The sequence below is a fragment of the Bradyrhizobium sp. 2TAF36 genome (assembly GCF_052114925.1).
GTDB classification, from domain to species: Bacteria; Pseudomonadota; Alphaproteobacteria; order Rhizobiales; family Xanthobacteraceae; genus Bradyrhizobium; species Bradyrhizobium barranii.
In genome coordinates, this window is the sequence record NZ_JBFRFR010000002.1 from 57,672 (window position 1) to 115,342 (window position 57,671).

The 57,671-nt window shown below is 65.0% G+C and carries 50 protein-coding genes and 1 pseudogene (2 of these 51 cut by a window edge); 26 read left to right on the forward strand and 25 right to left on the reverse strand.

What is annotated here, in order from left to right:
* The 9 genes from AB4Z51_RS01425 to AB4Z51_RS01465 all read left to right on the forward strand — a co-directional run.
* Positions 1-520, forward strand: partial view of a PdxA family dehydrogenase gene (locus AB4Z51_RS01425; RefSeq protein WP_085405260.1) — the 3' portion only. The gene continues 515 nt to the left of window position 1, outside the view; only the last 520 of its 1,035 coding nucleotides appear in the window; the start codon falls outside the window, past its left edge; the stop codon is at positions 518-520.
* The gene (locus tag AB4Z51_RS01430) at positions 510-1,964 is read left to right on the forward strand and encodes an MmgE/PrpD family protein (protein ID WP_441496894.1); all 1,455 of its coding nucleotides are present in this window, start codon (positions 510-512) and stop codon (positions 1,962-1,964) included. The genes AB4Z51_RS01425 and AB4Z51_RS01430 overlap by 11 nt, the downstream gene beginning before the upstream one ends.
* 17 nt (positions 1,965-1,981) lie before the next feature.
* On the forward strand, positions 1,982-3,418 hold the full coding sequence (locus AB4Z51_RS01435; protein WP_085405258.1) for an MmgE/PrpD family protein: 1,437 nt from the start codon (positions 1,982-1,984) through the stop codon (positions 3,416-3,418).
* Positions 3,419-3,458: 40 nt separating this feature from the next.
* Positions 3,459-4,430, forward strand: coding sequence for a Bug family tripartite tricarboxylate transporter substrate binding protein (locus tag AB4Z51_RS01440; RefSeq protein ID WP_441496895.1), 972 nt, complete (start codon positions 3,459-3,461; stop codon positions 4,428-4,430).
* Between the two features lie 9 nt (positions 4,431-4,439).
* Entirely contained in the window at positions 4,440-5,228 is a 789-nt protein-coding gene (locus AB4Z51_RS01445; RefSeq protein ID WP_441496896.1) for an SDR family oxidoreductase, read from the forward strand.
* Positions 5,228-6,046: an alpha/beta fold hydrolase gene (locus tag AB4Z51_RS01450; protein WP_441496897.1), complete on the forward strand. Its 819-nt coding sequence runs from the start codon at positions 5,228-5,230 to the stop codon at positions 6,044-6,046. The genes AB4Z51_RS01445 and AB4Z51_RS01450 overlap by 1 nt, the downstream gene beginning before the upstream one ends.
* A gap of 88 nt (positions 6,047-6,134) precedes the next feature.
* Positions 6,135-6,926, forward strand: coding sequence for a fumarylacetoacetate hydrolase family protein (locus AB4Z51_RS01455; RefSeq protein ID WP_085405254.1), 792 nt, complete (start codon positions 6,135-6,137; stop codon positions 6,924-6,926).
* A gap of 83 nt (positions 6,927-7,009) precedes the next feature.
* Complete coding sequence (locus tag AB4Z51_RS01460) at positions 7,010-7,801, forward strand: transporter substrate-binding domain-containing protein (RefSeq protein WP_441496898.1); 792 nt, start codon at positions 7,010-7,012, stop codon at positions 7,799-7,801.
* Between the two features lie 144 nt (positions 7,802-7,945).
* The gene (locus AB4Z51_RS01465) at positions 7,946-8,368 is read left to right on the forward strand and encodes a hypothetical protein (RefSeq protein WP_135214837.1); all 423 of its coding nucleotides are present in this window, start codon (positions 7,946-7,948) and stop codon (positions 8,366-8,368) included.
* Between the two features lie 10 nt (positions 8,369-8,378).
* Here the strand turns inward: AB4Z51_RS01465 and AB4Z51_RS01470 are convergent, their stop codons facing one another.
* From AB4Z51_RS01470 to AB4Z51_RS01485, 4 genes and pseudogenes are all read right to left on the reverse strand, one after another.
* Positions 8,379-9,122 (reverse strand): IclR family transcriptional regulator, encoded by a 744-nt coding sequence (locus tag AB4Z51_RS01470; RefSeq protein ID WP_063981375.1) that lies wholly within the window; start codon positions 9,120-9,122, stop codon positions 8,379-8,381.
* 17 nt (positions 9,123-9,139) lie between these two features.
* Positions 9,140-9,991 (reverse strand): HpcH/HpaI aldolase/citrate lyase family protein, encoded by an 852-nt coding sequence (locus AB4Z51_RS01475; RefSeq protein WP_085405322.1) that lies wholly within the window; start codon positions 9,989-9,991, stop codon positions 9,140-9,142.
* Positions 9,991-10,458 (reverse strand): annotated as a pseudogene (locus tag AB4Z51_RS01480) (MaoC family dehydratase); the annotation flags it as partial. The gene AB4Z51_RS01475 and the pseudogene AB4Z51_RS01480, both read right to left, overlap by 1 nt.
* 30 nt (positions 10,459-10,488) lie before the next feature.
* Positions 10,489-11,691: a CaiB/BaiF CoA transferase family protein gene (locus AB4Z51_RS01485; protein ID WP_085405251.1), complete on the reverse strand. Its 1,203-nt coding sequence runs from the start codon at positions 11,689-11,691 to the stop codon at positions 10,489-10,491.
* A 225-nt stretch (positions 11,692-11,916) separates the two neighbouring features.
* Here AB4Z51_RS01485 and AB4Z51_RS01490 point away from each other — a divergent pair, with 225 nt between their 5' ends.
* Genes AB4Z51_RS01490 through AB4Z51_RS01510 form a run of 5 tightly spaced genes read left to right on the forward strand, consistent with a single transcriptional unit; the run spans position 11,917 to position 17,304 of the window.
* A complete protein-coding gene (locus AB4Z51_RS01490; protein WP_085405250.1) occupies positions 11,917-12,945 on the forward strand; it encodes a TRAP transporter substrate-binding protein in 1,029 nt (342 codons plus the stop codon).
* 40 nt (positions 12,946-12,985) lie between these two features.
* Positions 12,986-13,540, forward strand: coding sequence for a TRAP transporter small permease (locus AB4Z51_RS01495; RefSeq protein WP_028147088.1), 555 nt, complete (start codon positions 12,986-12,988; stop codon positions 13,538-13,540).
* Positions 13,541-13,554: 14 nt separating this feature from the next.
* Entirely contained in the window at positions 13,555-14,844 is a 1,290-nt protein-coding gene (locus tag AB4Z51_RS01500) for a TRAP transporter large permease (protein WP_071910094.1), read from the forward strand.
* A 29-nt stretch (positions 14,845-14,873) separates the two neighbouring features.
* The gene (locus tag AB4Z51_RS01505; RefSeq protein ID WP_071910096.1) at positions 14,874-16,040 is read left to right on the forward strand and encodes an acyl-CoA dehydrogenase family protein; all 1,167 of its coding nucleotides are present in this window, start codon (positions 14,874-14,876) and stop codon (positions 16,038-16,040) included.
* A 31-nt stretch (positions 16,041-16,071) separates the two neighbouring features.
* Entirely contained in the window at positions 16,072-17,304 is a 1,233-nt protein-coding gene (locus tag AB4Z51_RS01510) for an acetyl-CoA hydrolase/transferase family protein (protein ID WP_085405249.1), read from the forward strand.
* Between the two features lie 30 nt (positions 17,305-17,334).
* On the opposite strand, the gene AB4Z51_RS01515 is transcribed toward AB4Z51_RS01510, so the two are convergent.
* From AB4Z51_RS01515 to AB4Z51_RS01535, 5 genes are all read right to left on the reverse strand, one after another.
* On the reverse strand, positions 17,335-18,906 hold the full coding sequence (locus AB4Z51_RS01515; RefSeq protein ID WP_085405248.1) for an AMP-binding protein: 1,572 nt from the start codon (positions 18,904-18,906) through the stop codon (positions 17,335-17,337).
* 33 nt (positions 18,907-18,939) lie between these two features.
* Positions 18,940-19,575, reverse strand: a complete 636-nt coding sequence (gene upp / locus AB4Z51_RS01520) for a uracil phosphoribosyltransferase (protein WP_085405247.1) — start codon at positions 19,573-19,575, stop codon at positions 18,940-18,942.
* Positions 19,576-19,733: 158 nt separating this feature from the next.
* Complete coding sequence (locus AB4Z51_RS01525) at positions 19,734-19,862, reverse strand: hypothetical protein (protein WP_256478590.1); 129 nt, start codon at positions 19,860-19,862, stop codon at positions 19,734-19,736.
* Between the two features lies 1 nt (position 19,863).
* Entirely contained in the window at positions 19,864-20,349 is a 486-nt protein-coding gene (locus AB4Z51_RS01530; RefSeq protein ID WP_441496899.1) for a hypothetical protein, read from the reverse strand.
* A 17-nt stretch (positions 20,350-20,366) separates the two neighbouring features.
* Positions 20,367-20,558 carry a hypothetical protein gene (locus AB4Z51_RS01535; RefSeq protein WP_085405245.1) on the reverse strand — a complete coding sequence of 64 codons (192 nt, stop codon included), beginning with the start codon at positions 20,556-20,558 and terminating at the stop codon, positions 20,367-20,369.
* Positions 20,559-20,759: 201 nt separating this feature from the next.
* Here AB4Z51_RS01535 and AB4Z51_RS01540 point away from each other — a divergent pair, with 201 nt between their 5' ends.
* On the forward strand, positions 20,760-21,053 hold the full coding sequence (locus AB4Z51_RS01540; protein ID WP_161495938.1) for a hypothetical protein: 294 nt from the start codon (positions 20,760-20,762) through the stop codon (positions 21,051-21,053).
* A gap of 36 nt (positions 21,054-21,089) precedes the next feature.
* On the opposite strand, the gene dapA is transcribed toward AB4Z51_RS01540, so the two are convergent.
* From dapA to AB4Z51_RS01560, 4 genes are all read right to left on the reverse strand, one after another.
* Positions 21,090-22,007, reverse strand: coding sequence for a 4-hydroxy-tetrahydrodipicolinate synthase (dapA, locus tag AB4Z51_RS01545; protein ID WP_135214836.1), 918 nt, complete (start codon positions 22,005-22,007; stop codon positions 21,090-21,092).
* A gap of 17 nt (positions 22,008-22,024) precedes the next feature.
* Entirely contained in the window at positions 22,025-22,279 is a 255-nt protein-coding gene (locus AB4Z51_RS01550) for a hypothetical protein (protein ID WP_063981387.1), read from the reverse strand.
* 133 nt (positions 22,280-22,412) lie between these two features.
* The gene (locus AB4Z51_RS01555) at positions 22,413-22,691 is read right to left on the reverse strand and encodes a hypothetical protein (protein ID WP_081369150.1); all 279 of its coding nucleotides are present in this window, start codon (positions 22,689-22,691) and stop codon (positions 22,413-22,415) included.
* A 20-nt stretch (positions 22,692-22,711) separates the two neighbouring features.
* Positions 22,712-23,179 (reverse strand): hypothetical protein, encoded by a 468-nt coding sequence (locus tag AB4Z51_RS01560; protein WP_085405242.1) that lies wholly within the window; start codon positions 23,177-23,179, stop codon positions 22,712-22,714.
* A 380-nt stretch (positions 23,180-23,559) separates the two neighbouring features.
* Here AB4Z51_RS01560 and AB4Z51_RS01565 point away from each other — a divergent pair, with 380 nt between their 5' ends.
* The 7 genes from AB4Z51_RS01565 to AB4Z51_RS01595 all read left to right on the forward strand — a co-directional run bounded on the left by AB4Z51_RS01565 (position 23,560) and on the right by AB4Z51_RS01595 (position 31,947).
* On the forward strand, positions 23,560-23,784 hold the full coding sequence (locus tag AB4Z51_RS01565) for a hypothetical protein (protein WP_085965673.1): 225 nt from the start codon (positions 23,560-23,562) through the stop codon (positions 23,782-23,784).
* Positions 23,785-23,795: 11 nt separating this feature from the next.
* On the forward strand, positions 23,796-23,885 hold the full coding sequence (locus tag AB4Z51_RS01570) for a K(+)-transporting ATPase subunit F (RefSeq protein ID WP_041953522.1): 90 nt from the start codon (positions 23,796-23,798) through the stop codon (positions 23,883-23,885).
* Between the two features lie 112 nt (positions 23,886-23,997).
* A complete protein-coding gene (kdpA, locus tag AB4Z51_RS01575) occupies positions 23,998-25,701 on the forward strand; it encodes a potassium-transporting ATPase subunit KdpA (protein WP_208088430.1) in 1,704 nt (567 codons plus the stop codon).
* Positions 25,702-25,719: 18 nt separating this feature from the next.
* A complete protein-coding gene (gene kdpB / locus AB4Z51_RS01580; RefSeq protein WP_441496900.1) occupies positions 25,720-27,834 on the forward strand; it encodes a potassium-transporting ATPase subunit KdpB in 2,115 nt (704 codons plus the stop codon).
* A 57-nt stretch (positions 27,835-27,891) separates the two neighbouring features.
* Positions 27,892-28,497: a K(+)-transporting ATPase subunit C gene (locus tag AB4Z51_RS01585; RefSeq protein WP_085405239.1), complete on the forward strand. Its 606-nt coding sequence runs from the start codon at positions 27,892-27,894 to the stop codon at positions 28,495-28,497.
* Between the two features lie 40 nt (positions 28,498-28,537).
* Positions 28,538-31,261, forward strand: a complete 2,724-nt coding sequence (locus AB4Z51_RS01590; protein ID WP_085405238.1) for a sensor histidine kinase — start codon at positions 28,538-28,540, stop codon at positions 31,259-31,261.
* Positions 31,258-31,947, forward strand: coding sequence for a response regulator (locus AB4Z51_RS01595; RefSeq protein ID WP_028147071.1), 690 nt, complete (start codon positions 31,258-31,260; stop codon positions 31,945-31,947). Before AB4Z51_RS01590 ends, AB4Z51_RS01595 begins: the two co-directional genes overlap by 4 nt.
* 140 nt (positions 31,948-32,087) lie before the next feature.
* Here the strand turns inward: AB4Z51_RS01595 and ku are convergent, their stop codons facing one another.
* A complete protein-coding gene (gene ku / locus AB4Z51_RS01600; RefSeq protein WP_085405237.1) occupies positions 32,088-32,972 on the reverse strand; it encodes a non-homologous end joining protein Ku in 885 nt (294 codons plus the stop codon).
* A 117-nt stretch (positions 32,973-33,089) separates the two neighbouring features.
* Here ku and ligD point away from each other — a divergent pair, with 117 nt between their 5' ends.
* Positions 33,090-35,756 carry a DNA ligase D gene (ligD, locus tag AB4Z51_RS01605; RefSeq protein ID WP_354078001.1) on the forward strand — a complete coding sequence of 889 codons (2,667 nt, stop codon included), beginning with the start codon at positions 33,090-33,092 and terminating at the stop codon, positions 35,754-35,756.
* Between the two features lie 106 nt (positions 35,757-35,862).
* On the opposite strand, the gene AB4Z51_RS01610 is transcribed toward ligD, so the two are convergent.
* Positions 35,863-36,027, reverse strand: a complete 165-nt coding sequence (locus AB4Z51_RS01610; protein WP_007595743.1) for a DUF3309 family protein — start codon at positions 36,025-36,027, stop codon at positions 35,863-35,865.
* A 182-nt stretch (positions 36,028-36,209) separates the two neighbouring features.
* Between AB4Z51_RS01610 and AB4Z51_RS01615 the strand changes: the two genes are divergently transcribed.
* Entirely contained in the window at positions 36,210-36,527 is a 318-nt protein-coding gene (locus tag AB4Z51_RS01615) for a polyhydroxyalkanoic acid system family protein (protein WP_085405235.1), read from the forward strand.
* Between the two features lie 3 nt (positions 36,528-36,530).
* Here AB4Z51_RS01615 and treY read toward each other — a convergent pair whose 3' ends face one another.
* The 6 genes from treY to AB4Z51_RS01645 are packed head-to-tail and all read right to left on the reverse strand — an operon-like array spanning position 36,531 to position 50,539.
* Positions 36,531-39,317 (reverse strand): malto-oligosyltrehalose synthase, encoded by a 2,787-nt coding sequence (treY, locus tag AB4Z51_RS01620; RefSeq protein WP_085405234.1) that lies wholly within the window; start codon positions 39,315-39,317, stop codon positions 36,531-36,533.
* A 1-nt stretch (position 39,318) separates the two neighbouring features.
* Positions 39,319-41,073 (reverse strand): malto-oligosyltrehalose trehalohydrolase, encoded by a 1,755-nt coding sequence (gene treZ / locus AB4Z51_RS01625; RefSeq protein WP_085405233.1) that lies wholly within the window; start codon positions 41,071-41,073, stop codon positions 39,319-39,321.
* Positions 41,070-43,148, reverse strand: a complete 2,079-nt coding sequence (gene glgX, locus AB4Z51_RS01630) for a glycogen debranching protein GlgX (RefSeq protein ID WP_441496901.1) — start codon at positions 43,146-43,148, stop codon at positions 41,070-41,072. The genes treZ and glgX overlap by 4 nt, the downstream gene beginning before the upstream one ends.
* Before the next feature lie 3 nt (positions 43,149-43,151).
* A complete protein-coding gene (glgB, locus tag AB4Z51_RS01635) occupies positions 43,152-45,299 on the reverse strand; it encodes a 1,4-alpha-glucan branching protein GlgB (RefSeq protein WP_085405231.1) in 2,148 nt (715 codons plus the stop codon).
* Positions 45,292-48,582 (reverse strand): maltose alpha-D-glucosyltransferase, encoded by a 3,291-nt coding sequence (treS, locus tag AB4Z51_RS01640; protein ID WP_441496902.1) that lies wholly within the window; start codon positions 48,580-48,582, stop codon positions 45,292-45,294. Before treS ends, glgB begins: the two co-directional genes overlap by 8 nt.
* Before the next feature lie 10 nt (positions 48,583-48,592).
* Complete coding sequence (locus AB4Z51_RS01645; RefSeq protein WP_441496903.1) at positions 48,593-50,539, reverse strand: maltotransferase domain-containing protein; 1,947 nt, start codon at positions 50,537-50,539, stop codon at positions 48,593-48,595.
* Between the two features lie 204 nt (positions 50,540-50,743).
* Between AB4Z51_RS01645 and malQ the strand changes: the two genes are divergently transcribed.
* Entirely contained in the window at positions 50,744-52,705 is a 1,962-nt protein-coding gene (gene malQ, locus AB4Z51_RS01650; protein WP_135214832.1) for a 4-alpha-glucanotransferase, read from the forward strand.
* Positions 52,706-52,735: 30 nt separating this feature from the next.
* A complete protein-coding gene (locus AB4Z51_RS01655) occupies positions 52,736-54,538 on the forward strand; it encodes a glycoside hydrolase family 15 protein (RefSeq protein ID WP_135214831.1) in 1,803 nt (600 codons plus the stop codon).
* 56 nt (positions 54,539-54,594) lie between these two features.
* On the opposite strand, the gene AB4Z51_RS01660 is transcribed toward AB4Z51_RS01655, so the two are convergent.
* The 4 genes in view from AB4Z51_RS01660 to zwf are tightly spaced (at most 25 nt apart) and all read right to left on the reverse strand, a layout consistent with a single transcriptional unit that may run on beyond the window.
* A complete protein-coding gene (locus AB4Z51_RS01660; protein WP_085405226.1) occupies positions 54,595-55,407 on the reverse strand; it encodes a Cof-type HAD-IIB family hydrolase in 813 nt (270 codons plus the stop codon).
* 25 nt (positions 55,408-55,432) lie between these two features.
* The gene (locus tag AB4Z51_RS01665) at positions 55,433-55,963 is read right to left on the reverse strand and encodes a gluconokinase (RefSeq protein WP_014492792.1); all 531 of its coding nucleotides are present in this window, start codon (positions 55,961-55,963) and stop codon (positions 55,433-55,435) included.
* Positions 55,950-56,699 carry a 6-phosphogluconolactonase gene (gene pgl, locus AB4Z51_RS01670; protein WP_441496904.1) on the reverse strand — a complete coding sequence of 250 codons (750 nt, stop codon included), beginning with the start codon at positions 56,697-56,699 and terminating at the stop codon, positions 55,950-55,952. The genes AB4Z51_RS01665 and pgl overlap by 14 nt, the downstream gene beginning before the upstream one ends.
* Positions 56,699-57,671, reverse strand: partial view of a glucose-6-phosphate dehydrogenase gene (gene zwf, locus AB4Z51_RS01675; RefSeq protein ID WP_441496905.1) — the 3' portion only. 539 nt of this gene lie beyond the right edge of the window; the window shows 973 of its 1,512 coding nt (coding positions 540-1,512); its start codon lies beyond the right edge, outside the window; the stop codon is at positions 56,699-56,701. The genes pgl and zwf overlap by 1 nt, the downstream gene beginning before the upstream one ends.

The following is a 57,671-nucleotide window of genomic DNA, read 5'->3' on the forward strand; positions in this document are numbered from 1 at the left end:
CACCGGGCATCAATCGCTGCGCGAGGCGCTCGACGGCATCAATCCGGAGAGCATCACGGACTCGATCGAGCTGGTCGACCGCATGATGCGGAGGGCTGGCGTCGCCAGGCCGCGCATCGCGGTCGCCGCGCTCAATCCGCATGCCGGCGAGAACGGCCTGTTCGGCCGCGACGAGATCGAGATGATCCGACCGACCGTCGAAGCCGCTGCGAAGCGCGGCATTGCGTGCACCGGGCCATATCCCGCTGACACCGTCTATATCCGCGCCTTCGCGGGCGAGTTCGACAGCGTGGTCGCGATGTATCACGACCAGGGCCAGATCGCGACCAAGCTGCGCGGCTTCAACCGCGGTGTCACCGTCACGGCGGGCCTTGAGACCGTCTTCACTACGCCGTCGCATGGCACCGCGTTCGACATCGTCGGCACGGGCGTCGCCAAGACCGGCGCGCTCGAAAGCGCGGTCCGCCTTGCAGCGCAACTGGTATCGATCAAGGTCAAGGAGGCTGCCCATGCAAACTGATCGCAGGACCCTGCTCCAGGCGGCGGCCGCGCTGCCGCTCGCAACCGTCGGCGCCAACGCCGCCTTCGCGCAGACGCCGGCCGCAACGCCCGCAGCAGCGCCACCCAAGGAGGTGACGCGTGCGCTGGCGCATTATCTCGTGACCGCGAGTTATGACGACCTGCCGGCCAATGTGCGCAAGGAAGGCGTGCGCACGCTGCTGAACTGGGTCGGCGTCGCCATCGGCGGATCGCATCACGAGACGGTCGATATCGCGGTCTCGGCGCTCGGTCCGTTCTCCGGGCCGCAGCAGGCCTCGCTGTTCGGGCGGCGCGAGCGGTTCGACATCATGAACGCGGCCTTCATCAACGGTGTGTCGAGCCATATCTTCGACTATGACGACACCCACCTGAAGACGATCATCCATCCTGCCGGTCCCGTGGCGTCGGCCATTCTCGCGCTGTCGGAGATGCAGCCGGTATCGGGCAAGGATTTCCTGAACGCGCTGGTGCTCGGCGTCGAGACCGAGTGCCGGATCGGCAACTCGGTCTATCCGAACCATTACGATGTCGGCTGGCACATCACCGGCACCGCCGGTGTGTTCGGCTCGGCCGCGGCCGTCSGCAAGCTGTTGAAGCTGAACGAGCAGCAGATGACATGGGCGCTCGGACTGGCCGCATCCCAGCCGGTCGGCCTGCGGGAATCCTTCGGCTCGATGAACAAGAGCTTCAATCCAGGCCGTGCCGCATCAAGCGGCATTTTCGCGGCGATCCTGGCCTCGAAGAATTTCACCTCGTCCGACGCCATGATCGAGGCCAAGCGCGGCTGGGCCAACACGATCAGCACCAAGCAGGACTACAACGAGATCCTCGGCGACCTCGGCAAACGCTATGAGGCCGCGCTCAATACCTACAAGCCATTCGCCTGCGGCATCGTCATGCACCCGGCGATCGACGCCGCGATCCAGCTCCGCAACGAGAGCAAGGTGACTGCGGACCAGATCGAGCGCGTCGACCTCAAGGTCCATCCCCTGGTGCTGGAACTCACCGGCAAGAAGACGCCGAAGGCGGGCCTCGAAGGCAAGTTCAGCATCTATCACGCGGTCGCGGTCGCCATCGTCGAGGGCGCCGGCGGCGAGAAGCAGTTCAGCGACCGGGCCGTGACCGATCCGACCGTCGTCGCGCTGCGCGGCAAGGTGAATCCGGTGATCACACCCGGCATCAAGCCGGAGCAGGTCGATCTCACCATCGTGCTCAAGGACGGCCGCAAGCTCAACCGCTACATCGAGCATGCGATCGGCAGCGTCGAGGTGCCGATGACGGACAAGCAGCTCGAAACCAAATTCTCGGACCTTGCAGAGGGTATCATCCCTGCTGCGACGATCCGGCGCGTGATGGACGCCTGCTGGAATGTCGAGAACCTGCCGAACGCGGCGGAGATCGCAAGGATGTCGGTCGCAACCTGACCGCGGAGGAGAACAGCATGCCGTCACGCCGCCGTTTCCTGCAGTCCGCCGGTTCGGTTGCCGCCTTGGTCGCCACCGGCGGCCGTGCGGCTCTCGCGGCGAGCCCAGGTGTCACCGAGCGTCTCGCCCGCTACATGGTCGTCGCGCGCGACCAGGAGCTGCCGGAGCAGGTGCTGCGTGAATGCAAGCACCGCATTCTCGATACGCTCGGCGCGATGGTTTCGGGCTCGCGCATGCGGCCGGGCGAAATGGCGCTGAAATATGTGCGCACCCTCGGCGGCGATGCACAGGCGTCCGTCGTCGGCTCCGATTTCCGGACCACGGCTGTCAACGCGGCGTTGGCGAACGCGATGTGTGCGCATGCCGAYGAGACCGACGATTTCGAGCCCGTCACCAAGGCGCATCCTGGGTGTTCGGTCGTGCCGGCTGCACTCGCGATTGGCGAGCGCGAGCATCGCAGCGGACAGGACGTCATTCGCGCCGTCGCGCTCGGCTACGACCTGACCTGCCGGCTGCTGTTCGCTCTGGGTCCCGACCTCGTCCGCGGTTCGCATCGGAGTGCCGAAGGGACGTCCTCGACGTTTGGCGCGCTCGGGGCCGCCGCATCGCTGGCGCGGCTCGATGAAAAGGGAATGCGCTACGCGATCTCCTATTCGTCGCAGCAGGTGTCCGGCCTGTGGAGCTGGGTGAAGGATCACGATCACATCGAGAAGGCGTTCGACTTTGCCGGCATGGGGGCCCGCAACGGCGTCATGGCGGTCGACATGGTGAAAGCGGGCCTCACCGGCGTCGACGACGTGCTCGATGGCACCCACAATCTCTTCATCGCGCTGTCGACCGATCCGAAGCCGGAAGAGATGGTGAAGGATCTCGGCAAGCGCTTCTATGTCACGGAGACGGCGATCAAGACATTTTCGGTCGGCTATCCCATCCAGTCGCCCCTGGATGCAATGCTGACGTTGCGCAAGCAGCACAGCCTCACGCCAGATAATGTGCGTAATATTCTAGTCAAGCTGCCGACCGATGCGATGGGAATTGTGGGCGAGAGCGCGATGCCAGACGTCAACTGCCAGCATCTCGCGGCTGTCGCGCTGGTCAAGGGCGCCGTGTCGTTCAATGACAGTCACGACGTCGCGTTGATGCATGATCCAAAGATCCTGGAGCAGCGCGCCAAGGTGACGCTGGCCGGCGACAAGGCGCTGATGGACCCGGCGGCGCCGCGCGGTGCTGTCGTCGAGGTGACATTGACCGATGGCAGGAAGGTCGAGCACTTCACGAAGTATCCGCCGGGCACCAAGGAGAATCCGCTGAGCACGGAAGCAGTGGCGGCCAAGACGCGGGATCTGATTGCACCGGTATTGGGCAGTGACAGGGCCGAGAGGCTGATCGACCAGATCGGCAATCTCGAACGGCTTGACGACGTCGGCAAGTTGAGGCCATTGCTGACGGCGTGATGAATCAATCAACAACAAGACAAACATCAAGGAAGTGCCCATGCGCGGGGTTATGCGACGCACCTTTGTGGCCGCCTGTGCGGCCGTTCTGTTCTCCGGCTTCGCGGTAGCGCAGGATTATCCCTCCCGACCCGTCAAGATCATCGTGCCGTTCCCGGCCGGTGGGTCCAACGACATCATCGCCCGCATCGTCGCGCAGAAGCTGACCGAGCGGAACGGCCAGACCTTCCTCGTTGAGAACCGCGGCGGCGCCGGTGGCAATATCGGCGCCGAGACGGTCGCGAGCGCAGAGCCCGATGGCTACACCCTGCTGCTGACCGCGCCGCCTCCACTGACGATCAACGGCTCCCTCTACAAAAAGCTACCGTTCGATCCGGCCAAGGCCTTTGCGCCGGTGGCGCTGATCGCCTCGGTGCCGATTGTGCTGGTCGTCAATCCGTCGGTGCAGGCGAAGAACGTGGGTGAGCTGATCGCGCTGGCCAAGGCGAAGCCCGGCTCGCTCAATTTCGGCTCGTCCGGCATCGGCTCGACGAATCATCTGGCGGGCGAATTGCTCAAGAGCATGGCCGGCGTGGACATCGTCCACGTGCCCTATCGCGGCGCCGCGCCAGCGATGAACGATCTGCTCGCGGGCCAGATCCCCTTCATGTTCGACAACATGCCGGCGGTGCTGCCGCAGGTGCAGGGCAGGGCCATCAATGCGATCGCGGTTGCTGGTACCAAGCGTGCGGAAGCACTGCCCGACGTGCCGACCGTGGCCGACACCATTCCCGGCTTCGAGGCTTCGTCCTGGTTTGGGCTGGTGGCGCCGGCCAAGACGCCAGCACCCGCGCTCGCCAAGCTGAGCGGCGAGCTCGAGACCATTCTGAAGATGCCCGACGTCAAGAAGCGGCTTGCCGAGCTTGGCGCCGAGCCCGGCGCGGTGTTTGGGCCGGCGTTCGGGCAGTTCATGGCGGACGAAACCACGAAGTGGGGCAAGCTCGTCAAGGCGTCCGGCGCCACAGTGGATTAGGGTAGCGTCATGGATCTCAATCTGGGCGGCAAGGTTGCCGTCGTTACCGGCGGCAGCATCGGTATCGGCCGCGCGATCGCCGCCGAACTCGCGCGCGAGCAGGCGCATGTCGTCATCGTCGCCCGCGATGCCGAGCGGCTTTCGGCGTCAGCACAGGAAATGTCGCGGGACACCGGCCGGCGTGTGATCGCCTGTGCCGGCGACATGACCAAGCCCGACGACATCGCGCGAGCGATGACCACCGCGCGCGAGGCCTTCGGCCGCATCGATATCCTCGTCAACAACGCCGGCGCCTCTCCGATGGGCCGGATCGCGGAGACGCCGGATGCGACCTGGGCCAAATCGATCGAGCTGAAGCTGCTCGGCTACATGCGCTGTGCGCGCAATGTCCTGCCGGAAATGCGCGACCGCCGCTGGGGCCGCGTCATCAACATCATCGGCCGCAGCGGCCACCAGCCGCGCGCGGCCTATATGGCGGGCGGCGYGGTCAACGCGGCGCTGCTGAACTTCACGCTGGCGCTCGCCGAGGAATGCGCGCCCGACAATGTGCTGGTCACCGGCGTCAATCCCGGACCGGTGCAGACCGACCGCTGGGACAGCCTCATCTCTCAAGGTGCGGCGATCGCCGGGCAAGATCAGGGCGCGACCAATGCTGCGGCGATCGCCTCGGTTCCGCTCGGCCGCGTCGGGCAGCCGCACGAGGTGTCCGGCATCGTCGCGTTCCTCTGTTCAGACCGCGCGTCCTTCATTACTGGTACCTGCATCAATGTCGATGGCGGCGGAACGAGGTGTATCTGATGGGTAGCGAACTGCGGAAGATCGGTGTCARCGAGGATTGCGAGCTTGCGGTTCGCATCGATGATTATCTGCTGCCATGGGACGTCAAACCGCCGGTCGTGATGCTGCACGGGCTCGCCGAGAGCGGCGAGGCGTTCCGGCGCTGGGTGCCCTATTTCGCCACGCATCACCTCGTGGTGCGCCCGGATCTGCGCGGCTACGGCGATTCGACGCCGATGCAGGGCGATTATGTCTATCGCTTCGCAGGCCTTGGCGACGACATCATCCGGATGCTGGACGTGCTGAAGCTCGATCGCGTTTTCCTGGTTGGCGGCAAGATCGGCGGCACCCTGGCGATGCACCTGACCGCAAAACACCCGGATCGCGTGATCGCAGTCGCCGCGGTCGGTGCGCCGGCCTCGCTCACCTCGTTCAACGAGCGGGCGCCGACCTGGCGCAAGCAGATCCGCGAGCAGGGCGTCGAGCCCTGGGTGCGCGAGACCACGGCCGGCCGGCTCGGCTCGTCGCTGCCGCCGGCGGCGCTGGACTGGTGGATCAAGCTGATGTCGAAGACCAAGGCTTCGACGCTGGAGGCGTTTTTGCAGATGGTGCCGACGGTCGATGTCACCGGCGAGCTTCCGTCCATCAAGCGCCCGGCGCTGGTGATCACCACGACCGGCTCCGGTCTCGGCGACGTCGCCTCCGTGAAGGCATGGCAGGAAACGATTCCAGGCTCGAAGCTGGAAGTGCTACCGGGCGATTCCTATCACGTCGCCGCGACTGACCCGGACGCGTGCGCGCAAAAAGTTCGCGCGTTCTTCGATCGCGTCGCGACTTAAGACGTACAGGGCGGGCCATTGGCCCGCCCCGCATTTGGCTCTAAGACTACCGTTCGACAAGAAACGGCAAATATCAGGGAGTGAAGCCATGACAAAAACCACGCGACGCAGCGTGCTCACGGCCGCAGCCGCGATGACAGCGGCAGGCCTTACTGAGGCGGCGCCGGCCGCCGCGCAGGCCGGACCGAAGCCGATCTTCCCGGTGCCGATGGTCACGATTCCGATCGTCGGCGAGACCCAGGTGTTCCAGGTCCGCCGCATCTACTGCATCGGCCGCAACTATGCCGCGCACGCGATCGAGCGCGGGTCGGATCCGAACCGCGAGCCACCCTTCTTCTTCCAGAAGCCGACGGACGCGATCCAGAACGTCGCGATCGGCGAGGTTGCCGACCACCCCTATCCGTCGCTGACCAAGAACTATCATCACGAGGTCGAGCTGGTCGCCGCGCTGAAATCGGGAGGCATCAGCATCCCGGCCGACAAGGCGCTCGATCACGTCTATGGCTACGCGCTCGGCCTCGACATGACCCGGCGCGATCTCCAGAACGGCATGGCCGCGGAGAAGAAGCCCTGGGAGATCGGCAAGAGCTTTGACCACGCCGCGGTGATCGGCCCTATCCACCCCGTGAGCAAAACCGGCCACTTCGAGAAGGGCGCCATTTCGCTCGCGATCAACGGCACGGTGAAACAGAACTCGGATCTCAGCAAGATGATCTGGAGCGTTGCCGAGCAGATCGCAAAGCTCTCCGAAGCGTTCGAGCTGAAGGCCGGCGACGTCATCTATTCCGGCACGCCGGAGAATGTCGGCCCGGTGGTGAAGGGCGACGTTCTGCTGTGCAAGCTCGAGGGCCTGCCGGATATGTCGATCAAGATCGTGTAGTTCTTTACCTCTCCCCGTAAGAACGGGGGCGAGGGAGCGCGCCGTCAGCTTGTCGACGGATTGTCCAATCTTGGAGGCGCTAAATGTTGCGGCGTGGTCTGATTGCTGCGTTGGGCTTGGTCTTCATCATGACCTCCATTCCCAGCTCGAAAGCCGAAGGCCCCGTCGACATCGCGCCGACGGGAGCGCTCCGCGTGGCGGTGGCCGTCGGCCCGGCCGCGTCGGCGTTCTGGACGACGCRCGATCCATCGACCGGAAAACCGCGCGGCGTTACGGTCGAACTCGCCAAGGCTGCCGCTGACAAGCTGCACGTTCCGCTTCAGCTCGTCGAATACCCGAGCTCCGACGAGATCGCCGCCGCCGGCAGCAAGGACGTCTGGGATCTCTCTTTCATGCCGGCGGACGTCAAGCGCGAGCAGTTCGTGGACCAAGGGCCCGCTTACGTCGCCTATATGAGCGGCTATCTCACCCGCGCCGGATCGGACATCCGGATCGTTGCGGATGTCGATCGCGCCGGCATGCGGGTCGGCTGTATCGAAGGGACATCGACGTCACGCACGGTCGAAAAATCCTTGAAGCAGGCGAAGCTGACAAAGTTCGTGAAGCCGGAAGAGGCGGCCGAATTGATCGGCAAGGGGCAGCTCGATGCTCTCGCCATGGGAATGGGAGCCTTGGAAGACCTTTCGCGAAAGCTGCCCGGAACCAAGGTGCTGGATGAGGTGATCCAGTCGACCGGCGTGGTCGTGGTCGTTCCCAAGGGCAAGGCCGTGGCGAAGACCTGGGCGGCGCGCTTCCTGGATGAAGCCAAGATAGACGGCACCGTGCGTCGTGCGCTCGATGGTAATGGATTTACCAGCGACAAGATCGCGCCGTGATCTGGCCCCGCTGGAACCGCGAGTGGCGGCGGAGGTCTTTGAATTGCCGGAGTTCCATCGGCCATTGCCCCGTGTTGGGCAACGAACAAACCTCGTGCGGCCATATTTGAGTAAGAGTGATCTCCCGAGAGGGAGGCGCTTGCGATGAAGAAAGTTCTGATCACTGCGGTCGTGCTGCTGGCTGGCGTGCCTGCGAGCGCCGTTGCGCAGGAGCGCGCTGGTGCTGCGGCGATAGGCGCCGTGTCCGGGGCCGTCGTGCTCGGTCCGGTCGGTGCGGTCGCGGGTGCAGTGATTGGCTATACCGCCGGTCCTTCAATCGCGAGGTCATGGGGCGTGAGAGGTTCGCGGTCGGCAAGACACCAGCAGCCGCCACGCCGCGAGGCGTACCGCGCAGCCGCAACCGGCGCTCCGCCGAGCGCACGTGAGGCGATGAATGCCAACGGCCAGATCAGAGCCGCCAGCAATCCGAATCCGCCGGCTCAAGCCGCGCCTCCGGTGCAGCCAGTTCAAGCTGCCCCGGCTCCGCCGGCGGAGACTTCGACCCCGCCCGTTCAGGGACTCGAATGAGGCTCCGGCTTTAGGCCGCGGTCGTCTTCGGCCGCAGCCGGTCGACGGTCCGTGCGATCAGCGCGGCCACCTCCGGCACTTTTGGACCAATGCGAAATTCCGGCCCTGCGACGACGACCGAGAGCCGGCGATCACCGATCGGCAGCGGGATCGCCGCGCCGGCGAGATCGCGGCTGTAATCGGCAAAGCTCTGGCAATAGCCGCGCGCGATCGAATTGCGCAGCTCGATCTCGACGGCCTCGATGCTGATCGGCGTCGACGGGCCGTATTGCTTGAACTCGATCTTACGATAGACGGAGTCGCGCTCTTCCTGTGAATATTGCAGCAGCAGCGCGCGGCCGCTGGCGGTGGCGTGGATCGGAACGCGGTGCCCGATGGTCGCGAAATAGCGGATCGCGGCCTGGGATTCGACGACGTCGATGAACACCGCCATGACGCCCGCCGGCGCCACAATCGATGCGGTCTCGCCGGTCTCCGCCGAGAGATCTGCGATCAGCTGATGCGTCCACGGCGGCAGCGGCTCGACCTCGGAGATCATCCGCGCCATCGCCAGCCAGCGCGGCGTCGGATAGAAACCGGCGCGCGGCCGCGGCTCATAGAGGTACCCCTTCTCCGACAGCGTCGCGAGCAGGTTGAAGGTCGACGAGCGCGGCCAGCCGAAATGATCGGCGATCTCAGCAAGCGTCGCCGGCTTCCTCGTTTGCGCGAAGAATTCCATGATCTCCAGGACGTTTGCGGCTTGGCGAACGATCATGGTGGCGGCGTTCCGATCTAGGTCTGGCCGAGGATCTTCTTCGCGGCGCGAAGATGCGGCTTGTCGATCATCTGGCCGTCGAGCCGCAGCGTGCCGGAGTTCGGATTGCTCGCGAATGCGGCGATCACTTTTTCCGCCCAGGTGCGCTCAGCCTCGGTCGGCTCGAACGCCGCGTTGACGACGTCGACATGTTTCGGGTGGATCAGCGCCTTCGCCGAAAACCCGTCGCGCCGCGCGGCGCGCGTTTCCTGCTCGAGGCCGGCGAGATTGTCGATGTCAGTATAGACGGTGTCGATCGGCGCGACCTCGGCCGCGGCCGCGGCCATCAGGCAAAGATCGCGCGCGAGGCGGTAGGGGCTGTGGAACACGCCGCCTGCGGCCTTTTCCGTGGCGCCGAGCGAAGCCGAGAGATCCTCCGCACCCCACATCAATCCGGCGAGGCGGGGGGAGCAGCCCTTGTAGCTGCCGAGGCCGAAGATCGAGCTGGCTGTCTCCGTCGCGACGCAGACGATGCGCGTCGCGCCGACGGTGATGCCGGCCGCGGCTTCCAAGGCTTCGAGCCAGGTTGCAACCTGGCGCACGTCATCGCCGCCTTGCGATTTCGGCAGAACGATGCCGTCGGGCTTGCCGGGCATCACCGCGGCGAGATCGGTGAGCGTCAGGCCGGTGTCGAGCGCGTTGACGCGGACATAGAGCTGATGCGGGCCGGGGCGGCCCTTCAGCATCGCAAGCGTCAGGGTGCGCGCCTCCGGCTTCTTGTCGGTGACGACGGAATCCTCGAGATCGATGATCAGCGCGTCGGCCTTGCCTTCGCTCGCCTTCTCGAATTTGCGCGGGGAATCCCCCGGCACGAACAGCATCGAACGCATCAGACCGGCCTCTTGTGCATCATCGCCATGCGGCGGCATTTGCCGACGATCTCGTCGTTCTGGTTCAAGGCGTGGTGCTCGAACTCGACGATACCCGCTCTCGGGCGCGATTTGGATTCCCTCAACGAAAGCACCTTCGTCGTCGCCCGCAAGGTGTCGCCATGGAAGACCGGTTTTGGAAACGTGACGTCGGTCATGCCGAGATTGGCAACAGTGGTCCCCATGGTCGTATCATAGACCGTCATGCCGATCATGATGCCGAGGGTGTAAAGGCTGTTGAAAATGCGCTGGCCGAACTCGGTCTTTTCAGCGAAATGCGCGTCGATATGCAGCGGCTGCGGGTTGAGCGTCAGCAGGCTGAACATGGTGTTGTCCATCTCCGTGACGGTCCGGGTCAGCGGATGCCTGAACTCCTGGCCCACAGAAAAGTCCTCGAAATAAAGCCCGGCCATCGCGGTTTCCTCCCTGTATAGCTGCGATTCTGGCCAGCGCTGCCGTTAGGGCGGCGCGGCCAGGTGAACTGCTTTTTGCTCTGCGAGCTGCTCGATCTCGTCGGTCGAGAAGCCGGCCTCGCGCAAAATGTCGCGGCCATGCTGGCCGAGCGTCGGTGCGGGGCCGGCGGCTTCCGGCTGGGTTACGCTCCAGGTGGAGGGCACGCGCATCTGGCGGATCCGGCCTTCCACGGGATGATCCACCGTCCTGAAGAAGTCGATCGCATTGAGATGCGGATCGTCGAGGATCGTCTCCAGCGTGTGCATCGGCATCACCGGAATGTCGGCGCGCTCGAGCAGATCGCGCCATTCTGCGGTGGTGCGTGTGAGGAAGATGTGGCCGATCTCCTCGTAGATCTCGTCGATGTGCTTCGTCCGCGCGGCGTGGTTGGCGAAGCGCGGCTGATCGAGGAAATGCGGCTGTCCGATCGCCTCGAAGAAGCTGCGCCAGTGCTTGTCGTTGTAGATGAGGACGCAGAGATAGCCGTCACTGGTCTTGTAGGGGCGGCGATAGCGCGACAGCAGGCGGGCATAGCCGCCATGGTCGAGCGGCGGATCGTAGGTGAGGCCGCCCAGATGATCGACCAGCACGAACTCCGTCATCGATTCGAACATCGGCACGTCGATGCGTTGGCCAACGCCGGTGCGGCTCTGATGCATCAGCCCGCCCATGATCGCATTGACCAACATCAGGCCGACGATGCGGTCGGCGATGGTGACGGGGACGTAGCGCGGCGTGCCGTCGCCGGCCGCCGCAAGCAGCGTCGGAATCGTGGCGGCGCCCTGGATGAGATCGTCATAGGCGGGCTTTGCGGCATAGGGCCCGGACTGGCCGTAGCCGAACGCGCCGACATAGATGAGCGCGGGGTTGATCTCGCGAAGTGTCTCGTAGTCGAGGCCGAGCCGCGCCATTGCCTGTGGGCGCACGTTGTAGACGAGCGCGTTGGCGTGCTTCGCCAGCCGCAGCAAGGTGTCGCGGCCTTCCGTCTTCTTCAGGTCGAGCACGATGCTGCGCTTGCCGCGATTGGCATTGAGGAACATCCCGCCCATGCCGGGCGTGCGGCCGGGACCGATCTGGCGAACGATGTCGCCCTCAGGGCTTTCGACCTTGATCACGTCGGCGCCCATGTCCGCCAGCACCTGGGTGCCGTAGGGGCCCATCAGCACCGAGGTCAGGTCGAGAATGGTGAAGCCGGCGAGCGGTCCCATGAGGCCTCGTTGGATAAATTCATATACGTGAAGTTAGAGTTCATAAAATAGCGGTGTCAATTCGGCGACTCCAGTTTACGGCGCATGGCTCCATGAATAATTCATATACTTGACAGATAAATTCACCTATATGTACATTTTCAAGCAAGAAATAGAGCGAGGGCCGGACGGCGCCGCAGCAATTCGCTGCCGCGTTCGGCGTGGGGACGCGTCAAGGAGAACGACATGAAGAAGAATCTGGTCCGGGCTGCAGCAGTGCTCGCTCTCTCGCTGCCGGTCTCGACGCTGCAGGCGCAGGCCCTGGAGCTGAAGGTCGCCGATAGCTTCCCCGCCGGTCACTATCTCGTCCGCCTGATGCTGAAGCCCTGGATGGACGACGTCACAAGGCGCACCAACGGTGCGGTGACCTTCACCTATTATCCGAACCAGCAGATCGGCAAGGCGGCGGACATGCTGCGGCTCACCCAGTCCGGCGTGGTCGATATCGGCTACATCGGACCGTCCTACGTCTCCGACAAGATGCCGCTGTCGGAGGTCGCGCAATTGCCGGGTGCGTTCGAGACTGCGTGCCAGGGCACGATGGCTTATTGGAAGGCTGCGCGCGAAGGCATTCTGGCCAAGCAGGAATACGCGCCGAACAAGATCAAGCTGCTGCTCGCCGTAGTGCTGCCGCCCTACCAGGTGTGGACCGTCAAGTCGAAGGTGGAAACCACCAAGGACATGCAGGGCCTGAAGCTGCGCACCACCGGCGGCGCGCAGGACCTGACGCTGCGTGCGCTCAACGCCGTGCCGGTGCGCATGGCTGCGCCCGATGCCTATGAGTCGCTGTCGCGCGGCACCATGGACGGCCTGCTGTTCCCGCTCGACAGCGTCGTCTCATACGGCCTCGACAAGCTGGTCAAGCACGCCACCGAAGGCGTCAGCTTCGGCAGCTTCATCGTTGCCTACTCCATCAACCAGTCGGTCTGGGACAAGCTACCCGACGACGTGAAGAAGGCGATGAACGAGGCTTCGGAGGCGATTACGCCGCAAGCCTGCGCCGGCGTCGAAAAGGAAGGCGAAGTCACCAGGAAGCAAATGCAGGACGAAGGCATCAGCTTCGATCCGCTGCCGGAGGCGACGCGCACCGAGATCAAGGACAAGCTCAAGGGCGTCGGCAAGGAGTGGGCGAGCGGGCTCGACAGCCGCGGCAAGCAGGCGTCTGCCGCGCTGAAGGAGTTCGACGATCTGCTCGCCGCGGGCGGCGCCAAGTAGAGCGCCAGGTAGTCCGACATCCAACAGGGAGGCGCTAGAGGTGATCAAACGGGCAGGAGATGTGCTCGGCGCGCTGGAGCGCGCGCTGACGGTGATCGCGGTGGTGTTCATGTTCGTGATCATGCTGCTGGTGGTGACCGACGTGTTCATGCGTTACGCGCTGAACAGCCCTTTCTCCTTCACCTATGATCTGATCGGGCTCTATCTCCTCGCTGGCGTGTTCTTCTTCACGCTGTCGGACGCGCTGCGTGAGCATGTCCATGTCGGCGTGGACATCCTCTTGTCGCGCTTCTCGCTGACGGGGCGACGGTTGTCCGAGATCGTCACGGCGCTCGCCGGCCTGTTCGTATTCATCCTGATCTGCAAGGTCGGGTTCGAGCGCGCGCTGGAGAATTACGAGCAGCACGACGTGCTCTCCGGCGCGATCCCCTGGCCGACCTGGATTTCGGCGGCGCTGGTGCCGTTCGGCTGCGGCGTGCTGGTGCTGCGGCTGGCGCTGCAGCTCGTCGGCAATGTGCTGAGCCTCGTCAGCGGCCGCGACCTCTATCCGCTGCCGCCGGTGACCGGCGTCGGCGAAGCACGCGGCTTCGAGTAACGGGCGATATCCCCATGACACCTTTCATCGTTCTCGCCCTGCTGTTCGGCCTGCTTGCCCTCGGCACGCCCGTCGGCTTTGCCATGGCTTTCTCCGGCTCGGTCGGCCTCGTCATGGTTGGCGGATGGCCCACGCTGTTCGGCATCCTGCAGACAGCGCCGCTCTCGACCGTCTCGGCCTACGAGCTGATCACCATTCCGATGTTTCTCTTGATGGCAGACCTCGTGCTGCTGTCGGGTGTCGCGGACGATCTGTTCAAGACCGCTTCGGCCTGGGTCGGCCGCATTCCCGGCGGCCTCGGCATGGCAACCGCGCTCGCCGGCGCCGGTTTTGGCGCGATCTGCGGCACCTCGACCGCTTCCGCCGCGACGCTGTCCTCGACCAGCCTGCCGGCGATGATCCGCCAGGGCTACGAGCCGAAGATGGCGGCTGGCGTCGTTGCGATCTCGGGCACGTTGTCGATGCTGCTGCCGACCAGCGTTGCGCTCGTCATCTTCGGCCTGCTGGCGGAGGTAAACATCGGCAAGCTGCTGATCAGCGGCATCATCCCGGCGATCCTGGTCACGTTCACCATCATGGCCACGATCTACTTCCTGGTCTGGCAGGATCCTTCGCGCGCACCGGCCGCGAAGTCTGTACCGTGGCGCGAGAAGTTTGCGCTGCTGTGGCAGGTCTCGCCGATGGTGGTGCTGTTCTCGATCGTGACAGGCACGATCTATCTCGGCGTCGCAACGCCGACGGAAGCCTCCGCCTTCGGCGCGTTCGGCGCCTTCCTGCTCGCCATCGTCAAGGGCAAGATCACGCCGTCCTCGCTCTATGCGACGCTGCTGCGCGCCTGCCACGGCACCTGCATGATCATCATGATCCTGGTCGGTGCCTCGATCTTCGGCTATTTCTTCACGCTGACCCATGTCACGCAGGACCTCGTCGCCTGGATCGGCAGCCTTCCGGCCTCGCGCTGGGTGATCATTACATTGATCCTGTGCGGCTACATCGTGCTCGGCTCGTTCATGGACCAGATCGCGATCCTGGTGCTGACCGTGCCGATCGTGCTGCCGCTGATCAAGACGCTGGGCTTTGATCCGATCTGGTTCGGCGTCATCAAAATCGTCACCGCAGAAGTCGGCATGATCACGCCGCCGGTCGGGCTCAACTGCTTCATCGTTGCTCGCTATGCCAAGCGGCCGGTGGCGGAAGTGTTCCACGGCACCTTCCCGCACTTCATCGCGCACCTGATCGCAATCGCGATCCTGGTGGCGTTTCCCTCGATCATTCTCTGGCTGCCCTCGCAGATGGGGCGCTAGGCCCAACGAGCCTCCATAAGGAGACCATCATGGATTTCGCGCTCACCGATCAGCAGGAAGCCATTCGTGCCGCCGTCGCAAAAGTTTGCGAGGACTTTCCCGACGCCTATTGGCTGAAGAAGGACCACGACGGCGGCTTCCCGCACGACTTCCACAAGGCGATGGCCGATGCCGGCTGGCTCGGCATCTGCGTGCCGGAGGAATATGGCGGCTCCGGGCTCGGCATCACCGAGGCCGCGATCATGATGCGCGCCATCGCGGAATCCGGCGCCGGCATGTCCGGCGCCTCCGCGGTGCACATCAACGTCTTCGGGCTCAACCCCGTCGTGGTGTTCGGCACCGAGGAGCAGCGCAAGCGCATGCTGCCGCCGATGGTCGAGGGCCGCGAGAAGGCGTGCTTCGCCGTCACCGAGCCCAACACCGGCCTCAACACCACGCAACTCAAGACCCGTGCCGTCGCCAAGAACGACCGCTACATCGTCAACGGCCAGAAGGTGTGGATCTCCACCGCGCAGGTCGCGCACAAGATCCTGCTGCTGGCGCGCACCACGCCGCTGGAGGACGTGCGGTCGCCGACCCATGGCCTCAGCCTCTTCTACACGGATTTCGACCGCAAGAAGATCAAGGTCCACGAGATCGAGAAGATGGGCCGCAAGATCGTCGATTCCAACGAGCTGTTCTTCGAGGATTTCGAGATCCCGATGGAGGACCGCATCGGCGAAGAGGGCAAGGGTTTTCAGTACATCCTCGAAGGCATGAACCCCGAGCGTATCCTGATCGCGGCGGAAGCGGTCGGCCTCGGCAAGCTCGCGCTGTCGCGCGCGACCGAATACGCCAAGACGCGCGTGGTGTTCAACCGTCCGATCGGCAAGAACCAGGGCATCCAGCATCCGCTCGCGGTGAACTGGGTCGAGCTCGAGGCGGCCTGGCTGATGGTGATGCAGGCAGCCTGGCAATACGACAAGGGCTTGCCTTGCGGCGCTGGCGCGAACGCCGCGAAATATTTCGCAGGCGAAGCCGGCTACCATGCCTGCGAGCAGGCAGTGATGACCCATGGCGGCTTCGGCTATGCCAAGGAATTCCACGTCGAGCGTTATCTGCGCGAGGTCCTGATCCCGCGCATCGCGCCGGTCAGCCCGCAGCTCGCGCTCAGCTTCATCGCGGAAAAGGTGCTCGGGCTGGCGAAGTCTTACTAGTCTTCGCGCGGATCGCTTAGCGGGGACGCCAATGAACCTCGACTTCTCCGGCCTGATCCGGGAGGGCGACCGTGTCGTGTGCGGGCAGGCAACGGCTGAGCCGGTCACCCTGACCGAAGCGCTGGTCGCGCAAGCCGGGCATCTGCCGGCGTTCCGCATGATGGTCGGTCCAATATTCTCCGACACGTTTTCCGCCGCGTGCGCGCCCAACATCTCGTTCCAGAGCTATGGCGTGATCGGGAATGCGCGGCGGCTCGCGAAAGCGGGACGGCTCGACGTGATCCCGAGCAACTACAGCGCCTTCTGCGCCGATTTCGCCTCACGGCGCCATCGTGCGGATGTGGTGCTGGTGCAACTCGCCGAGTCCGGCGATGGTCGATTGAGCGCAAGCCTCTCCAACGATTATGTCATCGATGCCGCACGGGGCGCGCGAGTGGTCATCGCCGAGATCAATCCGGATGCGCCCCTTACGTTCGGGGCGGAATGGCCCGAGGACGTGCCGATCCATTTGCGTGTGCCGGCCCGGCGCCCGCCGGTGGAATTGGCCTCGCCCCCGATCGATGACATCTCCCGGCTGATCGCCGCGCATGCGGCGAGCCTGATCGCCGACGGCAGTACGCTTCAGTTCGGTGTGGGACGCATTCCGGACGCGATCCTGTCCTCGCTCTCCCATGCCCGCAATCTCGGCATCCATTCCGGCCTGATCAATGACGCCGTTGTCGACCTGATCGAGCGCGGCGCGGTGACGAATGCAGAGAAGGGAATCGATGCCGGGACCACGGTGACGAACCAGGTGATCGGCACGAAGCGGCTCTATCGCTTCGTGCACGAGAACAAGGCGGTTTCGGTGCGGCCGACGTCATATACGCACGGCCAGAATGTGCTGGCGTGGATCAACCGGCTGGTCGCGATCAACTCGGCGCTCCAGGTCGGGCTCGATGGCAGCGTCAACTCCGAAACGCTTAACGGCGTCGCGATCGGCGCCATCGGCGGGCAGCTCGATTTCGTGCGCGGTGCCAATGCATCGCCCGGGGGCAGGGCGATCATCGCGCTGCCGGCGACGGCGTCCGACGGGACCAGCCGCATTGTCGTCCATGTGGAGACCGTGACGACGCCGCGCGCCGATGTCGATGCCATCGTGACCGAATGGGGCGTTGCAGAGCTGCGTGGTTGCGGACTTGCCGAGCGCGCGCGCCGCATGGTCGCGATCGCGGCGCCCGGGCACCGCGATGCGCTGTCGGCACAACTTCGCGCCGCGCGCTAGAATCTGGCGAGCCATCTGAAACAGGCGGGCCTATTCGGCGGCGATCCGTTCCATTGCCATGGCGCGAAGCCGGGCGCGCTGGATTTTCACACCGTTGGCGCTGTCGGTGACGGGGAAAGCGTCGACGATATAGATTCGTGCCGGCACCTTATAGCCGGCCAGCCGCTCGCGCAGGCGGGCCACCAGCATCTCCTGCTGCGGCGGCTCCTCGGCCGGAATCACAAAGGCGACGCAGCGCGCCTGACCCCTAAGATCGACCGCGACAACCTGGGCGTCGGCAACCCCCGTGCAGGCTTTGAGCTCGTCCTCGATCTCGCCGGGCGCAACCAGGAAGCCGCCGAGCCGCATCGCATCGCCCGCGCGGGTCTCGTAGACGAAGGCGCCGTCGCTGCGCATCCGGCCGATGTCGCCGGTGCGGAAGAAGCCGTCCGCGGTGATCGCGTCGTGCGTCGCATCCGGGTTGTTGAAATAGCCGAGGAAGCGCGAGGGCGCGCTGATCTCGATCTCGCCGGAGACGCCTTGCGCCGCCAGCTCCCCGGTCTCAGTGTCGCGCACGCGCACCTTCGCGTCGGGAGACATCGGCCAGCCGCCGCCTTCGATGCGAGCGGCGAAGGCATCACCGGAGCGGGCGATCGAGAACAGCGCCTGCACCTCGCTCGAACCGTAGAGGCCGAACAGCGGCATGCCGCGCGCCTCGGCCTCCGCGGCGAGTTCACGCCAGCCGGGCTGGAACGCGGCGAAGCCGCAGACTTCGAGATGCGGGAATGGCCGTGGTGTGTCGGCGAGCGCGAGGATGCGGCGGAACATCTCGTCGGAGCCGAAGGCGTGCGTGATCTTGTGTTCGCCAAGGACCTTCGACGCTGATGCCGCCTCGAAAGCATCGAGCACATGGATGGTCGCGCCGGCTGCGATGAAGCCGAGCAGGCTGGTCATGCCAAAGGTGCCGCAGAACGGCAGCATGGCCAGCAGCGAATGGCGCTGTGGCGAGAGTTTCAGCGCCTTGGCGACGGAGGCGGCGTGCGTGGCGAGCGTCCGCTGCGAATGCGCGACGAGCTTCGGTCCCTTGGTCGTGCCCGATGTCGTGTAGAGCAGCACCGGCAGATCGACCTCGTCCCGCGCCGGCGGTGCTGGCGGATAGGACGTCTCGAACGCATCGAAGCGCACACAGGGCCAGTGTGCGGGGATCGCATCCCCGCCAACCACCGCGAGCCTTTGCAGCGCGGGCACTTCGTCCCTGGTGACCCCGGCGAGGATGGCGGCAAAATCGATCGAGCGGAACGCGGCCTCGACCACCATCAGCCTGGCGCCGGACACCTTGAGCAGATGGCCGACTTCCGCGCTGCGGTAGCGGGTATTGACCGAGGCGACGATCGCACCGCAGCGGGCGGCGGCGAACAGCAGTGCGATCCATTCGACCCGGTTGACCAGCCAGACCGCGACCACGTCGCCCCGGCCGATGCCTTGCGCGGCAAGCCATGCGGCGGTCTGCTCGACCTTCCCGGAGAATTCCGCGCGCGAGACCGGCCTGCCGTCAAACACGAAGGCGGGCTCGGCGCCTTCGGTGCCGATCAGCGATTGAAGCGAAAATTGGTTGACGCTCATGGCAACCGGACTAACCCGATCGCGCAGACCTGTCTACTTGGTGCCGAACATCCGGTCGCCGGCATCGCCCAGGCCCGGCACGATGTAGCCGTGGTCGTTGAGCCGCTCGTCGATCGCGGCGGTCCAGATCGGCACGTCGGGATGCTCGCTCTGGAACTGCGCGATGCCTTCGGGCGCGGCCAGAAGGCAGACGAAGCGGATGTCGCGGGCGCCGCGCGCCTTGAGCAGGGAGGCGCCGGCGCAGGCCGAGTTGCCGGTCGCCAGCATCGGGTCCATCAGGATCACGGTGCGGTCGGACAGGTCCTGCGGCGCCTTGAAGTAATATTCCACGGCCTGCAATGTCTCGGGGTCGCGGTAGAGCCCGATATGGGCGATGCGCGCCGAGGGCATCAGCGCCAGCATGCCGTCGAGGAAGCCGACGCCGGCGCGCAGGATCGGCGCCAGCGTGAGCTTCTTGCCGGCAATCTTCGGTGCCCGCATCGGCGAGATCGGCGTCTCGATCTCCACCAGCTCCAAAGGCAGATCGCGCGTCACCTCGTAGCCGAGCAGCATCCCGATCTCGTTCAGGATCTCGCGAAAACTCTTGGTCGAGCGGTCCTTCTCCCGCATGAGGGAGAGCTTGTGCTGGACCAGGGGGTGGGCGACGACGTTGACGCTGCTTGTGCTCATGAAACCGATCTACACGGTTCCGTGAAATAGCGCCAGATCGGCCAGATCTTTTCGCGGGGATACGCGGCCTCACGCGGGCATCGCGACGGCGCTACGTACCCAGCTGCTCGCCTCGTAGGCAGCCATGGTCAATTCACGGTCCATCGATGTGCCGGGTTCTAAACTCCCAGCCCGCGTGCCACGAGCGTGATCACGATTGTCAGGACCGCGCCCCAGATCAGGCTCAGCGTCATGGTCAGGATCGTTGTCGTGACCGCCTGCTCCAGATTTCCCTTGAGGAGCTGCATGCTACTTGTCCGTGGCAGGCGCGACGCCGATGCGCAGGCCGAGCAGCAATGCACCCATCACCGCAACCAGGATGGCGATCTTGAGCTCGATCATGTCCGCAGCCTTGCCGCCGCGCGGGCCAGGAGCCGCCTCGCGCCCTCCGCCAGCGCAATCAGCGGATTGCCGCGGTTCTCGTTCGAGCTCGAAGGTCTCGGCGGGAAACACCAGCGCGCATCTTGCGGGCCCACTCTGCCGGTTGGCGAAGTCGACCGCGGAGCTCTTGAACAGGAAGAGACCGCCGATGCGTCCATGCGCCTCGCGCGCGACCCAGAGGCCGGCGCCGTTGCGCCCGATGAAGAAGGCGGGGATGGCGGTGCTGATGACATCCGGGTCGATCGGTCCAAGGCACGCCGCGGACGCGGCGATTGTCGGTCGCTCGGGCTGGCGACGCGCGGCTTGAAGGGCGATCGCGGCCATGGCGGCTTCCTCACACATCTGCAAGGTCATGATGGTCTCCCATGCCGTCAGGCGTGGAGGTGCCAGACATAGATCGCGGTCTTCAGCGCGATCAGCGCTGCGAGCACGCTGCCCATCGAGAGCAGGGTCAGCGCGCTGAGCGCGAGGCGCTTGAGCTGTGCCTTGCGCTCCGGCGAGATCCGTGCGGGGCGTTCGGCCCAGCCAAGGGAGCGCTCAGCGCCATGTGTCAGCATCGACATGTCTGCATTCCTTCGTCAGCGTGGCGGTGGCCGWGGCCGCCGCAATCTGCCTCGTATGATGTCCATCGTTGCGTAGGATTGCGAGATGAGCGCCGAGGCACCAGTATAGGAATGCTATAATGATGCCGACCGTCGCGCCGGCAGCCCTCTGAAGAGACCGGGGTTCCGCTTCGGCCGGGCCTGAGACGGCGCAGGATCCAAATGCGTCATCCCGATCGCTGCGGCAAAGGCGTTCCGCAGCCGCGGTTCATCGATCTGCTTGCAGAAGCATTCCAGCGTCGCTTCCACACTCTGCCGCTGCCCGCTGATGGCCGCACAGAGTTGCGAGCTGGTCCGCCGAAAGAAGTGGAGGGAGTCCCTGGCGCCGCCGCCCAGATGATCGAGGTCCGCCGCGAGCGCGGCGACATTAAGCCTGTCGGACTCATCGAGCGTCACGGCAAATCGCAGCAGCGCGAGCTGCCAGGCGCGGAGCAGCCTGTGAGGCCTTTCGATTGATTGCCGCATGGGGATACCCGGATGCCGTGCGACGCCTCAGGCGCCGACGCGGTCGATCAGCTCCTCGTCGGCGATCGCGGCGAATGCGCGTACCACTTCCCTCTGCGCGGCTGCGTCCAGCGGAACGATCGGAAGCCTTGTGGCGGGCGACATCAGGCCAAGCACGCCGAGTGCACATTTAAGTGCGGCCGGGCTCTCCTTCCCGAGGCAGGCGATCAAGGGGATCAGGCGCCTGTGCAGGTACCGGGCGGATTGCAGCCGGCCCTGCCTGACATGTGAAAAAATCGTGCGGCAGAGATCCGGCGCGATGTTGGCGACCTCCGAGATCGCGCCATCGCCGCCGTCCGCGATGAAGCCGAATGCGGTGGTGTCGTCGCCGGATAGACAGCGGAAGCCGGCAGGCAGGCGGCGGGACAGGCGCATCGGGCGGGTGATGTCGCCGGTCGCATCGCGCAGGCCGACGAACTGGCGCGATTCGACGAGGCGCAGAAGCGTCTCGTCGGCGAGCGGCCGCAGCGTGCGGGAGGGTACGTCGTGCAGGATCACGGGCAGGCCGATCGCGCCGGCAATGGCGCGGAAGTGCGCGAGCATTCCGTCCTGCATCGGCTTGTTGTAGGCGGGCACCACCGACATCACGGCATCGGCGCCGGCGGCCTCCGCGCGCCGCGCGAGTTCGATGGCGTGGCTCGTTGAATTCGACACGGCGCCGGCGATGATCCGCACGCGGCCACGCGCGACATCGACCGCGGTGCGAATGATCAGCGCCTGCTCGGCCGGCGAGAGCGTCGGTGCCTCGCCGGCGGTCTCACACACCACCAGCGCGGGTACGCCGGCTGCGATCTGACGCTCGCAGAGCGCGGCGAACGCCTTCAGGTCGATCGCGTCGGCCGAATCGAACGGCGTCGGCAGGTCCGGTATGAACCCGGTGAACCAGGCGGAGGGTGGGATGAACATGGTTTTTGCCGAGGAACTCAGGCGGCGCGCTTGGGAGCGGCGGCATCGGGCCTGCTGCCCATGTCGAGCTCGATCTCGCGTGGCAGCTCGATGATGGTCTCGGGATGCTGTCCGTTTTCGAACAGCGCATATTTGATGGCCTGGGCGCGGTTGACGAAGAGGCCACCGTAGAGGCCGTTCTGCTGCTGGGCGACCCACTGTCCCCTGTGGTTGCGGCCGATGAAGACGATGGTCGAGGGAGAGCTGCACGAGGGAGGTTCGACGAGTTTCACTTTCGTATTCCTTCCGATTGACGCGGGCGGCGGGTGCGTGTCCCGCGACCACCCGATCAATATCTTTTCAAGCGAATATGATTTCGAGTGAGGCTGCGCGACGATCTCATAGGAAGGTCATAAAGCCCGATGTTCAGGCCAGCTCGTTGACGACCTGAACCAGCGCGAACAGGGCGCCGAAGGCAACGCCCTCGTCCCAATGATTGAGGACGGCACCGAACAGCGGCTCGCGCCTGACGAGGCCGGCGAGGGCGCACAGGATGATCGACATCCAGAGCAGGGCGGAGAGGCTGCGTGCAAAGCCGACGCTGCCGAAGGCTGCAAAGGCGACGAGCAGTGCGATGCGGACGGCAAAGCGCGCGATCAACCGCGTCGGGCTGAGGCCCCGCGACATGTCTGAAGATTGCGGCAAGGCGCGAACCTCCGCTTGGCCTAGCTGAAATTCTCGCAAGCGACCGGCTGATAGAGCGGGTCCGGGGCGGGGCGCACGGTGGGAACGCTCGGCCGCGATACCTCCACGGCCAATGCCTGTACTTCGATGAAGGCCGACAGCAAGGCAAGTGCGAGATCGGCATGCCGGGCTTCGACAGCGGCGTCGAGCCAGTCCGGCAATTCGCGCTCGCGCGACAGCGCGCAATGCCACTCGCCCTCGTCATAGGCGATGCGGCGGACCTGCCACAGCGGCAGCTCGAACTCGATCAGCGCCAGCGCGGCGTCGGTCCAGGCCTCGGCATCGACCAGGCGCATGATGCGCGCACTGCGCTCGCTCCGCCCGCGCGACGGGAAGCGCCGGCAGGCCTGATCGATGATGTCGAGCATCAGCGGACGCGTCATTGCCGGTGCCGCGCGAAGCAGTTGGTTGAGGGAAGGTGGGGCAAGGCGTCGGAGAACGGCGGTCATGTCTGGCCTCCTGGAATTGGCGTCGGTCAGTCGGCCGGCCTCTCCAAGATGGCTGGAAGCGCATTTGAAAACGAGATGGGGACGGGACGGGAGATATAAGGATTTCATAAGTGCACGGAATCTTCCGGATAAGAGCGACAGATCCTCGGCCGCCGTCGCCGCCGAAGGTCGAGGCTTATAGAAGCAGGGCTTTTTGAAAAGACCCTGGCCATGGCCTGCCTTAACAACGGTAGTGAAAGCAACGGTGGCTTGTGTCGCTGCGCTGCCTGCTCGGAACGGCCGCCCGGAATACAGTGTCGGTGCCACATGGCGGACAGCCACGACGTGCCGGCCTTTATGGAATTCATATAACTTCGCCATAGGCCTCATCTCGAAAACCTATGCCGGTGGTGGCACTTCAACACGGTCAAAAGTCCCGGCTGGTGCCGTGGAAATGCTTTGCATTTCCTTCGTTCCACGCGCTCGCCGGACGCCTGAGAAACGGTTGCGTCCGACATAAAGCCGCAACGAGGAGCATTCCCATGATGGACATTCTGATGCTGGCGCTGGGCTTTGGCTTCTTCGCGCTCGCGATCGGCTACACCTACGCCTGCGAACGGCTGTGAGGGAGCGGACCATGACCTTCGATTATTCGCTCGCCGCCGTCGTCTCGCTCGGTCTCCTGTTCTACCTCACTTATGCGCTGCTGCGGCCCGAGCGGTTCTGACCCGTGCTGCTGCTTCTCGAATTGCTGCTCGCGGACGCCGCGCTGGTGGCGTGCCTGCTTGCCCTGATCCTGCCGCTCCTGCGCAGGTCAAACGTCCTAAAGGGTTGATGCCATGACTATGATCGGTTGGCTCCAGATCATTCTCTTTTGCGCGATTATCGTCGCGCTGACAAAACCGCTCGGCGGATACATGACGGCTGTGTTCAACGGCGAGCGGACGTTCCTGTCGCCGGTGCTGCGGCCGATCGAGGCCGGCATCTACTGGTTTTCCGGCGTCGAAGAGAGGCGCGAGCAGCATTGGCTGACCTACACGGTCTCGATGCTGCTGTTCCATGTCGGCGGCTTCCTCATCATCTACGGCGTGATGCGGCTTCAGGCGGTGTTGCCCTTCAACCCGGCCGGGCAGGGCGCGGTCGCCCAGGATCTCTCCTTCAACACCGCGATTTCCTTCATCACCAACACCAACTGGCAGAATTACGGCGGCGAGAGCACGGTATCCTATCTCGTGCAGATGCTCGGCCTGACACACCAGAATTTCCTGTCGGCGGCGACCGGCATCGCGCTCGCGGTGGCCATGATCCGCGGATTCTCGCGCGCCTCGATGCGCACGGTCGGCAATTTCTGGGTCGACGTCACCCGCACGACACTTTACGTGCTGCTGCCGATCTGCGTCGTCTACACGCTGTTCCTGGTCTGGCAGGGCATCCCGCAGACGCTCGGTGATTACGTCGAGGCTACGACGCTCGAAGGCGCCAAGCAGACCATCGCGGTCGGCCCGGTGGCCTCGCAGGTCGCGATCAAGATGCTCGGCACCAATGGCGGCGGCTTCTTCAATGCCAACGCCGCCCATCCCTTCGAGAACCCGACCGCGCTGTCGAATCTTGTGCAGATGCTCTCGATCTTCCTGATCGGCGCGGCCATGACCAATGTGTTCGGCCGCATGGTCGGCAACCAGCGCCAGGGCTGGGCGATCTTCGCGGTGATGGGCGTGCTGTTCATCGCCGGTGTCTCCATCACCTACTGGGCGGAAGCCAACGGCACCTCGATGATGCATGCGCTCGGCCTCACCGGCGGCAACATGGAGGGCAAGGAAGTCCGCTTCGGCATCGTCGCATCCTCGCTGTTCGCCGTGGTGACCACGGCTGCCTCCTGCGGCGCGGTCAACGCCATGCATGACAGCTTCACCGCGCTCGGCGGCATGATCCCGCTGATCAACATGCAGCTCGGCGAAGTCATCATCGGCGGCGTCGGCGCCGGCCTCTATGGCATGCTGCTGTTCGTCGTGCTCGCGATCTTCGTCGCCGGCCTGATGGTCGGCCGCACACCGGAATATGTCGGCAAGAAGATCGAGGCGCGCGAGGTCAAGATGGCGATGCTCGCGATCCTGGTGCTGCCGCTGATGTATCTCGGCTGGACCGCGGTCGGCGTGGTCTATCCGGCGGCGGTCGCCTCCATGGCGAATGCCGGCCCGCATGGCTTCACCGAGGTGCTCTACGCCTTCACCTCGGCGACCGGCAACAACGGCTCGGCCTTCGCGGGCCTCACCGGCAACACGCTGTTCTACAACCTCACGCTCGCATCCGCGATGTTCGTCGGCCGGTTCTTCATGATCGTTCCGGCGATGGCGATTGCGGGCTCGCTGGCCGCCAAGAAGTCGATCCCGCCGTCGGCGGGCACGTTCCCGACCACGGGTGGGCTGTTCGTCGGCCTCGTCGTGGGCGTGATCCTGATCATCGGCGGCCTGACCTTCTTCCCGGCACTCGCGCTCGGCCCGATCGTCGAGCAACTCGCGATGAACGCCGGCAACGTCTTCTGATTGTTTGGAGTGACCTCCATGGATACGATGAAACTGCAAAAACGTGCCCCGATGTCGGCAATGCTCGATCCCAAGATCGTTCTGCCCGCGATCAGCGCGTCCTTCACCAAGCTCGACCCGCGGCTGATGATCAAGAACCCCGTGATGTTCGTGGTCGAGATCGTGGCCGCGCTCACCACGGTGATCTTCCTGCGCGACCTCGTCGCCGGCGGCGAGAATCTCGGCTTCACCTTCCAGATCATCCTCTGGCTCTGGTTCACGGTGCTGTTCGCCAATTTCGCCGAAGCGGTGGCCGAAGGCCGCGGCAAGGCACAGGCCGAATCGTTGCGCAAGACCCGCACCGAGAGCCAGGCCAAGCTCCTGAGCGGCGCGGGCCAGGCCTTCACGCTGGTGCCGGGCACCAGCCTGAAGGTCGGCGACATCGTGTTGGTCGAGGCAGGTGACGTCATCCCATCCGACGGCGAGGTGATCGAGGGCGTGGCCTCCGTCAACGAAGCCGCCATCACCGGCGAGTCCGCGCCGGTGATCCGCGAGTCCGGCGGCGACCGGTCGGCGGTGACCGGCGGCACGCAGGTGCAGTCCGACTGGATCCGCGTCCGCATTACGGCCGCGCAAGGCTCGACCTTCATCGACCGCATGATCAAGCTGGTCGAGGGCGCCGAGCGGCAGAAGACGCCGAACGAGATCGCGCTCAACATCCTGCTCGCCGGCCTCACCATCATCTTCGTGTTCGCCACCGTCACCATTCCGAGCTATGCGGCTTATGCCGGCGGCTCGATCTCGGTGGTCGTGCTGGTCGCACTGTTCGTGACGCTGATCCCGACCACGATCGGCGCGCTGCTGTCGGCGATCGGTATCGCCGGCATGGACCGCCTGGTCCGCTTCAACGTGCTGGCGATGTCCGGCCGCGCGGTCGAGGCTGCCGGTGACGTCGACACGCTGCTGCTCGACAAGACCGGTACGATCACGCTCGGCAACCGTCAGGCCACCGCGTTCCGTCCTGTGCGCGGCGTCACCGAGCAGGAGCTCGCGGACGCAGCCCAGCTCGCCTCGCTCGCCGACGAGACCCCGGAAGGCCGCTCCATCGTCGTGCTGGCGAAGGAGAAGTATTCTATTCGCAGCCGGGATATGGCCGAGCTTGGCGCCACCTTCATTCCGTTCACGGCACAAACCCGCATGAGCGGTGTCGATGCCGGCGGCTCGTCGGTGCGCAAGGGCGCGGTCGATGCCATGCTCAACTATGTCGGCGGCGGTGCGCCGCTGGCCGTTGCCTCCGGCAACACCGCGCGCGCCATCCAGCCTGCAGTGCTTTCCGACGCCGGCCGTGAAGTCCAGACCATTGCCGACGAGATCTCGAAAGCAGGCGGAACGCCGCTTGCGGTCGCCAAGGACGGCAAGCTGCTCGGCGTCATCCAGCTCAAGGACATCGTCAAGGGCGGCATCCGCGAGCGCTTCGCAGAACTGCGCCGCATGGGCATCCGCACCATCATGATCACCGGCGACAACCCGATGACAGCCGCTGCGATCGCGGCGGAGGCGGGCGTCGATGACTTCCTCGCGCAGGCAACGCCCGAGGACAAGCTGAAGCTGATCCGCGACGAGCAGGCCAAGGGCAAGCTGGTCGCCATGTGCGGCGACGGCACCAACGACGCGCCCGCGCTCGCCCAGGCCGACGTCGGCGTCGCCATGAACACCGGCACCCAGGCCGCCCGCGAGGCCGGCAACATGGTCGACCTCGATTCCAACCCGACCAAGCTGATCGAGGTGGTCGAGATCGGCAAGCAGCTGCTGATGACGCGCGGCGCGCTGACCACGTTCTCGATCGCCAACGACGTCGCAAAGTATTTTGCGATCATCCCGGCGATGTTCCTGGCGTTCTACCCGCAGCTCAACGTGCTCAACGTCATGAACCTGTCGAGCCCGCAGAGCGCCATCCTGTCGGCGATCATCTTCAACGCGCTGGTCATCATCGCGCTGATCCCGCTGGCGCTGAAGGGCGTGGCCTATCGCGCGGTCGGTGCCGGCGCATTGCTGAGGCGCAACCTCCTGATCTACGGCCTCGGCGGCATCGTGATTCCCTTCATCGGCATCAAGGCGATCGACCTCATCGTCACCGCCTTGCATCTGGCTTGATCGTCGCCGCGGGGCGCACCGCGCCCCGCGCAGTGACGAAAGATTTGGAGACCTAACATGCTCAGAGAAATTCGCCCCGCCATCGTCCTGCTGCTGGTGCTCACCGCCATCACCGGCCTGGCCTATCCGCTCGCAATGACCGCTATTGCCGGTGCGATCTTCCCCTCACAGGCGCAGGGCAGCCTGATCGAGCGGGACGGCAAGGTGATCGGCTCCGCCCTGATCGGGCAGGAGTTCAAGGAGGACAAATATTTCCACGGCCGCCTTTCGGCGACTTTGGCGCCGGACCCGAATGATTCGACCAAGACGGTGTCGGCGCCCTACAACGCGGCCAACTCGGGCGGCTCCAACCTTGGCCCGACCAGCAAGGCGCTGGCCGACCGGCTCAAGGAGGATGTGGACAAGTTGAAGGCTGAAAATCCGAACGCCGCCGTGCCGGTCGACCTGGTCACCACCTCGGCCAGCGGCCTCGACCCGGACATCTCGCCGGAAGCGGCTGAATTTCAGGTGCCGCGGGTGGCGAAGGCGCGGAATCTGCCGGACGCTCAGGTCAAGCAGCTCGTGGCCTCCAACACCCAGGGCCGTTTGCTCGGCCTGATTGGCGAACCGCGGGTTAACGTTCTGGCACTGAACCTCGCGCTCGATCGCGCCACCGCGAAGTAGCGGTCTAGGCTGGGGGCGGGCGGATGATTATATTGGCCTGATGGTCCGAGAGCGCCGCGATCCCGAACAACGTCCGTCCCCTGAGGCGCTGCTTGAAGCCGCGCGCCGGGAGGAGAGCGCGAGCGGCAAGCTGAAGATCTTCGTCGGCGCCGCCCCCGGCGTCGGCAAGACCTACGAGATGCTGCAAAGCGCCCATGCCAGGCGCAAGGCGGGCATCGACGTGGTGGTCGGCTTTGTCGAGACCCATGGCCGCGCCGAGACCGAGGCGCTGGTGCGCGGGCTCGAGGTGGTGCCGCGCAAGAGGTTCGACTACCGCGGCCAGAGCGTCGAGGAGATGGACCTCGATGCCGTGATCGAGCGCCGCCCTCGAATCGCGCTGGTTGACGAGCTCGCTCACACGAATGCCGCCGGCAGCCGCCATCCCAAGCGCTATCTCGACGTCGAGGAGCTGTTGTCCCACGGCATCGACGTCTACACCGCCGTCAACATCCAGCATATCGAGAGCCTGAACGACGTCGTCGCCCAGATCACCCATGTGCGGGTGCGCGAGACCGTGCCCGACTCGGTATTCGACCGCGCCGATGCGATCGAGCTGATCGACCTCACGCCCGACGATTTGATCCAGCGGCTGCGGGAGGGCAAGGTCTATGTGCCCAAGCAGGCCGAGCGGGCGCTGGAGCACTATTTCTCGCCGGGCAATCTGACCGCGCTGCGCGAACTGGCGCTGCGGCGTACGGCCGAGCGGGTCGACGAGCAGCTTCTCAATCACATGCAGGCGAATGCCATCGCCGGCCCCTGGGCCGCGGGCGAGCGCATCCTCGTCTGCATCAGCGAGGATCCGCGCGCGGCCGGGCTCGTCCGCTACACCAAGCGGCTAGCCGACCGGCTGCATGCGCAATTCACCGCGATCTCGATCGAGACCCGGCGGTCGCTCCAGCTTTCGGACGAGGAGCGCGATCGTCTCGCCGATACGCTGCGGCTTGCCGAATCGCTGGGCGGTGAAGCGCTGACCATCCCCGCTGTCGGCCGCCGCATCGCCGACGACGTCATCAACTTCGCGCAAGGCAACAACGTCACCCAGATCGTGATCGGGAAATCGACGCGCTCGCGGTGGTTCGAACTGACGCGCGGCTCCGTCGTGCATGATCTCGTGCGCAGTTCCGGCAATATCAGCGTTCACGTCATTCCCGGCGATGAGCTCGCGGCCGAGCCGGCGCCGAAGACGGCGGTTCAGACGGCGGCACGGGCAGAGGCGTTTGATGCACGTCCCTACTTGAAGGCGCTCGGGATCACCGCGCTCGGCCTTGCCGCAGCGGTGGCCATCAAGCCGTATTTCGGCATCGAAAACGTCGACCTGATGTTCCTGACCGCGGTTGTCGCCGTGGCTGTTCGCTACGGGTTGTGGCCGTCGCTCCTTGCGAGCGTCGCGGCGTCGCTGGCGTACAACTTCTTCTTCCTGCCGCCGGTCTACACTTTCACGATTACCGACCCGACCAATGTCGCGGCGTTCTTCTTTTTCATGTTGATCGCGTTCGTGGTGTCGAACGTCGCCGGGCGGGTGCGCACGCAGGCGGACACCGCGCTCGGCCGCATCCGCACGACCGAGCAGCTCTATGCGTTCAGCCGCAAGCTCACGGGCACCGGGACGCTCGACGACGTGCTCTGGGCAACTGCCTATCAAACTGCGCTGATGCTGAAGGTTCGCGTGGTCCTGCTGCTGCCGGAGGAAGGCCTGCTCACGGTGAAGTCCGGCTATCCGCCCGAGGACCAGATCGACCAGGCCGATCTCGCCGCCGCCAATTGGGCCTGGAGCAATGATCGTCCCGCCGGCCGCGGCTCGGACACGCTGCCCGGTGCCAAACGGCTGTTCCTGCCGATGCGCACCGGGCGTGGTCCGATCGGCGTCATCGGTATCGACAATGATCGCACCGGTCCGCTGCTGACCCCGGACCAGCGCCGGCTGCTCGATGCACTCGTCGACCAGGGCGCACTGGCAATCGAGCGCGTGCTGCTGGTCGAGGACGTGGATCGCGTCAAGCGCACCGTCGAATCCGAGCGGTTGCGCTCCGCGCTGCTGACATCGATCTCGCACGATCTCAAGACGCCGCTGGCCTCCGTGCTCGGCGCGGCCTCGACCATGCGCGATCTCGCCGGTGCCTTGTCCGACACCGAGAAGCGCGATCTGCTCGCCACCGTGATCGACGAGTCCGAGCGCCTCAACCGCTTCATCGCCAATCTGCTCGACATGACAAAGCTCGAATCCGGCGCCATCGTGCCCAACGCGGCACTGCACGATCTCGGCGAGATCGTCGGCAGCGCGCTGCGGCGTGCGAGCAAGATATTGACGGCGCACAAAGTGGAGCTGGTGCTGGCCGCCGATCTGCCGATGCTTCAGCTCGATGCCGTGCTGTTCGAGCAAGTGCTGTTCAATCTGCTCGACAATGCCGCGAAATATTCGCTGCCCGATACAACGATCTCGATCCGCAGCCGGCGCGAGGGAAATCATGTTGTGCTAGAAATCGCCGATCAGGGTGGCGGCATTCCGCCTGACGAGCTCGAGAGCGTGTTCGACAAGTTCTATCGCGTGCAGAAGGGCGACCATGTCCGTCCCGGCACCGGGCTGGGGCTCGCCATCTCCCGCGGCTTCGTCGAGGCGATGCAGGGCACGATCTCGGCCGCCAACCGCGGCGACCGCAGCGGCGCGATCCTCACCATCCGGCTGCCCGTTCCGGCACGGACCCACGCATTGGATACAGCCGCATGAGTGCCGCCCCGATCAAGGTTCTGGTCATCGACGACGAGCCGCCAATCCGAAAATTGCTGCGGATGGGACTCTCGACGCAGGGCTACGAGATCCTGGAAGCGTCGAACGGAAAGACCGCGCTCGAGAAGCTCGCGGAAGAACCCGCGCTGATCATTCTCGATCTCGGCCTGCCGGACATCCAGGGCCACGAATTGCTGCGCACCATCCGCGGCCGCAACGAAGGCGTGCCGATCGTGGTGCTGTCGAGCCGCGGCGACGAGGCCGGCAAGGTGCAGGCGCTCGATCTCGGCGCCGACGATTACCTGACAAAGCCGTTCGGCATGGACGAGCTGTTGGCGCGCCTGCGTGCGGCGCTGCGGCACCAGCTCCAGGTCAAGGGCGAGCGTCCGGTGTTCCGCACCGGCGATCTCTCGGTTGATCTCGTGCGCCGCATCGTCAAGGTCGGCGAGCGCGAGATAAAGCTGTCACCGAAGGAGTACGATCTCTTGCGCGTGCTGGTGCAGCACGCCGGCAAGGTGCTGACCCATCGTTTCCTGCTCAAGGAGCTCTGGGACGAGCTCACCGACGCGCAATATCTGCGCGTCTATGTCCGCCAGCTCCGCCAGAAGATCGAAGCCGATCCCGAACGCCCGCAATATGTGCTGACGGAGACCGGGATCGGGTACCGGCTGAAGGCGGGGGATTAGCTTTCGATCCTCATCCTGAGGAGCGCGGAACGAGCGTCTCGAAGGATGAAGGCCCGGCTGCGGCAGCGAGGCCTGCATGGTTCGAGACGGCGCTTCGCGCCTCCTCACCATGAGGGCAGAGAGTGGGGCGCGCGGCGAAATCACCCCGCCTTCCTCTGCCGCGTCGTCGAGCGCTGCGTCTTCTTCGCGTTGCGCGGGCGGCCGGTGGCACGACGCGCATGGGACTTCGCCACCGCCTTCTTCCCACCGCGTCCCTTCAGGCTCTGCTTCAGCGCGTCCATCAAGCTGACGACGTTGCTCGGGCGCTCGTCGCGCTCCGGCAGCTCGATTGTCTTGCCGCTGGCCTTGCGCTTCACCAGCGCCTTCAGCGCGGTCTCGTACTCATCCTTGAACTTGCTCGGGTCGAAATGCGCGGCCTTGGTCTGCAGGATGTGGCCGGCGAGCTCGACCATGTCCTTGGTGATCTTGGGGCTCTTGATGCCGTCGAAGAACTGGTCCTCGTCGCGAAGCTCATAGGGGAAGCGCAACGTGGTGCCGAGCAGGCCCTTGCCGAGCGGTTCGATCGCGATGATGTGCTCGCGGTTGGTGAGCACGATCTTGGCGAGCGCCACGCGGTCCTGGTCCTTCATGGCGTCGCGGATCACGGCGAAGGCATCGACCGCAGCCTTGCCGTCGGGCGCGATATAATAGGGATGATTGAGATAGCGCTGGTCGATCTCGTCGCTCGGCACGAAACTCTCGATGTCGATGGTGTGGTTGCTTTCGATCTGGACCGCCTCGAGCTCCTCCGGCTCGATCTCGACATATTTGCCCTTGCGCAGCTCATAGCCGCGCCCCTTCTGGCCGCTCTCGACCACGTCGCCGGTCCCGGAGTCCACCATCTGCTGCTTGAGCCGGTTTCCGGTCTCGCGGTTGATCATGTGAAACCGCGTCTTCTCGGCCGCGGTGGTCGCCGGATAAAGCGCGACCGGGCAACTGACCAGCGAGAGCTTTAACGTTCCCTTCCAATAGGCGCGCGGGGCCATTCCGTTCTCCAGCGTTTCAAGGCATTTTGGAACCCCAACAGCCCCATCGGGTTTTGGTTCCGGGTGGGACTTCCGCCGTGATAGGCTTCAACGCCGAAAGAGAATGCGGGACCGGTCGTGCTGCGAAAACTCTCCACCTACCGACAGAAACGCGATTTCGAGAAGACACCGGAGCCGTCGGGCAAGACCGCGGTGGCGCCATCGGCGCAGCGGCGCTTCGTGATCCAGAAGCACGATGCGACGCGACTGCACTATGATCTGCGGCTCGAGTTCGACGGCGTGTTCAAGTCGTGGGCGGTCACCAAGGGACCCTCGCTCGATCCGCATGACAAGCGGCTGGCGGTCGAGGTCGAGGACCATCCGCTCGACTATGGCGATTTCGAAGGCACGATTCCGGACGGGCAGTATGGCGGCGGCACGGTCATGCTCTGGGACCGCGGCACCTGGGAGTCCGAGGATCCCGAGCGCGGCTTCCAAAAGGGCGACCTCAAGTTCACGCTCCACGGCGACAAGCTGCATGGAAGCTGGGTGCTGGTGCGGATGAGGCATGACCGCACCGGCGGCAAGCGCACCAACTGGCTCCTGATCAAGCATCGCGACGAATATGCCAGCGAGAGCGACGACATTCTCAGCGAGGACAAGTCGGTGGCCTCCGGCCGCGCGATGGCAGAGATCGCCGATGGCAAGGGTCGCGCGCCAAAACCGTTCATGTTGGCGAAGGGTGCCAAGGTCAAGGCCGATGCGGTCTGGCAGTCCAATCGTGTCGAGGAGCCGAAAGGGCGCACCGTCAGGCCGGCGCCCGGTGCGGCGTTGAAGCGCGGGACGGGCGCAAAGACGAAAGCGACGACCGCGACAAGCGCGAAAAGAGTCTCAGAGATGCCGGACTTCGTCGCGCCGCAGCTCTGCACCCCGGTCGAGCGGCCGCCGGCGGCCGACGGCTGGTGCCACGAGATCAAGTTCGACGGCTATCGCGTCCAGCTCCGCGTCGAGGACGGCGAGGCGACGCTGAAGACGCGCAAGGGCCTCGACTGGACCGACAAGTTCGCAGCCATCGCGAAGGAGGCGGGCGAGCTTCCCGACGCCATGATTGACGGCGAGATCGTCGCGCTCGATCACAACGGCGCACCGAATTTCTCCTCGCTCCAGGCCGCGCTGTCGGACGGCAAGACCGAGGACCTGATCTTCTTTGCCTTCGACCTCCTGTTCGCCGAGGGGCTCGATTGCCGGCGCCTGCCACTTGGCGAGCGCAAGGACCGCCTCAGGCAACTCCTGGAAGCAGGCAAGAAGAAATCGAGCCAAATCCGCTATGTCGAGCATTTCGAGAGCAGCGGCGATGCCGTGCTGCAATCGGCCTGCAAGCTCGAGCTCGAAGGCGTGGTGTCGAAGAAGCTCGATGCGCCTTACCGGTCGGGGCGAACGGAAAGCTGGACCAAGGCCAAATGCCGCGCCGGCCATGAGGTCGTGATCGGCGGCTGGAAGACCACCAACGGCAAATTCCGCTCGCTGATGGCCGGCGTGCACCGCGGCGATCATCTTGCCTTCGTCGGCATGGTCGGCACCGGCTTCGGCGCGGACACGGTCAGGCGCATCATGCCGTCCTTGAAAGCCATGGAGGCCAGGCAAAGCCCCTTCGGCGGCAAGAACGCGCCGAAAAAGACGCGCGACGTGCACTGGCTGAAGCCGGAGCTCGTCGCCGAGATCGAGTTCGCCGGGTTCACCGCCGACGGCAATATCCGCCAGGCCGCCTTCAAGGGCCTGCGGCAGGACAAGCCGGCCGAGGAGGTCGAGGCGGAAACACCCGTCGATACCGAACTCGCAAAACCCTCGACCAGGAAGCCTGCTGTGCCGAAGGCAGGCAAGCGGAAGGATGCCGGTACGGCCGAGGTGATCGGTGTCGTCATCTCGAAGCCGGACAAGGAGCTGTGGCCGGATGGCGGCGACGGCGCGGGCGTCACAAAGCTCGATCTCGCGCGCTATTTCGAGGCCGTCGGCGCCTGGATGATCGAGCACATCAAGGGCCGGCCCTGTTCGATCGTGCGTGCGCCTGACGGCATCGGCGGCGAAAAATTCTTCCAGCGCCATGCCATGCAGGGCACGTCGAACCTGCTGGAGCTCGCAAAGGTCTCGGGCGATCGCAAGCCGTACCTGCAGATCGATCGCGTCGAGGGGCTCGCCGCGGTCGCGCAGATCGGCGGCGTCGAGCTGCATCCCTGGAATTGTGCCCCGGACGCCTACGATACGCCGGGCCGGCTGGTGTTCGATCTCGATCCCGCGCCGGACGTCAAATTCGCCGATGTCGTGGACGCCGCCAAGGAGATGCGGCAGCGCCTCACCGACGTCGGCATGGAGAGCTTTTGCAAGACCACCGGCGGCAAGGGCCTGCACGTGGTGGTGCCGCTGCTCCATGGCGCGCGCGACAAGGTGAGCTGGAAGGAGGCCAAGGCGTTCGCGCAAGGCGTTTGCCAGTGGATGGCCGACGACGATCCCGAGCGCTATCTGCTCAACATGTCGAAGAAGCTGCGCAACGGAAAGATCTTCCTGGATTATTTGCGCAACGATCGCCTGTCGACGGCGGTAGCTCCGCTGTCACCCCGTGCGCGCGATGGCGCGACCGTGTCGATGCCTGTGACGTGGGCGCAGGTGAAGGGCGATCTCGATCCGAAGCGGTACACGGTGCGGACGGTGCCGGGTCTGCTGGCGCGCTCGAAGGCCTGGGATGGCTATGACGACGCGGCCACATCGATCACTGCGGCGGCGAAGAAGCTCGCGGGGAAGAAGAAGTAGGGTGGGCAAAGCGAAGCGTGCCCACCAGCTTTCTTATTGCGGCGAAGAGGTGGGCACGGCGCGTTGCGCCTTTGCCCACCCTACGAGGCCGCTACAGCTCCTTGCGCTAGATCCGTCCGAGCAACAGCAGGATCAGCAGGATGACGATGACGAGCCCGAGGCCGCCGCCGCCGTAATAGCCGGTGCCGTAGAACGGGCCGCCGCCGATGCCGCTGAAGCCGCCGAGCAGCGCGATGACCAAAATGATCAGAATGATCGTACCGATAGACATGCTAGTCTCCTCCAGCCCTTTGTTGAAAGGGTCGTTTGCACCTGTCCCGTGGTGCGAGGGCAACTTGCCGCAGGTTCTATAGTTCCCACGATGAAACACGGCGAACGGGGCCAACTTGCATGGAACCTTTGCCAGTCCAGGCGGCATGACTATGTGAGGATCAGTCACCACAGGGCAGCGCCATGTCAGCACCGCTTGTCGTCTCCATTCCGCATCGTCTCGGCCGCGAGGAAGCCGTGCGCCGGCTCAAGACCGGGCTCGGCCGCGCCGCAGCCAGCATTCCCGTGATGCAGGTCGAGGAGGAGCGCTGGAACGGCGACAGCATGAATTTTCGCATCCGCGCGCTCGGGCAGATCGCGAGCGGTCAGGTCGATGTCGCCGACGACCACGTCAAGGTTGAGGTGGTGCTGCCGTGGCTGTTGCAGCGCTTCGCCGAGATGGCGCAGGCGACCATCCGCAAGCGCGGGCAGCTGCTGCTGACCAAGGACGGGGGCAAGTAGCCGTCAGCTACGAGCGCGCTGTTGCCTGGGTCTCGCCGTGCTTGCGGCGCGTGCTTCGATGACCGCAGCGGGAATATCCCGGAAGGCTTGCGCAAGCGGCAATTGATTGCCGGCAAAGCCCGGCCCGGTGTAGCCGGTGATGTCGATCGTCGCGTCAACACCCTCGAACGCGGGCCATTGTCGGCCCTCTTGCGTGAACGGCGCAAACTGGCGCCCGACCACGACGATCGCAGCCGTGCGGCCGTGTCGGCGGACAAAGGCAATGACGTGGTGTGCGTGCGCGCCCTGGACCTGCAGTGGCTGATACTCGCCCTGCGCGAACACATCGGCGAGTTCGTTGCGCAGTTTGAGCAGGTGCCGCGTCCAGGCCAGCTTGAGCTGGCCATTCGGCCAGGTCTTGATCAGCCCGCGCCAGTCCGGCGCATCCAGTGACGTCAGCGCCGTCTGCCGCGCGGCAAAGTCCACCGGGCGGCGGTTGTCGGGATCGACCAGCGACAGGTCCCAGTATTCGGTGCCCTGGTAGAAGTCCGGCACGCCGGGCAGCATCGCCTTGAGCGTGAGCTGGCTCAGCGAATCCAAGGCGCCGAGCAGCGCGACACGGCGTGCCAGGGTTTGCAGCGCCTCCGGGAACTCGCTGGACTGCGCTGGATCGAGGATCTTCCCGATGAAGCTCGCGACGCCGTTCTCATAGGCCTCGTGCGGGTTGAGCCAGCTGGTCTCCTCCTTGCCCTCGCGCGCGGCCTTGAGCGCATAGGCCTGGATGCGCTCGACGAAGCCGGCATCGGCTGTCTCCTCAAGCGGCCAGGCGCCGAGCAGGGTCTGATAGAGCATGTATTCGAACGTCGCCGACGGCGCGCGCAGATTGCCGTCGAGCGCGAGGTGCGGCGCGTTCAGCACCTTCCAGCGTGCCACCGCGCTGGTCCATTCGCCGGGAATCTCGCTGAGCGCCGCGATGCGCGCGCGGGCATCCTCGCCGCGCTTGGTGTCGTGGGTCGCGGTCGCCGTCATCCCTTGCGGCCATTCGTTGGCACGCGCGCGCATGGCCTCATGGAAGGCAGGTATCGTGAGGCCATTGCTCGCGGGGTCGCCGCCGACCTCGTTCAGGGCGAGCAGCCGGTGGAATTGATAGAACGCGGTGTCCTCCAGCGACTTCGCCATCATCGGTCCCGTGAACTGCTGCACCTTCAGCGCGAAACGGCGCACCCGCGGGGCGCTGTGCGGGGGACGGCCGGGTTTGAGCAGGTCCATGGTCAGCGCGTCGCGCAGGAAGTCGAAGATGCCTTCATCCGCGGCGAACCATTCCGCGCGGGCCCGCTCGATGGTGTCGTCGATCAGCTTGCGGTCGAGCGCGGTCGGGCCGCTATGCGTCAAATAGGTGCGATAGACCGGGAAGTGCAGCACGTACAATTCGAGTGCCTGCCGCAGGCTGTCGGCGGAGAAGTCGCGGGTCGAGTAATGCCCGTTGGCGATGCGCGCGAGCAGGCGGGTCAGCACGGTGAATTCGCTGGTCAGCAGCGTCTCCAGCACGCGCCGCTTGGCGTCCTTGACGTAAGGAGCCAGCCGCGGCGGACGGTTGCTGATCTGCCGCCAGGTCTCGTTCAGCGCCTCCAGCCCTTTCGCGTCGACCAGAACCTGAGTGATGACATTCATCCACTCATAGCCCGTGGTGCCCTGAACGCCGGCAAAATGCGGCAGGCGCTCGTGCTCGCACAGGATCTTCTCAATCACGGTATAGAACGGCTTTGTGTTGCCTTGCGCGTCGCGCACCAGCCGGCGCAGCCGCTGACAATATTGTGCAGGATCGCGCAGGCCGTCGATGTGATCGAGGCGGATGCCTTGCAGCTTGCCGTCGGCAATGAGCTGCTTCACCAGCCGGTGCGTGGCGGCGAACGTGCTCGCGTCCTCGACGCGCAGGCCCGCAAGCCCGTTGACGTCGAAGAAGCGGCGATAGTTGATGTCGCTGGAGGCAAGCCGCCAGTGCCCGAGCTTGTAGTGCTGGCGCTCCAGCAGATGATGCAGCGCCAGCGTCTGCGCCGGACGATCCTTGGCGGAACGATAGGCGGGGAGGCCGCGCTCGATGATGTCGGCGCTGCCGGCGATCTCCTTGAGCTCCGCCTTGAAGCCGGGCGCTTCCCTGCGGTTGGGACGACGCAACCCCGTGTAGCGGGCCGCGAGCGCGAGCAGGCGCTTGCCGGCCTCGGTCTCGGCGGCGTCGGCTTCCTTCACGATCACGCGCAGCATTTCGCCATAGCGTTCCGGTGCGATCGGCAGGCGATGCTCGAAATACCAGGCGGAAAAACTGCCTTCATCGGCATCGTAGCGCAGCTCGATGTCGCCGCGCTCCAGCGCCTCGCCATAGGGCGAGCCGAGGATCGGCAGCAGCACGCCGCCCCGGGCGCGATAGGCCAGTTGATCCCAGTCGATGTCGAAGGAAACCGCATGCGGCGAGGCCTGGCCCCATTCCAGCACGTCGAGCCACCAGGGATTGTCGGCAAAGTGCACGCCGACATGGTTCGGCACGAAGTCGATGATGAGGCCGAGGTCGTGCTGCGTGAGGGCATCGCTCAATCGAGCAAAGCCGGCCTCGCCGCCGAGCTCGGGATTGAACTGGCTGTGGTCGACGGTGTCGTAGCCGTGGGTCGAGCCCTTGCGCGCCTTCATCACCGGCGAGGCGTAGAGATGCGTGATCCCGAGTGCCTTGAGGTAAGGCACGACCGCGGCGGCCTTGTCGAAGTCGAAATCCGCGGTGAGCTGAAGCCGATAGGTCGCAAGAGGAATGGCAGGAGGCATGCTAACCTCCGAGATGCCAGATCACCGACCAGGGTGGGAGCCGATCGCCGCTGACGGAGCCCCAGATCGGCGTGCCTGTCGCGTCGCTGGGACGTGCGATGTCCTTGTCCGAGAGATTGGCGGTCAGGCGCAACCTCGCGCCGTCGCCCATGCGCCAATGTGCGGTGAGCAGGCCGCTATCGGCCGTCGCGGCATCGCCGAACCTCGCACCCTTCAGGCGCGGTGCGATCTCCTTGTGACGCAGCGCGAGCAGCTCCCGCACCAGCGCCAGCCGCGCATCCTGCCCCGGCGTGTGGCCGGTCCAATCCAGCACGGCCGATTGCAGCGTTTTGGGATCGAGCGGATCGGGGACCTCGTCGCCGTATTTCTCGTAGGCCCAGGCATATTCCTGCTTGCGGCCCTTGCGCACGGCATCGGCAAGGCCACCCTGGAAATCGCAGAAGAACGGGAAGGGCACCGTGGAGCCCCATTCCTCGCCCTGGAACAGCATCGGCACCATCGGTGCGAGCAGGGTCACCACGAGCGCGGCTTCGATCTGCCGCGGTGATGCCAGGCTCTCGAGCCGGTCCCCCAATGGGCGATTGCCGATCTGGTCGTGGTTTTGCAGGAAGTTGACGAAGGTCGCCGGCGGCAGCTCGCCGCTCGCCTCGCCGCGCGGCTTCTTGCCCCAGAACTCCGAGGTCTCGCCCTGGTAGACGAAGCCCGAGGCGAGCGCGCGCGCAAGATCCATGCGCGGCGTCTGGTAGTCGGCGTAATAGCCCGCGAGCTCGCCGGTCAGCATCACGTGCCAGACGTGGTGATAATCGTCGTTCCACTGCGCGCGATATTTGCCGTTGGGCGGATCCTGCGCGGCATCGAGCAGGCTGGCGCGGTTGTCGCCGTTCTCCAGCACGAGATGGATATGCCGTCCGGTGGCCTTGGCAAGCTCGCCGGCGGCGACGCTGAGATCCTGCAACATCGACTGCTCGCCCGGGATCGCCATGATGTGATTGGCGGCATCCAGTCTCAGGCCATCGAAGCGGTAGTCGGTGAGCCAGGACAGCGCGTTCTCGACCGCGAAGGCCCGGACCTGCGGCACGCGATAATCGATCGCGCTGCCCCATGGCGTATGCGCATCGGTGAAGAAGGCCGGCGCATAGCGGCCGAGATAATTCCCCTCGGGGCCGAAATGATTGTAGACGACGTCGAGGAACACCATCAGCCCGCGCAGATGCGCCTCGTCGATCAGTGTCTTCAGGTCCTCGGGCCGGCCATAGGCGCTGTCGGGCGCGTACCACAGCACGCCGTCATAGCCCCAGCCGCGGCGGCCGGCGAAATCGGCCAGCGGCATCAATTCCAGCGCGGTGATCCCGGTCGCAACGAGATGATCGAGCTTGTCGATCATGGCGCGGTAGGTGCCCTCAGGCGTGAAGGTGCCGACATGGGTCTCGATCAGCACCGTCTCTTCCCAGGGACGTCCGCGCCAATCGCGCGCGCGCCACGCGAAGGCATCATGATCGACGACTTCGCTCGGGCCAAAAACGTCCTCCGGCTGGAAGGCCGATGCGGGATCGGGCACGTCGATCTCGTCGTCGATCCTGAACTGGTAGGGACTGCCGACGGGCAGGCCGGCAATCTCGGCGACATACCAGCCATCCTGCCGGCGCTGCATCGCGTGCCGTCTGTCGAGCAGGAGATCGACTCGGCGAGCACCGGGCGCCCACAGCCGGAACGACACGCCGTCCTTGGTCGGCCTCGCCCCGAAGGATGGTCTCATAGCGCCCCCGCGAAGGCGAGCACGGAGCGCGGCGGCGCCTTGCTGTCGCTTCCGGGCTGCAGATCAACACTGTTCGGCCTGGCATCAGTGGTGTTCAGGATCTGCTGCCAGCTTTTGTACTCGGCCATTTTGGGCAATTTGAATGCGATCTCTTCGGGGGCGGCGTTCAGTACGATAAAGATCGCGGCGCTCCCCGGTTCCATCGGCCCCATCACATACGAGAGGAACCGCCCTTCCGGGAATTTCCAGTCGTTCTCCGTCATCTCGTCGCCGGCAGGCGTCAGCCACAGCGCGCCGTAGGAGACGCCGTCCTTGGGCCGGCCGTCGAGCCAGCGATGGCTGCGAAGCTGCGAGAACCGGCGGCGGATCTCGGCGAGCCCGGCGACGAAATCGATCATGTCGTCGCCATCCTTGCCGAGATTGTCCCAGCCGACCCAGCCGACCTCGTTGTCCTGGCAATAGGCGTTGTTGTTGCCGGACTGCGAATTGCCGACCTCGTCGCCTGCCAGGATCAGCGGAACGCCCTGCGCCAGCATCAGGCAGGMCAGCACGTTCTTGCGAAGCTGCCGCCGCAGCCCGAGAATCCCGGGATCGTCGGTCGGACCCTCGACACCGCAATTGTTGCTGTGGTTGTCGCTGGAGCCGTCGCGATTGTCCTCGCCATTGGCCTCGTTGTGCTTCTCGTTGTAGCTGAAGAGGTCGGCGAGCGTGAAGCCGTCATGCACGGTGATGTGGTTGATGCCGGCGCGCGGCCGCCGTCCGTCATGGTTGAACAGGTCGGATGACGCCGTCATGCGGCTCGAGATGTCGCCGATCAGGCTGCCTTCACCGCTCCAGTAGCGGCGCATGGCGCTGCGATACCGATCGTTCCACTCCGACCATTGGGAAGGGAATGCGCCAACCTGGTAGCCGCCGAGCCCGAGATCCCAGGGTTCGGCGACGAGCTTCACCGCCGCCAGCACCGGGTCCTGCCGGATCGCCGTCAGGAACGAGCTGCCGCGATCATAGCCGTTCGGTCCGCGCGCGAGCGTGGTGGCGAGGTCGAAGCGGAAGCCGTCGACATGGCAGACCTCGACCCAGTAGCGCAGCGAATCCATCACCATCTGGAGCACGCGCGGATGGGTGAGGTTCACCGACGAGCCGCAGCCGGTGAAGTCGTCGTAATAGCGCGGGTTCTCGCGGTTCAGCCAGTAATAGGAGGCATTGTCGATGCCGCGGTAGCACAGGGTCGGACCGAGATGATTGCCTTCGGCCGTGTGGTTGTAGACGACGTCGAGCATCACCTCGATGCCGGCATCGTGCAGGCGCGCGACCGTGGTGCRGAAGGAATCGAGCGCATTGTCCTGGGCGTAGCGCGGTTCGGGCGCGAAGAAGGACAGCGTGTTGTAGCCCCAGTAGTTGACGAGCTTCTTCTCGACCAGAATGCGGTCGTCGATGAAGCTGTGGATCGGAAGCAGCTCGACGGTGGTGACGCCGAGCGTTTTCAAATGCTCGATCATCGCCGGCGACGACAGGCCGCCATAGGTGCCGCGCAAATTCGGCGGCACGTCGTCGCGCTTCTGCGTCAGACCCTTGACGTGGGCCTCGTAGATGATGGTGTCTTCCCAGGGGATGTTCGGCCTGATCTCGCGGCGGCCCCAGTTGAAGGTCTCGTCGACGACGACCGCCTTGGGCATGCCGCGCGCGTTGTCGCGCCGGTCGAAGGAGAGGTCCTCGCGCGGCGAACCGGTGCGATAGGCGAAATGGGCATCGCTCCAGACCAGCCGCCCGGCGAGCCGTTTGGCGTAGGGGTCGAGCAGCAGCTTGTTGGCGTTGAAGCGGTGGCCGTGCTCGGGCTCGTAGGGGCCGTGCACGCGATAGCCGTAGAGCTGGCCCGGCGAGATGTCGTTGAGATAGCCGTGCCAGACGTCCTCGGTCCGCTCGGGCAGCTCGACACGCTCGAGTTCGCGCCTTCCCTGCGTGTCGAACAGGCACAGCTCGACTTTCTGCGCATTGGCGGAGAACAGCGCGAAATTGGTGCCGCGTCCGTCCCAGCTTGCGCCGAGGCGTGCGGGCGATCCGGCAGTCAGGCGCATCGGTCAGCTTTCCGGAACGAGGAAGATCGCGGCGAGCGGCGGAACGGTGAGGCGAAGCTCGGGCGCCTTGCCGCCAGCGGCATGAACCTCGCCGATGTTTCCGACATCGGTGCCGCCGTAATGGGCGGAGTCCGAATTGAACACCTCTTTCCACTTGCCGGCAAAGGGCACGGGGACGCGATAGTTGCGATAGACGTTGGGTGAGAAGTTGATGATCACGAGACACCGTGCGTGCTCGTCGAATCCCTTGCGCAGCCAGGCGAACACGTTGCGGTTGGCGTCATCCGTGATCAGCCATTCGAATCCGCCCTGTTCGCAATCCATCTGGTGCAGCGCCGGCACCGCGCGATAGAGCCGGTTGAGGTCGCGTATCAGCGCCTGGATGCCGGAATGATACTTGTATTCGAGCAGGTGCCAGTCGAGCGACTGGTCGTGATTCCATTCGCGGCTTTGCGCGATCTCCGCGCCCATGAACAGCAGCTTCTTGCCGGGATGGCCGAACATGAAGCTGTAATAGGCGCGCAAATTCGCAAAGCGCTGCCATTCGTCGCCGGGCATGCGGCCGAGGATCGAACGTTTGCCGTGCACGACCTCGTCATGTGACAGCGGCAGGATGAAGTTCTCCGAGAAAGCGTAGTGCAGGCCGAACAGGATATCGCCGTGATGATGCTTGCGGTGGATCGGATCCTTGCTGATGTAGTTCAGCGTGTCGTGCATCCAGCCCATGTTCCACTTGTAGCCGAAGCCGAGCCCGCCGAATTCGACCGGGCGCGAGACCTGCGGCCACGCGGTGGATTCCTCGGCCGCCGTGGTCGCCTGCGGGAAGCGCGCGAACAATTCGGTGTTGAAGCGGCGCAGGAAAGCGATCGCCTCGATGTTCTCGCGGCCGCCATACTGGTTCGGAATCCAGGCGCCCGGCGGGCGGCTGTAGTCGAGATAGAGCATGGAGGCGACCGCATCGACGCGCAGGCCGTCGATCGCGTAACGCTCGAGCCAGAACAGCGCGTTCGACACCAGGAAGTTCGTCACTTCGGTGCGGCCGTAATTGTAGATCAGCGTGCCCCAGTCGAGGTGGCGGCCCTGGAGCGGATTGGCATGCTCGTAGAGCGAGGTGCCGTCAAAGCTGCCGAGCCCGTGCGGATCGTCAGGGAAATGGCCGGGCACCCAGTCGAGCAGCACGCCGACGCCCTCGCGATGGCAGGCATCGACCAGCGCGGCGAAATCCTCAGGCCCGCCGAAGCGGCTGGTTGGCGCATAGAGGCCGGTCGGCTGATAGCCCCAGGAGCCGTCGAACGGATGCTCGCTGACGGGCAGGAATTCGAGATGGGTAAAGCCCATGTCGCGGGCATAGGCCGGCAGCTGCTCGGCCAGTTCGCGATAGGTGAGCCATTCGTCGCCGTTCTTGCGGCGCCAGGAGCCGAGATGGACCTCGTAGATCGACATCGGCGCCGAGAGCGCGTTGATGCCATCCGGCGCCGGGCGTGGGCGCGCGAGATGTGCCTCGTCGAACACGATGGAAGCCGTCTTCGGCCGCACCTCGCTCGCAAAGGCCATGGGATCGGACTTCAGCGGCAACTGGTGGCCGTGCGGCCCGATGATATCGAACTTGTAGTGGTCGCCGCCCTTGGCGTGCGGGATGAACAATTCCCAATAACCGGCACCGCGGACCCGCATCGGATGGCGCCGCGCGTCCCAGAAATTGAAATCGCCGACCACGGACACGCGCCGCGCATTCGGCGCCAGCACGACGAAGCCGATGCCGTCGATGCCTTCGAGCCGCATCGGATGCGCGCCGAGCTTGTCGTAGAGGCGCTGATGGGTGCCTTCGCCGAGCAGATAGAGATCGAAATCGGTCAGGATCGGCGGGAAGCGATAGGCGTCCTCGAACTCGACGATGTTGTCGCCGAACCTGGCGCGGAGCTGATAGCGCTTCGAGCCGTTCGGCAAGGCGCCGATGAACAGGCCCGAAGCGTGGACGCGATCGAGCTTCGCCACCTCGCCATGTTCGCCCACCGCCTCGACATTGGTGGCCTCGGGGAGGAACGCGCGCACCACGCTCGTGCCGCCCTCGGGATGCAACCCGAGATAATGGAAGGGGTCGGGGTGGCGGCCCTCGATGATCGCGTAGGCCTCGGCTGGCAGTTTAGGCATGGGCTTCGCTCTCATTGGACAGAATGCGAAGCAGTCCGGTCAGCGGCGCGCGGAGCCCCTCAGGCCGGTGGGACAGCTCGTACTCTACTTCGTCGAAGGCTTGATCAAGCAGGAAAAACCTTAACAGGCCTTCCGCGGATTGCCGATCTTCCGGCCACAGCCGGCGATCGGTCATGGCTTCGCGGTAAGCGCTAAGGAATGTCGCGGCGGCGCGTTCGCGCCATTCGCCGAGTGCGGTCGCGAGCCGGTCCTGCTCGTCGGATGCGCCCGTCAGCGCGCGGCTAAGCGCTGTGTTAACCGAAAGCTCGATCGAGCGGATCAGGCCGGCGACGTCGCGTGCGGCCGGTGCCTTGCGCCGCTTGTCGGCCAGCGCGAGATGCGGATTGCCGTCGAAGTCGATGATGAAGATATCGTCCTTCACGATCAGAATTTGCCCGAGGCGGAAGTCGCCATGATGACGGATGTTCAACCCGCCGATGCCGGATGGCAAGAGGGCGTCGAGGTGGTCGGGCAGGGTCGCACGCACCGCGACGAGCTGATCGATCAGCGGCCGGTCGGATTCCCGCAGGCCGTCGCGGCTGTCGGCGAGCCGTTCAAAAACCCGCTCGGCCCGTGCCTTGAGGTCGGAGGCCCAGCGTTCGACCTGTGCGGGGCCGATCGGCTCCGGCGCGAGATTGTCGGGCCTTGCGGCGGCGAGAGCCACGTGCAGCTCGGCGAGCCGCCGGCCGATCTGCGCCATGAAGTGCAGATAAGGCGCCTGCTCCTGGGTCTCTCGGGGCGCTTCGCTCATCGGCGCCAACCGCTGCTCGTCGATATAGCGGTCGAGATAACCCGTGGTGACGGCCCAGCCGTCGCCCTGGTTCTCGACATAGGCGTGCAGCACGCCGACCGCGCTGCTTCTGTCGCCTTCGACCAGCTCGACGCTGCCGAGCAGCGCCGGCGTATTGGCAAAGTGCGCGACGTCGGTGAGGTAGGAGCCGATCTCGATCTCGGGATTGATGCCGCCTTCGAGCTGGCGATAGATCTTGGCGACGTACTGGTTGTCGACCAGCGCCGTGCTGTTCGACTGCTCGATGGCGCGGATGCGTTCGGGCTCCTTGATGATGTAATCTGCGAACCGGCTGGTCRCCTTGAACTCCAGACGCAGATTGTTCTCTTCCACCACCAGGTTCTGCGACAGATTGCGCAGGAACAGGCCGATGAAGATCTGCTCGGTCGCGACGTCGAGCAACGTACCTTCGCGCGCGCCCTGACGCACGGCGGCGAGCGCCTTCGGGTTGAAGCGTTCGCGGTCGAAGCGCACCCATTCGATCTGCATCGGCAGCACGTAGCGCGCCGTGGCATCCTGTTGCGGGGTTTCGAAGACCGCGATCCAGGGCCTGTTGTCGCCGATGTCGCAGAACGGCACCGCCGAGGTCAGCGTCGGCTTGATCTGCTTGGGATCTTGCTCGGGATACCAGCGCGTGCGCGACAGGAAGCCTGGCAGCACCTCGTGCTCGAACACGCCGCGCTCGCGCGCCAGCGACACCCAGGTCGAATTGACCGGCACCACCAGCGTCTCGAATTCAGGCACCGCGCGCGGCGTCACCGGCTCGGACTTGTTGCGCTCGGTGAGCTGGAACCAGTAGAAGCCGTAAGGCCCCAGCGTGATCATGTAGGGCACCTCGCCGATCGGCGGAAAACGCGTGCGTCCGAGCATCTCCTGCGGAATGCGGTCCTTCCACGGCGACAGATCGAGCTCGGTCGCCTGGGCTGCGCGCGAGAGGTTGGCGACGCACAGAATCACCTCGTCGTTGTACTGCCGGACATAGGCCAGCACGGCGCGGTTGGCCGGGCGGATGAAGGTCATGGTGCCGCGGCCGAAGGCGAGGGTCGATTTGCGCACCGAGATCAGGCGCTTGGTGGCGCTGAGAAGCGAGGACAGGCTGCGCGACTGCGCCTCCACGTTGACCGACTCGTAGCCGTAGACGGGGTCCATGATCAGCGGCGCATAGAGGCGGGCCGGATCGCAGCGGGAGAAGCCGCCATTGCGATCCGGGCTCCACTGCATCGGCGTGCGTACGCCGTTGCGGTCGCCGAGATAGATGTTGTCGCCCATGCCGATCTCGTCGCCGTAATAGATGATCGGCGTGCCGGGAAAGGACAGCAGCAGCGAGTTCATCAGCTCGATCTTGCGGCGGTCATTGTCCATCAGCGGCGCCAGCCGCCGGCGGATGCCGACATTGATGCGGGCGCGGGGATCGTTGGCGTAGGTGGTCCAGAGATAGTCGCGCTCGACGTCGGTGACCATCTCCAGCGTCAGCTCGTCGTGGTTGCGCAGGAACAGCGCCCATTGGCAGCTTGCGGGAATGTCCGGCGTCTGGCGCAAGATGTCGGTGATCGGAAAGCGGTCTTCCTGCGCGATCGCCATGTAGATGCGCGGCATCAGCGGGAAGTGGTAGGCCATGTGGCACTCGTCGCCGCGGCCGAAATATTCCTGCACGTCCTCCGGCCATTGATTGGCCTCGGCCAGCAGCAGCTTGCCCTTGGAGTAGGAGTCCAGTTCCTGGCGCAGGCGCTTGATGATCGCATGCGTCTCGGGGAGGTTCTCGTTGTTGGTGCCGTCGCGTTCGCAGAGATAGGGGATGGCGTCGAGGCGGAATCCGTCGACGCCGGCATCCAGCCAGCGCTTCATCACCTGGATCAGGGCGCTGACCACGCGCGGATTGTCGAAATTGAGGTCCGGCTGGTGCGAGAAGAAGCGGTGCCAGTAGAACGCCCCGGCCTCGTGGTCCCAGGTCCAGTTCGACTTCTCGGTGTCGGTGAAGATGATCCGCGTGCCCTGGTATTTCTGGTCGGTGTCGCTCCAGACATACCAGTTGCGGGCGCTCGAGCCCGGATGGCTGCGGCGCGCGCGCTTGAACCATTTGTGCTGGTCGGAGGTGTGATTGACGACGAGCTCGGTGATGACGCGCAGGCCGCGCTTCTGCGCTTCCTGGATGAAGCGCTTGAAGTCCTTCATCGTCCCGAAATCGGGATTGACCGAGCCGTAGTCGGCGATGTCGTAGCCGTCGTCGCGCCCGGGCGATGGATAGAACGGCAGCAGCCACAGCGCGGTGACGCCGAGCTCCTGGAGATAGGGCAGCTTCTCGGTCAGTCCGGCGAAATCGCCGATGCCGTCATGGTTGCTGTCGGCAAACGCCTTGACGTGGAGCTGGTAGATGATTGCGTCCTTGTACCAGAGTTCATCCACGATCTCGGCTGCCTCGGCTTTTTGGGTGTCGACGGAAGACAAAACATTCATGGCGTGATCCTTACGCCAGGCAGCGGAACAGCAGCGCCGGGTCGCGGTCGGGATCGATATATAATCTGATCCCGCCCCATTCGATGCGGGACAGTTCGCCTGTGATGAGATTTTCGAGTGCGGTGACGTGGCGGCGTGCGCCGCCGGCGTCGATGGTGAGGTCGCCCAGCGGCAACCAGACTTCGCGGACATGGCCCGAGAGGGCGATGACCGCGACGACGGTGTTGGCTGGATCGGCCGCCTCCTTGGCAAAGGCGATCGTCTCGCCGTCCTCGACGCCGAGGAAGCGCAGATTCTCCGTTTGCTGAAGCGCGGCGTTATCGTTGCGGATGCGATTGAGCGCGGCGATGTAGGTCTTGATGTTGCCGGGCCGGTCCCAGTCGCGCGGCTTGATCTGGTATTTCTCGGAATCGAGATATTCTTCGCGGCCGGGAATCGCGTCATGCTCCAGCAGCTCGAACCCGCTGTAGATGCCGTAACTGCCGGACAGCGTCGCGGCCAGCGCGACCCGCGACTTGAACGCCCAGGGCTCACCGCCCTGGAGATGATAGGGCAGCAGGTCGGGCGTGCTCACGAACAGGTTCGCCCGATAGAAATCGCGCTCGGGATAGCGGGTCAGCTCGCCCAGATATTGCTCCAGCTCCCATTTCGCCGTGCGCCAGGGGAAATAGCTGAAGGACTGTGCAAAGCCGAGCTTGGCGAGGCCCTTCATCAGCTTCGGCCGCGCGAAGGTCTTGGAGAACAGGATCACCTCGGGATGGCGGCGGCGGATGTCGCTGATCAGCCACTCCCAGAACGGAAGCGGCGCGGTGTCGTGATTGTCGATGGCGAAGATGGTGACGCCGTGGTCGATCCAGAACAGCATGGCGTCGCGAAACGCGTTCCACAGCCCGGCCCTGTCGACGGAGGCGAAATCGGGGATGACGATGTCCGAATAGGGATCATCCGCCGTCCGCACCGAGCGGTCCGGCCGCCATTTGAACCATTCCGGATGCTGCCTCAGCCAGGGATGGTCCGGCGAGCATTGCACGGCGAAGTCGAGCGCGAGCTCGAGGCCGTATTCGAGACAGGTCGCGACCAGCGCGCGGAAATCCTCGATCGTGCCGAGCTCGGGATGCAGTGCATCGTGCCCGCCCTCGGCCGTGCCGATCGCATAGGGCGAGCCAGGATCGCCTTCGGTCGCCACCGGCGCATTGTTGCGGCCCTTGCGGCGGGTGTGGCCAATGGGGTGGATGGGCGTGAAGTAGAGCACGTCAAAGCCCATCGCGGCGATGTCGGGCACGCGCGCGATGCAGTCACGCAGCGTGCCATGCCGGCCGGGACTCTGGCTCTGGCTGCGCGGCATCATCTGATACCAGGCGCCGAAGCGCGCTTTGTCGCGGTCGACGATCAGCGGGAAGTTCTGCGAGCGGGTCAGGTCGGGCCGCGACTGGCTCTCGGCCATGGCCGCGCCGAGATCGGCTGCCAGCAGCGAGCCGACATCGCCGGTCTGAAGATAATCCTCGCATTGCTTCACGATGACCGCCGCGGCGTCCTGCCGGGCGCCATGTGCCTTGGTCAGGAGGCCGGCGCCCTCGAGCGCATCGAGGCTGACGTCTGTGCCGGCGCGCCGCTTGCGCTCAACCCCGTGCGACCAGGTGGCGAATTCGTCGGTCCATGCCTCGATCGCATAGACATATTGGCCGGGCTCAACGGGGGTGAACGCGCCGGACCAGCGGTCATTGCCGTGATGGATCATCGGCTCGCTCCGCCATTCCCGGTCCTGCTCTCCTTGCCAGATCAGCGCGGCACCGATCACCGCGTCGCCGTCGCGATAGATGTCGGCCCAGACGTCGACCCGTTCGCCCGCAATCCGCTTCACGGCGAAACGGCCGCTGTCGATCGAGGGATAGATATCTTCGATGAGGAAAGCACCGCCGGCTGCGGCACTCTCGACAGTTTGAATTGTCTTGTTCACGGTGATGCCATTGACAAGAAAGCAGGAGCCCGTTTCCCTTGTCGGGAACCTACGCTTGATACCAATATAGAAAGCCGCTTGTGTGTCATTGGTTCCCTTGGGAACGGCAGGCACGGTCTGCGAGTTAGCCCTGACTAACCTCTTCCACGACCTCGTTAAATTCCCTGCCCCCGGCCGGATGACGGCCTGCAAGCTGCGTGCCGAATGGATCTTTTAGCTCAAGCCCGGATCAAGGGCGTTCAGTCCGAATTCGTCGATGCCCTCGGAAAGCTGCGGGTCACCGATCCCGTGGCCCTCAAATCCATCCTCGAAGCCCTGCCGGAGAAGCGGGTTTACCGCTTCGTCGGCGGGCCCGTGGTGGTGCGCGCCCTGGGACATCCGCGCACCGAATTGAGGACAATCGGCGCGCCGCCGCTGCAATGGACATTGCGCGCAAACGGCAATGTGATCGCGCAAGGCGAGACCCACGAGCCCGTGATCGCCTGGCCCGCCGGCCTGCCGCTCGGTTATCACCGGTTGACGCTGACCGACGCCAAGGGTGTTGCGGAAGAGGTGCCGATGATCGTGGCGCCCGAACGCGCCTTCGGCGGCGATTTCGCCCGTGGCTGGCTGCTTGCCGTGCAGCTCTACAGCGTCCGCTCGGACCGCAATTGGGGCATTGGCGATTTCACCGACCTCGCCGATCTCGTCCGGCTCGCCAGGCAGCTCGGCGCCGATGGCGTCGGGCTCAATCCGCTGCATGTCCTGTTCGACAACCACCCCGCCGATTGCAGCCCTTATTCGCCGAACAGCCGGCTGTTTCTCAACCCGCTCTATATCGACGTCGAGGCGATCCCGGAATTTTCCGCCGACCTCGTCCCCGACGCGGCTGCGACCGCCGCGCGGCTGCGCGAAGGCGATCGCGTGCCCTATGCGGACATGGCGGCGCTGAAATGGCTCGGCCTGCGCGCCGCCTACAACAGTTTCGTGACGAGCGCGAGCGAGGCGCGCCGCAAGGAATTCGACGCCTTCTGCGCGGACCGTGCGCCGCTGTTGTCCCGCTTTGCCTGCTTCGAGGTGCTGCGGCATCGCTTCTCCGGGCCTTGGTGGGAGTGGCCGCAAGAGTGGCAGCAGCCGGATGAAGCCAAATGCGCCGAGCTCCGCAACGGCCCCGACAAGCGCGAGGTCGAGTTCGTCGAATTCGTGCAATGGACGGCCGATAGCCAATTGCATGCCGCCAAGGAATTGGCCGGCCAGCTCGGCATGCGCGTCGGGCTCTATCTCGACGTCGCCGTCGGCGTGCAGTCCAACGGCTTCGACGCCTGGAACGAGCAGATGGCGATTTCGCGCCATCTCGCCGTCGGCGCGCCGCCCGACGTGCTCAACACCGTCGGACAGGATTGGGGCCTTGCCGGCTTCAATGCCGGTGGTCTGGAGGCGCAATCCTTCGTGCCGTTCGCCGACATGCTGGCCGCCTCGATGCGCCATGCCGGCGCGATCCGGCTCGATCACGTGCTGGGGTTGAAGCGGCTGTATCTGGTGCCGCGCGGCTTCAAGCCGGACAACGGCGCCTATGTTCAGATGCCGTTCGAGGCGCTGCTCGGCGCCGTGGTGCGCGAGAGCGCGGCGCACAAATGCATCGTGATCGGCGAGGACCTCGGCACCGTGCCGGAAGGTTTCCGCGAGACCATGCAGGATTTCGGCATCTGGTCCTACCTCGTCATGATGTTCGAGCGCGACGATGCCGGCCGTTTCCGCAATGCCGACCATTACCGGCCCAACGCGCTGGTCACGCTGAACACGCATGATCTGTGCACCTATGCCGGCTGGCGCTCCTTCAGCGATCTCAAGATGAAGCGCTCGCTCGGGCTCGACCCCGGCGAGAACGACCAGGCGCGCTGGGATGCGCTCGGCAGGCTCGACGAGATCCTGCGCCAGAACGGCATCAACGCCAACGATCTCTATTCGGTGCTCGCCTTCCTGTCGCGGACGCCGTCGCGTCTTCTGGCGGTGTCGCTGGAGGATCTGCTCGGCGTGATTGACCAGCCCAACATTCCCGGTACGATCGATGAGCATCCGAACTGGCGCCAGCGCCTGCCGGTGGCGCTCGACAAGATCGCCGCCAAGGTCGATGTTACGGCCTTGAAGGCGGCGACGCGGGAACGCTCGTTGACCGGCGGGAGTTGAAACGGCGGATTTTCCGGGGCTCGTGACACATTGGCTCAGAGGATCGAGGACTATGCGCTGATCGGCGATTGCGAGACCGCAGCGCTGGTCGGGCGCGACGGCTCGATCGACTGGCTGTGCTGGCCGGCCTTCGATTCCGATGCCTGCTTTGCCGCGATCCTCGGCACGCACAAGAACGGCCGCTGGCTGATCGCGCCGGGCGAAGACATCACCGGTATCTCGCGCCGCTACCTCGGCAACACGCTCATCCTCGAAACGCGTTTCGAGACCAGGAGCGGCGCCGTTGCGCTGATCGACTTCATGCCGCCGCGCGGCAAGGCCTCCGACATCGTGCGGCTGGTCCGCGGCCTCACGGGCACGGTGAAGATGCGGATGGAGCTTGTCATCCGCTTCGGCTTCGGCGTCGACATTCCCTGGGTGCGACGCATCGACCATTCGCTGCTGGCGATCGCCGGCCAGGACATGACGGTGCTGCGCACCCCGGTGGAGACCCGCGGCGAGGATCTGACCACGGTCTCCGACTTCGATGTGAAGGCGGGTGAGACGGTGCCGTTCGTGCTGACCTACGGCCCCTCGCATCTCGATCCGCCCGCGCCGATCGATCCGGAGATCGCCTTCCGGGAGACCGAGAAATTCTGGAACGAATGGTGCAGCCGCTGCACCCGCGACGGCGAATATCACGATCTGATCGTACGCTCGCTGATCACGCTGAAGGCGCTGACCTTCGCCCCCACCGGCGGCATCGTCGCGGCGCCCACCACCTCGTTGCCGGAAAAGCTCGGCGGCGCCAGGAACTGGGATTACCGCTTCTGCTGGCTGCGCGATGCGACCTTCACGCTGCTGGCGCTGATGAACTCGGGTTACACCGAGGAAGCATTGGCCTGGCACAATTGGCTGCTGCGCGCGGCGGCAGGCTCGCCGGCGGACATGCAGATCATGTACGGCATCTGGGGCCAGCGGCGTCTGCTGGAATGGGAAGCGGGCTGGCTCGACGGTTATGAGGGCGCCCAACCGGTGCGCGTCGGCAACGCCGCGCATGCGCAGCTCCAGCTCGACGTCTACGGCGAACTGATCGACGCTTTCCACCAGTCGCGCATGGCGAAGCTGAAGCTCGACGACGAGACGACCTGGGCGCTGGAATGCGTCGTGCTCAACCATCTCGCCGAGGTCTGGGACCATCCCGACAACGGCATCTGGGAGCTGCGTGGACAGCCGAAGCACTACGTGTTCTCCAAGGTCATGACCTGGGTCGCCTTCGACCGCGGCATCAAGAGCGCCGAGACCTTTGGCTTCAAGGCGCCGCTGCTGCATTGGCGTGCCCTGCGCGAAGCCATTCATCGCGATGTCTGCAACAAGGGATTTGACGCGGAGGAGAATGCCTTCGTCGACTTCTATGGTTCAAAGCTGCTCGATGCCAGCGTGCTGCTGCTGCCGGCCGTCGGCTTCCTGCCGCCATCGGACCCGCGCATTCGGGGCACCATCGCCGCCGTCGAGAAACACATGATGCGCGACGGTTTTGTGCTGCGCCACGACCCCCGCGAAGTGTCCGAGGAGACGCAGCCGATCGAGGGCGCGTTCCTGGCGTGCAGCCTGTGGCTGGCCGACGCGCATGTGCTGGCGGGCGATCTCGACAAGGCGCAAGCCTTGCTCGACCGCGTGGTCGGCATCGCGAACGACGTCGGCCTCTTGGCCGAAGAATATGATTCAGGCGCCCAACGCCAGACCGGCAATTTCCCGCAGGCCTTGACCCACATCGCGCTGATCAACACCGCGCACAATCTCTCGGCCGCGAGGCAGGAGAGCGAGAAGCCGGCGGTTCAGCGGTCGAAGTAAGGGGGGAGGGAACGCACCTCCGTCGCGGCGTCAGTCGAGTCTCATCTCATCAGATCTCAGCCCACCCCGTTCCGCTTCAAAACCACCTCCATCGCCTCCGCAAAGCCGTCCTGCTCATTGGTCGCGGTGACGTGGGTGGCCTGGTCCTTGACGCTGTCGGTGGCATTGCCCATGGCGATCGAGGTGCCGCTGACGCGGAACATCGCAAGGTCGTTCTGCATGTCACCAATGGTGGCGACCGCGTCGGTGGAAATCCCAAGGCGCTTGGCCATGGCTTGCACGAAGGTGCCCTTGTCGAAGCCGGGCGGGGTGATGTCGAGATAATAGGTCTGCGAGCGCACCGCGGTGGCCGCGCTGCCCAGCGCTTCCTGCATCGCCTTCTCGCAGCGCTCAAGGCCGGCGGCATCGGCGCTGGCACCGACGATCTTGCAGGCGCTTGCAAGGTACGGCGAGAAATCCGTCACGATGGTGGGATCAGAACGGATCGTGTGCTGCTCGTGCGCGACGTATTTACCATCAGGGTTGTCGATCAGCCATTTGTCGGTGGTGAAGAGCCAGATGTCGGCGCCGAACTCCCGGAGGATCTGCAAGGACCGTTCGGCGGCGCTCGCCGGGATCAGGTGCTGCTCGACCGCATGCATCTCGGGATCGACGATCGAGGAGCCGTTGAACGGGCCGATCGGCAGCCAGAGCGCCAGCGGCTCGACCAGGAACCGCATGCCGATCGCGGGGCGGCTGGAGGTGATGGTGAAGCCGATCCCGGCCTTGTGCAGCCGCTGCACCGCGGACTGCGCGCGCTCCGTCAGCGTCTTGTCCTTGGTCAGCAGCGTGCCGTCGACGTCGGAGACGACCAGTGAGATTTTCGTCATGGCAGGACCTCAGGGTTTGTCGGCCTCAGCGTTTCGCCCCGCTCAGCTTTAATTGCCGGACCACGCCGTCAACGATCGCCTCGACGGATTCATCGATCGAGACGGTGACGACGTGCTCGCCAGCCTCGGGCGGCTCCAGCGTCGTGAATTGGCTCGTCAGCAGTTCGGGCGGCATGAAATGGCCCTTGCGTTGCGCGAGGCGGGCGGCGATCAGCTCCCTGGTGCCCCTCAGGAAGACGAAGCGGACGTCGTCGCGTCCGCGCAGCAGCACGTCGCGATAGGTGTGCTTCAGCGCCGAGCAGGCGATGATCACGTGCTCGCCTTTATCGCAAACCCGCGCGATCTCGTCGGCGATGGCGTTGAGCCAGGGCCAGCGGTCCTCGTCGGTGAGGGGATGGCCGGCCCGCATCTTCTCGACATTGCTGGCGGGGTGAAAGCTGTCGCCGTCCTCGAAACGCCAGCCGAGCCGCTGCCCGAGCGCCTCCGCAACCGTACTCTTGCCTGAACCCGACACGCCCATCACGATCAACGCACAAGGTGCTTCAACGCCCGCCACGAATTCCCTCCGGAAGCGCGGCCTGGTCGACCAGCCAGACGGTCTCACCATTCGAGCGCGCGCGTACAGCCGGCAGAGTCTCGCCATTGAGCAGGCGCGTCAAGATCGGCTGCTTGTCGTGCCCGGCAATCTCGAACAGCATTTCGCGGCAGGAGGCCAAGGCGGGCAGGGTCAGCGACACCCGCGGCACGAACGGCGCGACATTGGCCTTGGGGACGCCGACCACCCAGCGCGTGGTCTCCTCGATCGCGGGGTAGCCGGGGAAGAGCGAGGCGGTGTGGCCGTCCGGGCCTGCGCCCATCAGGACCATGTCGAACAGCGGCCGTGCCGGATCGAGGTTTTTGGCGCCGTAGAAGGACTGAAGCTCGCGCGCATAGGCGTCGGCACCCGCTTCGGGGCTTTCAGCCGTGGTCGGGATCGGGTGAATATGCCCGGACGGCGCATTGCGGTCGAGAAAGGTCGCGCGCGCGACTGCCATGTTGTTGAGGGGATCGCTCGAAGGCACGAAACGCTCGTCACCGATGAACCAGTGCACGCGGTCCCATGGGACCTTGCCGCGATACGCGTCGCTGCCGAGCAATTGATAGAGCTTCTTCGGGCTGGATCCGCCGGTGAGGCAGATCGCGATCCGCCCGGGATTGGCTGATATCCGCGCCATCACCCGTTCGGCTGCGGCCTGCGCCAGCGCCTCGGCGTCGGCCGCGACGATCAGCTTCGGCTGGTCGGCCGCTGCCATCACGTAAACTTCCGCCAGCTTCGCCCGTCGCGCCGGAGCAGCTCATCGGCGCAGGCGGGGCCGTCGCTGCCGGCGGAGTAGGTCTCGATGCCGTTGGTGCCTTCACTTTTCCAGGCGTCCAGGAACGGCTGCACCGCCTGCCATCCGRCCTCGATGCCGTCGGCGCGCTGGAACAGGATGTTGTCGCCGATCATGCAGTCGTAGATCAGAGTCTCGTAGCCGGTCGAGGGATCGGCGCGGAAATAGTCGCCGTAGCGGAACTTCATCTCGACGCCGTCGATGGTGATGCTCGGCCCCGGGATCTTGGCGTTGAACTGCAGCTCGATGGTTTCGGTCGGCGCGATGCCGATGGTGAGGAAGTTCTGCGACAGGCGGTCGACATCCGTGCCTGAGAACATCGACAGCGGCGCCTGCTTGAACTTGATCGCCACTTCCGTGCGCTTGTGGCCGAGCGCCTTGCCGGTGCGCAGATAGAACGGCACGCCGGCCCAGCGCCAATTGTCGATCATCAGCTTCAGCGCGACGAAGGTCTCGGTGGTGCTGCCGGGCTTGACGTCCTCGGTCTTGCGATAGTCCGTGATCTCGTCGTCGCCGATGCGGCCGGCGAGATATTGCGCGCGCACCGAATTCTTCAGCGCCTCTTCCCGGGTCGGCTCCTGGATCGACGTCAGCACGTCGGCCTTTTCGGAGCGCACGGAATGCGCATCGAACCGCGCCGGCGGCTCCATCGCGACCAGCGACATCAGCTGGAACAGATGGTTCGGCACCATGTCGCGCAGTGCGCCGGTGGCATCGTAGAAGCCGCCGCGATGGCCGACGCCGAGCTTCTCCTCCACGGTGATCTGGATGTGATCGATATGGTTGCGATTCCAGATCGGCTCGAACATGCCGTTGGCAAAGCGCAGCACCAGGATGTTCTGCACCGTCTCCTTGCCGAGATAATGATCGATCCGGTAGATCTGGTGCTCGTCC

Excerpts from the sequence above, each read along its gene's own strand:
- AB4Z51_RS01440 (WP_441496895.1), top strand. The coding sequence starts at position 3,459 with ATGCGCGGGGTTATGCGACGCACCTTTGTGGCCGCCTGTGCGGCCGTT.
- AB4Z51_RS01455 (WP_085405254.1), top strand. The coding sequence starts at position 6,135 with ATGACAAAAACCACGCGACGCAGCGTGCTCACGGCCGCAGCCGCGATG.
- AB4Z51_RS01465 (WP_135214837.1), top strand. The coding sequence starts at position 7,946 with ATGAAGAAAGTTCTGATCACTGCGGTCGTGCTGCTGGCTGGCGTGCCT.
- AB4Z51_RS01470 (WP_063981375.1), bottom strand. The coding sequence starts at position 9,122 with ATGATCGTTCGCCAAGCCGCAAACGTCCTGGAGATCATGGAATTCTTC.
- AB4Z51_RS01475 (WP_085405322.1), bottom strand. The coding sequence starts at position 9,991 with ATGCGTTCGATGCTGTTCGTGCCGGGGGATTCCCCGCGCAAATTCGAG.
- AB4Z51_RS01485 (WP_085405251.1), bottom strand. The coding sequence starts at position 11,691 with ATGGGACCGCTCGCCGGCTTCACCATTCTCGACCTGACCTCGGTGCTG.
- AB4Z51_RS01490 (WP_085405250.1), top strand. The coding sequence starts at position 11,917 with ATGAAGAAGAATCTGGTCCGGGCTGCAGCAGTGCTCGCTCTCTCGCTG.
- AB4Z51_RS01500 (WP_071910094.1), top strand. The coding sequence starts at position 13,555 with ATGACACCTTTCATCGTTCTCGCCCTGCTGTTCGGCCTGCTTGCCCTC.
- AB4Z51_RS01505 (WP_071910096.1), top strand. The coding sequence starts at position 14,874 with ATGGATTTCGCGCTCACCGATCAGCAGGAAGCCATTCGTGCCGCCGTC.
- AB4Z51_RS01510 (WP_085405249.1), top strand. The coding sequence starts at position 16,072 with ATGAACCTCGACTTCTCCGGCCTGATCCGGGAGGGCGACCGTGTCGTG.
- AB4Z51_RS01515 (WP_085405248.1), bottom strand. The coding sequence starts at position 18,906 with ATGAGCGTCAACCAATTTTCGCTTCAATCGCTGATCGGCACCGAAGGC.
- upp (WP_085405247.1), bottom strand. The coding sequence starts at position 19,575 with ATGAGCACAAGCAGCGTCAACGTCGTCGCCCACCCCCTGGTCCAGCAC.
- AB4Z51_RS01525 (WP_256478590.1), bottom strand. The coding sequence starts at position 19,862 with ATGCAGCTCCTCAAGGGAAATCTGGAGCAGGCGGTCACGACAACGATC.
- AB4Z51_RS01530 (WP_441496899.1), bottom strand. The coding sequence starts at position 20,349 with ATGACCTTGCAGATGTGTGAGGAAGCCGCCATGGCCGCGATCGCCCTT.
- AB4Z51_RS01535 (WP_085405245.1), bottom strand. The coding sequence starts at position 20,558 with ATGTCGATGCTGACACATGGCGCTGAGCGCTCCCTTGGCTGGGCCGAA.
- AB4Z51_RS01540 (WP_161495938.1), top strand. The coding sequence starts at position 20,760 with ATGCGTCATCCCGATCGCTGCGGCAAAGGCGTTCCGCAGCCGCGGTTC.
- dapA (WP_135214836.1), bottom strand. The coding sequence starts at position 22,007 with ATGTTCATCCCACCCTCCGCCTGGTTCACCGGGTTCATACCGGACCTG.
- AB4Z51_RS01560 (WP_085405242.1), bottom strand. The coding sequence starts at position 23,179 with ATGACCGCCGTTCTCCGACGCCTTGCCCCACCTTCCCTCAACCAACTG.
- AB4Z51_RS01565 (WP_085965673.1), top strand. The coding sequence starts at position 23,560 with ATGCCGGTGGTGGCACTTCAACACGGTCAAAAGTCCCGGCTGGTGCCG.
- AB4Z51_RS01570 (WP_041953522.1), top strand. The coding sequence starts at position 23,796 with ATGACCTTCGATTATTCGCTCGCCGCCGTCGTCTCGCTCGGTCTCCTG.
- kdpA (WP_208088430.1), top strand. The coding sequence starts at position 23,998 with ATGACTATGATCGGTTGGCTCCAGATCATTCTCTTTTGCGCGATTATC.
- kdpB (WP_441496900.1), top strand. The coding sequence starts at position 25,720 with ATGGATACGATGAAACTGCAAAAACGTGCCCCGATGTCGGCAATGCTC.
- AB4Z51_RS01585 (WP_085405239.1), top strand. The coding sequence starts at position 27,892 with ATGCTCAGAGAAATTCGCCCCGCCATCGTCCTGCTGCTGGTGCTCACC.
- AB4Z51_RS01590 (WP_085405238.1), top strand. The coding sequence starts at position 28,538 with ATGGTCCGAGAGCGCCGCGATCCCGAACAACGTCCGTCCCCTGAGGCG.
- AB4Z51_RS01595 (WP_028147071.1), top strand. The coding sequence starts at position 31,258 with ATGAGTGCCGCCCCGATCAAGGTTCTGGTCATCGACGACGAGCCGCCA.
- ku (WP_085405237.1), bottom strand. The coding sequence starts at position 32,972 with ATGGCCCCGCGCGCCTATTGGAAGGGAACGTTAAAGCTCTCGCTGGTC.
- AB4Z51_RS01610 (WP_007595743.1), bottom strand. The coding sequence starts at position 36,027 with ATGTCTATCGGTACGATCATTCTGATCATTTTGGTCATCGCGCTGCTC.
- AB4Z51_RS01615 (WP_085405235.1), top strand. The coding sequence starts at position 36,210 with ATGTCAGCACCGCTTGTCGTCTCCATTCCGCATCGTCTCGGCCGCGAG.
- treY (WP_085405234.1), bottom strand. The coding sequence starts at position 39,317 with ATGCCTCCTGCCATTCCTCTTGCGACCTATCGGCTTCAGCTCACCGCG.
- treZ (WP_085405233.1), bottom strand. The coding sequence starts at position 41,073 with ATGAGACCATCCTTCGGGGCGAGGCCGACCAAGGACGGCGTGTCGTTC.
- glgB (WP_085405231.1), bottom strand. The coding sequence starts at position 45,299 with ATGCCTAAACTGCCAGCCGAGGCCTACGCGATCATCGAGGGCCGCCAC.
- malQ (WP_135214832.1), top strand. The coding sequence starts at position 50,744 with ATGGATCTTTTAGCTCAAGCCCGGATCAAGGGCGTTCAGTCCGAATTC.
- AB4Z51_RS01660 (WP_085405226.1), bottom strand. The coding sequence starts at position 55,407 with ATGACGAAAATCTCACTGGTCGTCTCCGACGTCGACGGCACGCTGCTG.
- pgl (WP_441496904.1), bottom strand. The coding sequence starts at position 56,699 with ATGGCAGCGGCCGACCAGCCGAAGCTGATCGTCGCGGCCGACGCCGAG.